Here is a 55,384-nt window from a genome sequence, read left to right on the forward strand (position 1 = left end):
TTCGTGTTTCCAACCTTACCAGATCCGTTTTCCGTTCCGTTCCCGGTTCGGATTTCATTTCCGGTGGCCGTTGGAGGGCCTTTGCCTTTCGGCTGCCTTTCGGCGTGTCCACTACTTTAGCGGATTCCCTCCGCAACTCATAATCGAGTTCCGCGAGTTCGAATTCGGGCATGCGGGCACGCCGAATAGGACCCCGCCAAGGGGAAGTCGTGTAGTAGTGGTTGGCCGCCTCCGGCTTCCGACAGATTGTCGTACCCGGCTCAGCGGCTCGGACTACATTACGGATGCCCCCTGGACGCGTCAAGTTCGGCGGCGCCGGGGCGTATGGGCCCGATAAGGGCTCACCGTAGGGTCGTTGGCCGTCCAGAAGCGCCACGGGTGGACGCCTCCCTCCCCCGAGACTCCGGTGCGCGGGCCGCTCATGACCTGGTCGGGGCGGGGAGGGGTGCCCGCAAGGACGGTGAAGGGAGAGTCCGGGTCGCCGCAGACGTCGCTGCCGTCGAGCCGTCGGTCCACGTCGAGGGCGGTGGCAAGGCGGGCCGGGCCTTTGGCCAGTTCCTTGTCGTTACGGGCCGAGAGTCGACGGGTGCGGGCCAGGTCCGCGCCCTGCGTCACCTCTCCCGCACGCAGCAGGACGGCGCTCGCCTTGCCCTCGGGGCCGCACACCAGGTTCATGCAGTGCCACATGCCGTAGGTGAAGTAGACGTACATGTGTCCGGGCGGTCCGAACATCACGTCGTTGCGGGCGGTGCGGCCACGGAACGCGTGGGAGCCGGGGTCGACCTCTCCGGCGTAGGCCTCCACCTCTGTCAGGCGGACTTCGATCGGACCTTCCGCCGAGTCTCGTACGAGGATTCGGCCGAGCAGGTCCGGCGCGACCTCCAGGACAGGGCGGTCGAAGAAGTCTCGCGTCAGGGGCGTACGGTCAGGGGCCACGATCATGCCGTACGAGCGTAGTACAGGTGGTCTCGGAACGCGGGTGGCCTTCGGGCCGCCCGGTCGTAGGGGTGACGGCGCGGAACCGGCCGCGGTCCCCTCGCGTTTGTACCGATCAAGGATTCAAGTCGAGACGAACCACAGGCGGCGGCCTGGGGAGGAGAGTCATGGGGTTCAAGAAGCTGCTCGCGAGTCTGGGTGCCGGCGGCGCCTCGGTCGAGACCGTGCTGACCGAGGTCAACGTGGTCCCGGGCGGCGTCGTCCAGGGTGAGGTGCGCATCCAGGGCGGCTCGGTGGAGCAGCAGATCGAGGCGCTCTCCGTCGGTCTCCAGGCGCGGGTCGAGGTCGAGGGGAACGACCAGGAGACCAAGCAGGACATCGAGTTCATCAAGGTGCGGCTCGGTGGCGCCTTCACCCTGCAGGCCCAGCAGGTGCACGCCGTGCCGTTCAGCCTGGAGATCCCGTGGGAGACCCCGGTCACGAGCATCGACGGGCAGCAGCTGCGCGGCATGAACATCGGTGTGACCACCGAGCTGGAGATCGCGCGCGCCGTGGACTCGAGCGACCTCGACCCGATCAACGTGCACCCGCTGCCGGCGCAGCAGGCCATCCTGGACGCCTTCATCCAGCTGGGCTTCCGCTTCAAGAGCGCCGACATGGAGCGCGGTCACATCCGCGGTACGCGGCAGAAGCTGCCGTTCTACCAGGAGATCGAGTTCTTCCCGCCGCAGCAGTACCGCGGTCTCAACCAGGTCGAGCTGAGCTTCGTCGCCGACGACCGTGAGATGGACGTCGTCCTGGAGATGGACAAGAAGCCGGGTCTGTTCAGCGAGGGCAGCGACTCCTTCCGTTCGTTCAAGGTGGGGCTGAACGACTTCCAGGGCACGGACTGGGCGGCGTACCTGAACGAGTGGCTGTCCCAGGTCGGCAGCAAGCGCAACTGGTTCTAGGCTCGGAGAGGATCAGCGAGGTCCAGCAATCAACCAGGAGGTGCCTACGTGACCGAGCTCAAGAGGCCGCCGCTTCCCCATGACTTCCACCCGCCCGTGCCGTCGTTCACGGTCGTGAGCGAGGACTTCGAGCCGGGTGCGGTCCTCAAGGACGCTCAGGTCCACGCGGCCGGAAACACCTCGCCGCAGCTGCGGTGGGAGGGCTTCCCGCCGGAGACCAAGAGCTTCGCCGTGACGTGCTTCGACCCGGATGCCCCGACGGGCAGCGGGTTCTGGCACTGGACCGTCTTCGACATCCCGGCCTCGGTGACCGAGCTGCCGGGCGGTGCGGGCAGCGGCAAGTTCGAGGGGCTCCCCGAGGGCGCCGTGCAGGTGCGCAACGACTTCGGTACGAAGGACTTCGGTGGCGCGGCGCCGCCGCCGGGCGACCGGGCGCACCGCTATGTGTTCACCGTGTACGCGGTGGACCAGGAGAAGCTGGGGCCGGACTCGGACGCTGCTCCCGCGTTCGTCGGCTTCAACCTCCGGTTCCACACGCTCGCGCGTGCGCAGGTGATCGCCGAGTACGCCGCCCCCGCGGAGGACTGAGCGTACAAAGAGGACTGAGCGTACGGAACCGAGCGTTCACCGATTGTTTGCCCGCCCCCGGTCATGGAAGTGATCGGGGGCGGGCATTTTTTATTGCGTTGTCCATCTCGGCGTGCCCGGCCAGAGTTGATCCAAGCCCGCCAGGCGGTGGGCCGGTGCGTACGGGAGGTGGGCAGGTTGATGCGGGACACGCTGGTGCTGAACGCGAGCTTCGAGCCGCTCTCGACGGTGTCGCTCAACCGGGCCGTCGTTCTGGTGCTCCAGGACAAGGCCGTGGTCGAGCACGCCCACCCCGGGCTCCGGGTGCGCGCGGCGGCGATCGACATACCGGTGCCGCGGGTGATCAGGCTCTGCAGATACGTGCGGGTGCCGTTCCGAAGACAGGCGCCATGGTCGCGGCGCGGTGTGCTTGTCCGCGACCGGCACCGGTGCGCGTACTGCGGCAGGCGCGCGACGACGGTCGACCACGTGGTCCCGCGTTCGCAGGGCGGTGCCGACTCCTGGCTGAACACGGTGGCTTCCTGCGCCCTGGACAATCACCGCAAGGCGAACCGGACTCCGGAGGAGGCGGGGATGCCGCTGCTGCGCCAGCCCTTCGAGCCGACGCCTGCGGACGCGATGCTCCTGGCGCTCGGGCGGGACGAACTGGCCTCGCTGCCCGACTGGCTGGCTCAGCCCGCGGCCTGACGCGCGCCCCCGAAGGGGCGCGTCAGTCGATGCGCGTCAGTCGATGCGCGGCTGCTCGCGGCGCTCCTTGCCGGAAGGGGCGCTCGGGGTGCCGCCGCCCGAACCGCCGCCCATCGGGTTGAAGTTGCCGAGGGCGCCGCCCAGGCCCTTGAGCGCGTCGCCGATCTCGCTGGGCACGATCCAGAGCTTGTTGGCGTCGCCCTCGGCGATCTTCGGGAGCATCTGGAGGTACTGGTAGGAGAGCAGCTTCTGGTCCGGGTCGCCGGCGTGGATGGACTCGAAGACGGTGCGGATCGCCTGGGCCTCGCCCTCGGCGCGCAGCGCGGCGGCCTTGGCCTCACCTTCGGCGCGCAGGATCGCGGACTGCTTCTCGCCCTCGGCGCGGAGGATCTCGGACTGCCGGACACCTTCGGCCTGGAGGATGGCGGCGCGCTTGTCGCGGTCGGCGCGCATCTGCTTCTCCATCGAGTCCTGGATGGAGGTCGGCGGCTCGATGGCCTTGAGCTCGACGCGGTTGACGCGGATGCCCCACTTGCCGGTGGCCTCGTCGAGGACGCCGCGCAGGGCCGCGTTGATCTCCTCGCGGGAGGTGAGGGTCCGCTCCAGGTCCATGCCGCCGATGATGTTGCGCAGGGTGGTGACGGTGAGCTGTTCGATCGCCTGGATGTAGCTGGCGACCTCGTACGTCGCGGCCCGTGCGTCGGTCACCTGGTAGTAGATGACGGTGTCGATGTTGACCACCAGGTTGTCCTGGGTGATCACGGGCTGGGGCGGGAAGGGCACGACCTGTTCGCGGAGGTCGATGCGGTTGCGGATCGAGTCGATGAACGGGACGACGATGTTCAGTCCGGCGTTCAGCGTGCGGGTGTAGCGGCCGAACCGTTCGACGATGGCGGCGCTCGCCTGTGGGATGACCTGGATGGTCTTGATCAGGGCGATGAAGACAAGCACCACCAGAATGATCAGGACGATGATGATTGGTTCCATCGTGGCTCCCCGTACCCTTCATGCCTCGGCGTGTGTCCGCGGGATCTCAAAGATCTTGCTGGTCGAGTCTGTCAGAACCCCGTACCGCCCGTAGGGCATTCACATGACGACGGCGGTCGCTCCGTCGATCTCGACGACGTCCACTTCCTGGCCGGCCTCGAAGGCGTGACCGGTGTCGAGCGCGCGGGCGGACCAGATCTCGCCGGCGAGCTTGATGCGGCCGCCCGAGCCGTCGACCCGTTCGAGGACGACGGCCGTCCTGCCCTTCAACGCGTCGACTCCGGTGGCCAGTTCGGGGCGCTGGGTGCGGTGTCTCGCCGCGACGGGCCGTACGACACCGATGAGTGCGACGGAGACCGCGGCGAAGACCACGACCTGCATCACCGTGCCGCCGCCGAGGCCCGCCGTGACGGCGGCGGCGACGGCTCCCACGGCGAGCATGCCGAGCTCGGGCATGGCGGTCAGTACGAGCGGGATTCCGAGCGCGGCCGCCCCGATCAGCCACCACACCCATGCGTCGATGTCCACATGGTCATGGTAGGACCGCCGGTCCCCTCGGGGACAGGGCTCCGATCAGCCGAGCGGGAGGCCGGTGGCGGTCCAGCGGTCGTTCTTCTGCTCGACGACGAGCGGGAGACCGAAGCAGAGGGAGAGGTTGCGGGAGGTGAGTTCCAGCTCCAGCGGGCCCGCGGCGAGGACCTTGCCCTGCCGGATCATGAGGACGTGCGTGAAGCCGGGGGCGATCTCCTCGACGTGGTGCGTGACCATGATCATCGAGGGGGCGATCGGGTCCCTGGCGAGGCGGCCGAGGCGGCGCACGAGGTCCTCGCGGCCGCCGAGGTCGAGGCCTGCGGCGGGCTCGTCGAGGAGCAGCAGCTCGGGGTCGGTCATCAGGGCGCGGGCGATCAGGGTGCGCTTGCGCTCGCCCTCGGAGAGGGTGCCGAATTTGCGGTCCAGGTAGTCGCTCATGCCGAGGCGGTCGAGGAAGGCGCGGGCGCGCTGCTCGTCCATCTCCTCGTAGTTCTCGCGCCAGCCGGCGGTCATGCCGTACGCGGCGGTGAGGACCGTCTGCAGGACGGTCTGGCGCTTGGGCAGCTTCTCGGCCATCGCGATGCCGGCGACGCCGATGCGCGGGCGGAGCTCGAAGACGTCGGTGCCGGGCTTGCCGAGGGTCTCGCCGAGGACGGTGGCGGTGCCGGTGCTCGGGAAGAGGTAGCTGGAGGCGACGTTGAGGAGGGTGGTCTTGCCGGCGCCGTTGGGGCCGAGGATGACCCAGCGCTCCCCCTCCTTCACCGACCAGGAGACCTGGTCCACCAGAGCCCGGCCCTCGCGGACCACAGATACGTCCTCAAGCTCCAGTACATCGCTCATGAGCGCGCTGTCTCCCATTGCAGTCTCGGTCGTCGCTCGCGTCGGTGGACGCGGCCCCCGGATAAAACCTACGCCACCGGCCGAGCGTTCCTGTCGCGAGCCCGGTCCTTAGGCTGTGGGCATGCTCTCGGAACCACGCTCAGGACGTCTGGCCGCATGGGGAAATGCCCTTTTGGCCGGACTTGTTTCTCCGGATGACGCGGTCCTCGCGATGGTCGGCGAGGACGCCCTGCACCGGGTCGAAGGACTGCCCGGCGAGTCGGGCCCGGTCGGGCTCACGCTCGCGATGGGCCGGCTGCGCTCGCTGGGGGTGGCCGGCCTGCGGGTGGCGCTGCCCGCGCCGGGGCATCCGCTCGGGCTGAGCGGCCCCGCCGAGTTCAACGCGCGCGCCCTGGAGGCCGAGGAGGCCGTCGTCGGGTTCGGCGCGCCCTACGGGCTCGTGCCCGAGGTGTACGAGGCGGGGCCCGACGGCGACGTACACGTGGAGGTCGTCTGGCACTGCCTGCCCGTACGTGAGGCGCCGCCCGCGGATGTGCCCTCCCTCGGCGAGGCGGAGCGTGAGCTCGCGGAGGCGCTGCGGGAGGCGACGGAGGTGCTGTCCCGGCTCGATGTCGCGGGCTCCGGTCCGGTGGCGGAGGCGGCGCTCGACGCGTACCGGGCGCGGGCCGAGCGGGGCCGTGAGGTGCTCGCGCCGGGCTATCCGCCGCGCGCGGTGCGGGTGTTGGAGCTGGCGCAGCGGGTGGGTCTGCTGATCTCGCTGGCATACGAGAACGGGCACGGCGGGGCGGTGAGCGCGTCGGAGATGGCCGCGCGGGGTGCGGCGCTGCGCCCGGTGGAGCGGACCGCGCGCCGGGCGCAGGTGGCGGCGTTCAACGCGTATGTGGAGGAGCGTGAGCGCGGGGGGCGCTGAGGACGGCCGGAACGGCTACGGGCCCCGCGGGACAGGGTCCGCGGGGCCCGGGGGTGGGGCCGTGGCTCAGTGGTTCACGGTCGCGTCGCCGAACGCGGGGTTCAGCAGGCCGATGACGTTCACGCTGTTGCCGGTGACGTTGACCGGGACGTGCACCGGCACCTGGACGAGGTTGCCGGAGCCGACACCCGGCGACTTCGTGGCAGCGCCGTTGGCCTGGGCGTCCGAGGTGGCGGACGCCGCTCCGGCGGAGGCGCCCGCGGCGAGTCCGGCGGCGACGACGGCCAGGGCGGCCTTCTTGGCGATGCTGTTCATGGGAAGTGCTCCTCCTGATGACATGGGCGACCCCGGCTGCGGGGTCAGAAGGGTGTGCGGCGCGCTGGGGGTGCGGAGATCGGGGCCGGCCCCGCGCGGGATGCGGCGCGGAGCCGGCCGGCCGCGGATCCGGCCGCCTGGGCGCGGCCGGTTCGTCGCGGGGTGCGATCAGACGTTCTCGCAGACGTTCCCGAACGTCGGGTTCAGGGCGCCGATGACGGTGACGGTGTTGCCGCAGGCGTTCACCGGGATGTGGACCGGGGCCTGGACCAGGTTGCCGGAGACGACGCCGGGAGAGTTCTTGGCGACACCGTCGGCGTGCGCGCCACCGTGGGCGGAGGCCATGCCCGCGCCGGCCGCGACCAGGCCACCGGCGACCATCGTGACGGCGGCGGCCTTCTTCAGGTTCTTCACTTCTACGATCCTCCTGGACGGAAGCTGCGACCAGCCGTCGCAGCACGCAAGGAGAACGGCCACCCGTCGCGATGGATACGCCAATCGGGGGACATCTACACGACGGTATGAATCTCAGACCGGAAGGCGACGGTCCGCTTCAGGCCCCCGATGAGAGGTCACCGGGGGCCTTCGACGGTCTGATCAGCCCGTCACGCCATGCCGTACGGCCCAGAGGGCGGCCTGGGTGCGGTCGGCCAGGTCCAGCTTCATCAGGATGTTCGACACGTGGGTCTTGACGGTCTTCTCGGAGAGGACGAGGGCGCGGGCGATCTCGCGGTTGGAGCGGCCGTCGGCGATGAGGCCGAGGACCTCGCGCTCGCGCTCGGTGAGCGAACCGCCCCTGCCGTGGCCGTTGCCCGTCTCCTCCTGGGAGAGCAGCGCGCCGGCCACCTCGGGCTGCAGCAGGACGTGGCCCGCGTGGACGGAGCGGATGGCACCGGCGAGGGCGTCGGGGTCCACGTCCTTGTAGACGTACCCCGCGGCGCCGGCGCGCAGGGCCGGGACCACCGTGCGCTGCTCGGTGAAGCTGGTGACGATGAGCACGCGCGCGGGGTTGCCCAGCTCGCGGAGCTTGCGCAGCGCCTCCACGCCGTCCATGCCGGGCATCTTGACGTCCATCAGGACGACGTCCGGCCGCAACTCCTCGGCCTGCGCCACTCCTTCGGCCCCGTCCGACGCCTCGCCGACGACGTCGATGTCCTCCTGGATCTCCAGGAACGTGCGCAGGCCGCGGCGGACGACCTGGTGGTCGTCGACCAGCAGCACCCGGATCCCGGTCTTCGCGTTGTGCGCCGCGTCAGCCACCGGGGACCTCCATCTCGATCGTGGTGCCCTTGCCGGGCTCCGATTCCACCGTCAGCCGTCCGCCGACGCCGCTCGCCCGGTCCCGCATGGAGACCAGGCCCAAGTGCCGTCCCGCACGGCGTATGCCCTTCGGGTCGAAGCCCGCGCCGTCGTCGGTGACGCGCAGGACCGCGCCGGCACCGTGCTTGTCCAGGGCGACCGTGACGCGCTCCGCGCCGGAGTGGCGCAGGGCGTTGTGCAGGGCCTCCTGGGCGACCCGCAGCATGGCCTCCTCCTGGGCCGCGGGCAGCGCCCGCACGCCGTGGCTCTCGAAGGTGACCTGTGCGGAGTGCGCGCGGTGCAGCACCTGTGTGTGGGTGCGCAAGGTGGCGACCAGGCCGTCCTCGTCGAGGGCGGCGGGGCGCAACTCCACGACGGCCGCGCGCAGTTCGTCCGCGGCCTCGGCCGCCAGCACCGCCACCTGCTGCAGTTCGCCCTTGGCCCGGGACGGGTCGCGGTCCACCAGGGCCGCCGCGGCCTGTGCCGTCAGGCGCAGCGAGAAGAGCTTCTGGCTGACGGCGTCGTGCAGTTCGTGGGCGAGGCGCGAGCGCTCCTCGGCGATGGTCAGCTCACGACTGCGCTCGTACAGGCGGGCGTTGGTGAGGGCGATGGCGGCGTGCTGGGCGAGGATGGAGAGGAGCTCCGCGTCGTCCTCGGTGAAGCCGCAACCGCCTTGCGGCTTGGGGCAGTTCTTGTTGGCCAGGAAGATCGCGCCGAGCGTCTCGCCGTCGGAGTGGATGGGCACGCCGAGGAAGTCGCTCATCTCCGGGTGCGCGGAGGGCCAGCCCTCGAAGCGGGGGTCCTCCCGGACGTCGCCGAGGCGGACCGTCTCGCCCTTCTGGAGCATCGAGGCGAGGATGCCGTGCTGCCGGGGCAGGGGGCCGATGGCCTTCCACTGGTCGTCGCTGACGCCGTCGACGACGAACTGGGCGAATCCCCCGTGGTCGTCGGGGACCCCGAGCGCGGCGTACTCGGCGTCGAGCAGGTCCCGGGCCGAGGCGACGATCGTCTTGAGGACGTCGCGCACCTCCAGGTGTCTGCTCATGGCGAGGAGCGCGGAGCTCACCGCGGTCAGCCCTGATCGGGGTCCTTGACTCATGGTCACACCGTACCGGCGGGGTGTGACAGTGCGTATCCGACCTGTGGAGGCCGCCTCCTAGGGCGCAGGGCCTAGGCCCATGGTCCGGGACTAGGGCAAAGGGCCCCGCGCGGTTGCGGCTCCCGTACGAGGTGGCCGGGGCGCCGCCGTTCCTACGGTGGGTCCCCCGGTGGCACCCAGGAGGTGCGCCGGACGACCTGAGGGGATGGATGTCATGCCGGTAGCGATCATCACGGGGGCTTCGAAGGGGCTGGGGCGCGCGCTGGGCGGGGCCCTGGCGCGGTCCGGCTGGGATCTCGTGCTCGACGCGAGGAGCGCGGGGGTCCTCGCGGCGACGGCGCGGGAGCTCGGCGGGTCCGGCACGCGCGTGGAGGCACTGGCGGGGGACGTCACCGATCCGGCGCACCGCGCGGAGCTGGTCGCCGCGGCACGCCGCCTCGGCGGCCTCGACCTGCTGGTGAACAACGCCAGCGCGCTGGGCGCGGAGCCTCTCGTACGACTGGACGGGCTGGGGCTCGACGGGCTCCGGACGGCGCTGGAGACGAATGTGGTGGCCGCCCTCGGGCTGGTGCAGGAGGCGCTGCCGCTGCTGCGGGAGTCGGAGGGCGCCGTGCTCAACGTCAGCTCCGACGCGGCCGTGGAGGCGTACGAGACCTGGGGCGGGTACGGGGCGTCGAAGGCGGCCCTGGATCACCTCTCCGCGGTGCTCGCCGCGGAGGAGCCCGGGGTGCGGGTGTGGGCGGTGGATCCGGGCGACATGCGGACGGATCTCTACCAGGCGGCGGTGCCGGTGGACGATCCCTCGGGGCGCCCGCTTCCGGAGGAGGTGGTGCCGGCCTTCCTGCGGATCCTGGCGGAGCGGCCCGCCAGCGGCCGGTACACGGCGTCCGCGGTGCTCGCGGGTGCGCGATGAGCGTCCTCGGCCTGCCGTCGCGGGTGCCGGACGCGCTCGTCGCCCGGGTGCCGGCCGAGCAGCGCGGCCCCGGCCTGGGCAGGGACGCGGTGCGGCTGCTCGTCACCCGGGGCACCGACGTCGCGCACCACGCCTTTTCGGAGCTGCCCGCGGTGCTGCGGGCCGGGGACCTGCTCGTGGTCAACACCTCGCGGACGCTGGCCGCCGCGGTGGACGGCAGGCTCGGGCACGCGCGCGTGGTGGTGCACTTCTCCACGCGGGGCGCGGACGGGCGGTGGGCGGTCGAGCTGCGCGATCCGGACGGGGAGGGCACCACGCGCGCGCGTGGCGGTGGTCCGGCCGGTTCGGTCGTGCGGCTGCCCGGCGGCGTACGCCTTGTATATGAGGAGCCGATGGTGGCGGGCAGTCCGCGGCTGTGGTGGGCGCGGGTGTCGGCCGACGTGCCGGAGCTGCTGCGGCGGCACGGGCGTCCCATTCGTTACTCCTATACGGAGAAGGACCAGCCGCTCTCCGCGTACCAGACGGTGTTCGCGCTGCCGTCGGCGGACGGGGCGGGCAGCGCGGAGATGCCGAGCGCGGGGCGGCCGTTCACGGCGGCGATGGTGGCGGAGCTGGTGAGCAGGGGCGTGCAGTTCGCGCCGGTCGTCCTGCACACCGGGGTGGCCTCGCAGGAGGCGCACGAGCCGCCGTATCCGGAGCTCTTCGAGGTGCCCGAGACGTCGGCGCGGCTGATCAACGCCGCGCGGGCGGCGAGCGGCCGGATCATCGCGGTCGGTACGACGGCGGTGCGGGCGGTGGAGTCGGCCGCGGGGCCGGACGGCGTGGTGCGAGCGGCGGCCGGCCGGACGGAACTGGTGGTGACCCCGGAGCGTGGCGTGCGCGTGGTGGACGGGCTGCTGACCGGGCTGCACGAGCCGGCGGCGTCGCATCTGCTGATGCTGGAGGCGGTCGCGGGACGGGCGGCGATCGAGCGGGCTTATGCGGAGGCGGTACGCCGTCTCTACCTGTGGCACGAGTTCGGCGACGTGCACCTCATCCTCCCGGAGGAGGCCCCTCACTGAGAGCGTTGCTGGGGCAACTCCTGGTGAGACCGTTACGTGACCGATGTGAGCCCGCGCATAGGACGCACATCACGTACGAGGGTCCCTAGTTGATGGGAGTTCCCTTGACGGAAGCGGGGTAGGGGGTTCCGTGGGCCATGTGCGGACCCCCTGATCCACTACCCGGGATCGTACGTCACTTCTTTGCCACAGAATTTTGCGCCCGCTAAGAATTGCTCCCGTCGCTCGGCGCCGCGGTCCTGACCACCGCGGCGTTTGTGCCGGAGAAGCAAGCAACCTGTCCCCGCCGGACCAGAGCGACCTCCGCTATTCGAAGAGGTCCATCTCGCATGTCCAAGCACATTTTTCCTGGCCATAGTCCGTCCCCGGTGACCAGGGCCCAGAAGTTCTCGATCGCCGGAGTCGCCACGCTCGGCGCCGCCGCCCTCGCCTTCTCCCTCGTGCCGGGCAGCTCCGAGGCCACCACCCAGGCCGCCGGCGACGTCTCCCCCGTCGCGTTCGCCGCGTCCGCCGGCACGCAGCAGGCGGTCCACGCCAGCGTCACCAAGCAGCAGTCCAACGCCTCGCAGCAGGCGAAGGACGCGGCCGCGAAGGCCGCCGCCGACAAGAAGGCCGCCGACGAGGCCGCCGCGAAGAAGAAGGCCGAGGACGAGCGGAAGGCGAAGGAGGCCGCCAGCCGCGCCGCCGCCCGCAAGCCCGTCTACGCCAACAACCTCGACGGCTGGATCCGCCAGTCCCTGGACATCATGAAGGCCAAGGGCATCCCCGGTTCCTACGAGGGTCTGCACCGCAACATCATCCGTGAGTCCGCGGGCAACCCGCAGGCCGTCAACGGCTGGGACATCAACGCCATCAACGGCACCCCGTCGATCGGCCTGCTCCAGGTCATCAAGCCGACGTTCGACGCGTACCACGTCGAGGGCACCTCCACGAACATCTACGACCCCGTCGCCAACATCACGGCCGCGGCCAACTACGCCGCCGACCGGTACGGCTCGATGGACAACGTGAACGGCGCCTACTGAGCCTTGATCGCCTGATCACTGGACCTCTTCAGCCGAAGATGAGGTTCTCCGGACGCCGAAGGGCGGCACCCCGCGCGGGGTGCCGCCCTTCTCGTGTGCCCGGGGGCACGCGGGTCACTTGCGCATGACCTCCGGCTCGTGGCGGCGCAGCAGGCGCGCGACCGCGACACCGCAGACGATGCCGAGCAGGAGCAGCACCGTGATGTTGATGCCCCACTGGCTCACCGAGTGCTCCCACAGCGGGTCCAGGTCGCCGGGCTTCTTCGGGTCCCACGGCGGCATCAGGTGGCCGAGGTCGAGCGTGGCGCCCGCGCCGGCGATGGCCCAGCGGGACGGCATCAGCCAGGCGAACTGCTCAAGGCCGGGCGAACCGTAGACCTGGAAGAGGACGCCGGTGAAGACGACCTGGACGATCGCGAACATGACCAGGAGCGGCATGGTCTTCTCGGCGGTCTTCACCAGCGAGGAGATGACCAGGCCGAACATCATCGAGGTGAAGCCGAGCGCGATGATCGTCAGACAGATCTCCGCGGCCGGGGGCATGATCAGGCCCTCTTCGGGCAGGTCGCGGGGGGCGAAGCCGATGCCGCAGATGATGACGCCCTGGATGGCAGTGATCACGCCGAGGACGATGACCTTGGACATCAGGTACGCGGAGCGGGAGAGGCCGGTGGCCCGTTCCCGTTCGTAGATGACCCGTTCCTTGATCAGCTCACGTACGGAGTTGGCGGCGCCGGAGAAGCACATGCCGACCGCGAGGATCAGCATGATCGTGCCGGCGTCCCCATTGAACTTGACCGGCGGTTTCGGCGGCGCGAGGCCGAAGTCGGCCGGGATCACGACGCTGACGACGCCGAGGACCGCGGGCAGGATCACCATCAGGCCCATGAAGCCCTTGTCCGAGGCGATCACGGAGACGTAGCGGCGGATCAGGGTCCACAGCTGCGAACCCCAGCCCTGCGGCTTCGGCGGCTTCACCGCCTGCGGCGGCGGCATCTGTACGGACTGCGCGGCGACGGCGTCGATGTCCGCGGCGTACATCTGGTAGTGCTGCGAGCCCTTCCAGCGGCCCGCCCAGTCGTAGTCGCGGTAGTTCTCGAAGGCGGAGAAGACGTCGGCCCAGGTGCTGTAGCCGAAGAAGTTCAGGGCTTCCTCCGGCGGACCGAAGTAGGCCACCGAACCGCCCGGCGCCATCACGAGGAGCTTGTCGCAGATCGCCAGCTCGGCGACGGAGTGCGTGACGACGAGGACCGTACGGCCGTCGTCGGCGAGGCCGCGCAGCAGCTGCATGACATCGCGGTCCATGCCCGGGTCGAGGCCGGAGGTCGGCTCGTCCAGGAAGATCAGCGACGGCTTGGTGAGCAGCTCCAGGGCCACGGAGACGCGCTTGCGCTGACCACCGGAGAGGGAGGTGACCTTCTTCTCCTTGTGGATGTCCAGCTTCAGCTCGCGCAGCACCTCGTCTATGCGGGAGTCGCGCTCGGCGTCCGTGGTGTCGGCCGGGAAGCGCAGCTTGGCCGCGTACTTCAGGGCCTTCTTGACGGTCAGCTCCTTGTGCAGGATGTCGTCCTGCGGGACCAGACCGATGCGCTGGCGCAGCTCGGCGAACTGCTTGTAGAGGTTGCGGTTGTCGTAGAGGACGTCGCCCTGGTTGGCGGGCCGGTAGCCGGTGAGCGCCTTGAGGAGGGTCGACTTGCCGGAACCCGAGGGGCCGATGACCGCGATGAGCGACTTCTCCGGGACGCCGAAGGAGACGTCCTTGAGGATCTGCTTGCCGCCGTCGACGGTGACCGTGAGGTGGCGGGCCGAGAAGGAGACGTCACCGGTGTCGACGAACTCCTCGAGCTGTCCGCCGACGAGACGGAAGGTCGAGTGGCCGACGCCGACGATGTCGTTCGGGCCGATCAGGACCGTCGAGGACTTCGCGATCGGCTGACCATTGACGTAGGTGCCGTTGTGGGATCCGAGGTCGTGGATCTCGAAGCGGCCGTCCGGCGTCGCCGTGAACTCGGCGTGGTGGCGCGAGACCTGCAGGTCGGAGACGACCAGCTCGTTCTCGAGGGCACGGCCGATGCGCATCTTGCGGCCGAGCGCCAGCTGGTGGAACGTCGTCGGGCTGCGGTCGCCGTAGACCGGCGGGGCCCCCGCAGCGCCGCCCGTCCCCGGAGTCTTCTGTGCGTACTGCTCGGCCGGCCCGCCCTGCTGCTGAGGCACAGGCGACTGGTGCTGCTGCTGGGCCTGGTGCTGGTGCTGCGGCGGCTGATGCTGTTGCGGCTGCTGCTGTTGCGGCCAGCCCTGCTGCTGCGCCTGGTACGGGGCCTGCTGCTGGGGTGCGTGCTGGGCGTGCTGGGCGTGCTGCTGGGGTGCCTGCTGATGAGGGGCTTGCTGGTGAGGGGCCTGCCCGGCCCAGCCGGGTGCCTCCTGCTGGTGCTGCTGGTGCTGCTGGGGCGCGTGCTGCGGCGTGGATACGGCGGCGGCCGCGGCGGCCGCGCCCGCGGCTCCTGCGGAGACGTTCACCAGCGGGCCGTCGGTCGCGTTGCCGAGGTGCACGGCCGAACCGGGGCCGATCTCCATCTGGTGGATCCGCTGGCCCTGCACGAAGGTGCCGTTGGTGCTGCCGTGGTCCTCGATGACCCAACTGCGCCCGCTCCAGCTGATCGTCGCGTGCCGCCAGGAGACCCTGGCGTCGTCGAGCGAGATATCCCCCTGCGGATCACGTCCGAGGGTGTACGGCCTGGACGCGTCGAGCGTCCAGGTCCTGCCATTCAATTCCAGTACGAGTTCCGGCACTCCATGCCCCACGTGAGTTGTCCCCCGAGCTAGCCCCCATCGATGGGGAGTCTAGGGATGTCGAACATCGGGAGGAACTATTTCAGGCGGAGGGCTCTGACCGAAAGTCGGGCCTTGTGAAGACTGCGTACGGGCGTGAACGGTTGCCCCGTTGACGGGGCAGATACCACCCCGGAGAGTGGTAAGAACCCATCAGTGCATACGGATCATGCTCATTGGGCGCATTTCACCCATGCCGCTCATCGCCTCTCTTAGGCCCATGAGGTGGGGGAAACGCCGGGAAGCGCATGGCACGCCTGCGACGGGTGATGGGACGGCGCACCGCGGTTCGGGGGGTCCTCATGGCAGCCGGCGAGTACAAAAGTGAAGGCCGGGGCGTGCGCTGGGGCGATGTGCTGCTCTCCGCGATCGCCTCGGTGAGTTGGGCGCTGGTCGGCATGGCGGGGGTGGCCGCGCTCGGGCTGCACCTCCTCGGCGCGGACGCGGTGGGCTCGCTCGGGCCGATGACGGCGGCCACCGTCGCGCTCGGCGCGGGTGGTTCGGTCACCCCGTCCGGGGACGTCTCGGCGTTCGGGCTCGACGGTGCCGAGGCGGTCACGACGATCGATATCGCGCCACTCGGGGTGGGCCTCGTGGGCGCCCTGCTCCTCGCCCACTTCTTCCTGCGTTCGCTGCGCGGGGCGGGGGCCGTCATCGCGCCCGCCGAACTCCTCGCGCGCGTGGGCGCGGTGCTGGCCCTCTTCCTCGCGATGCTCGCGGGGCTCGCCTGGGCCGGTCACGACCTCATCACGATCGACGGGAAGCACCTCGGCATCGACAAGGGCGTCGAGGAAGGGCTCGACCGGCTGCCGGGCGGCATCGGCGACAAGCTGCCCGGCGGGATCGGGGACGTCGGCGGACTCCTGCCCGACCGGCTCGGGGACCTGGCCGCGGCGAAGGCCTCCGTCGGGTTCACCGTGGACACCGGCGCGACCCTGCTCGGCGGGGCGCTCTGGGTGGCCGGTGTCCTGCTCGTAGCGCTGCTCGCGTCGCGACGCACTCCGCTGCCGCACCGCCTCGGCGGCGTGCACCGGGTGGTGCGGCCCGCCGCGTCCGCGCTGGTCACGGTGGTGCTGGTGGCGGTCGCGGCGGGGATCGCCGCGGCGGCGTACGCGATGGTCGGCGACGCCCACCCCAAGCGCATCGCGGGCGCCGCACTGCTGGGGGCGCCGAACGGGGTGTGGCTCGGCGTCCCCCTGGGGCTCTTCGTGCCGTGGGACGGCAGGGCGACGGGCGCCCTCACGCGGTTCCTGCCGGACCCGGTGGACGACCTCCTCACGGGCCCGTCCGACAAGGCGCTCACCCTCGGCAGGCTCGCCGAACTCGACCGCAGGGTATGGCTGTTGGGCGTCGCGGCTGCCGTGATGATGCTGTTCGCGGGGGTGCTGACGGCGGTACGGACTCCTCGGATACGGGGAGAGGGCTCCGTCATCGGCTTCGCGGCCCGGTGCGGTCTGCGGCTCGGGGTCGTGGCGGCGCTCGGGCTCGTCCTCCTCACCCGGCTGACCGAAGTCTCCGCCGACGCCTCGCTCTCCGTCCTCGGCTTCGACGCGTTCGGCGCGGGGATCGAGCTGCATGGGCGGGTGGGGCCCGCGATGCTGCTCGGGGCGGCGTGGGGGGCCGGGGCGGGTGTGTTGGGGGCGTTGCTGTCGCTCGCCACGGGGGCCGCGGGCGGCGGGACGGCGGTGCTCGCGGAACGGACCGCGGGGCGGGACCCCGGCCGGGGCTCGGGGTGGACCTCCGCGCAGCCCGGCGCGCCCGGCCAGGCACCGGCGCCGACCGGAGCCGGTCCCTACGCCCCCGGTACACCGCACCGACCACCCAACCCCGACACGAACCCCTACCTACGACCCCCCGGAGACGTCTCCGGCGCCCCCACGGTGGCAGGCCCGATAGCCCCACCCCCCACCCCCCACAACGCCCGCCCACGCCCCCGCTCGACGGACTGGCCTCCTCCACCGCCACCTCCCCCACCGCCTCCGAATCCGCGGGGGTCCCGCTGAGTGGTCGCGGGGGTGGGCGCCGCCTGGGGGCGGGGCGGGTGCGTATGGGCGAGGCAGCGGTATGGGGCGGGCGGGCGACGGGGGATCTGGGCGGACGGGCGCGAGCCCAGCGCGAGTGCGCTACGGGGAGATGGGAGCGGGGCTGCGCTACGGGGCAGACAGGTCGAGCGAGAGCCGAACGGACGGACGGGCAGCGACAAGGCGGGCGAGGGACGGGCAGGCGCACGGCCAAGCGAGAACCCAGCGGGCGAAAGCTGAGAGCCGGACAGGCGAACCAGGAGCCCGGAGAGCGGCGGGCGAACTCTGCCGGGAGCGTCTGCGGCACACTCTGCGGCGGCGTGAGCGGCTGCCTGAGGCTGGCTTCCTCCCGCGTCCGCCGTGTGCGGGCAAGCCAGGAGCCCAATAGGCGAGAACCAAGAGCCCGGCGGGCGAAAGACGGCCAGACAGGCGAGAGACGGACGGCCAAGCAGAAACCCGGCGGGCGAAAGCCGAGAGCCGGATCGGCGAGCGGGGAGGCCGGCGCGCGCGACCGAGGAGCCAGAGAGGCGAGAGCCAGGAGCCGGGCGGCGTGAACCGGAGGGGGCAGGTGAGAGCCGGGAGCCTGGGGAGCGAAGCCGGAGAGCTAGGCGAGCGAGGCCGGCGAGCACGGCCAGCGCGGCCGACGAGCACAGCGGGTGAGGCCCAGCAGCACGGCCCGTCAGGCCCGGGACCTCGGCGAGTGAGGGCCAGGTTGTGGGGAGGGGGGCGTCGTGAAGTGGTGCGAGGGGGTGAGCTGCGGGTGGGGTGTCCGGTACGCGGACCGGGGCCGCGGCCGTGCCGGGAGGGCGGATACCGTAGGGATCACCATGAGTGCTTCGCAGCCCCCTCAGCCCGCCGACATCCCGACGCTCCTCGTCAAGATCTTCGGCAAGGACCGCCCCGGTATCACCGCCGGTCTCTTCGACACCCTCGCCGCCTACTCCGTCGACGTCGTCGACATCGAGCAGGTCGTCACCCGCGGCCGGATCGTGCTGTGCGCGCTCGTGACCGAGCCGCCCGCCGGCCTGGAGGGCGACCTGCGCGCCACCGTCCACAGCTGGGCGGAGTCCATGAAGATGCAGGCCGAGATCATCTCGGGCATCGGCGACAACCGGCCGCGAGGTCTCGGGCGTTCGCTGGTGACCGTCCTCGGCCACCCCCTGACCTCGGAGTCGACTGCCGCCATCGCCGCCCGTATAACGGCCACCGGCGGCAACATCGACCGCATCTTCCGGCTCGCCAAGTACCCGGTCACCGCCGTGGAGTTCGCGGTCTCCGGCACCGAGACCGAGACGCTGCGCACCGCCCTGGCCGTGGAGGCATCGAAGCTCGGCGTCGACGTCGCGGTCGTCGCGGCGGGCCTGCACCGCCGCGCCCAGCGGCTGGTCGTCATGGACGTCGACTCGACGCTCATCCAGGACGAGGTCATCGAGCTCTTCGCCGCGCACGCCGGCTGCGAGGCCGAGGTCGCCGGGGTGACCGCGGCCGCGATGCGCGGCGAGCTGGACTTCGAGCAGTCGCTGCACGCCCGCGTGAAGCTGCTCGCCGGGCTCGACGCGTCGGTCGTCGACAAGGTCCGCTCCGAGGTACGGCTCACGCCGGGCGCCCGCACCCTCATCCGCACCCTGAAGCGGCTCGGCTACCAAGTGGGCGTCGTCTCGGGCGGGTTCACCCAGGTCACCGATGATCTGAAGGAACGTCTCGGCCTCGACTTCGCCCAGGCCAACACCCTGGAGATCGTCGACGGCAAGCTCACCGGCAAGGTGACCGGGGAGATCGTCGACCGCGCGGGCAAGGCACGGCTGCTGGGCCGGTTCGCCACCGAGGCGGGGGTCCCCCTGGAGCAGACCGTCGCGATCGGCGACGGCGCGAACGACCTGGACATGCTGAACGCGGCGGGGCTCGGTGTCGCCTTCAACGCCAAGCCCGTGGTCCGCGAGGCCGCGCACACCGCGGTGAACGTCCCCTTCCTCGACACCGTCCTCTACCTCCTCGGCATCACCCGCGAAGAGGTCGAGGCGGCGGACATGCACCTGGACTGAGCCCGCCGCACCCGGCGCACACGTCGAGGGGCCCGGCACCACCGCGGTGCCGGGCCCCTGCACGATGGGTGGGGAGCCGGGCTACTCGGAGGGTGCCCAGTAGTCGACGAGGGTGGCCACGCCGGGCTCGAGCGCCTTCCACGAGCCGGAGTACGTCAGGACGGCGAAGGCCGCGGTCGGGAAGCCCCGGCGGCTCAGCCGATCTCTGGCGTCGCCCTCGAAGCTCCCGGCGAGGACGTCCGTCAGGCCCTGGACCCCGGGGTTGTGACCGATGAGGACGAGGTTCTGCACGTCGTCCGGGGTCTCGTTGAGCACGGCGATCAGTTCACCCGGAGAGGCCTCGTACAGCCGCTCCTCGTAGACGGTCTTCGGGCGCTGCGGCAGCTCTTGGACGGCGAGCTTCCAGGTCTCGCGGGTCCGGGTCGCCGTCGAGCAGAGGGCTTGGTCGAAGGGGATGCCGCTGTCGGCCAGCTTGCGTCCGGCGACGGGGGCGTCCCGGCGGCCTCGCTCGGCGAGCGGCCGCTCGTGGTCGGAAACCTGCGGCCAGTCGGCCTTCGCATGCCGGAAGAGGACAATCCTGCGGGGTTCTGCGACGCTCATGCGTCCCAGCTTCGCATGAAAGGCGGCACGGGGCGCAGGGAGTTGGTGCGCTCTGCCGACAGGAGTGACGGCTTGGGTGCCGAGGGGCTCACGAGGCCGTGCGCAGGAGCATCGTCTGTATGCGCTCCCAGAGGTTCGTCACGAGCGGTTCGCCGGCGGCGGCGTGTGCGTCCACGGGGTTCAGGATGAGCAGGAGCAGGGCCGCGAAGGCGATGGCGGGCAGGGCGATGGCCCACCACGGGAGCTGGATCTCCACGCTGCCCGACTCCGCCGGGTCGCGTCGGGTGTGCGGTCGGGCCGACATGCCGCCTCCGTGGTCTTCGAGTGGTCCGTGCCGCGTCTTCGCGGCCACATCTCGAAGTTAGGCGATCGGCGCCCCTCAACCCATCCGGAGATCCACCCACTTGACCCTGACACTGACCCCCTAGGGGATGGGGGTGCTAGCCCCACCACGCGAACCCGGATCGAACGGGTTTCAGGTCACCGTAGAGCGCGGGCGTCAGGTCACGGTGAGGCGATGGAGGCGATGATGCCGATGATCACGGTGATGGCCAGCATCGCGCCGAGCACGACGAGCAGCTTCTTCTGGCCGTTCTGGGGGTTCGGGTCGAGGACGGGCATACGGCCAGTCTCGCACCCTTTGCCCGCCCCCCTGCCGCCGGGGTCGAACCAGGTCGAACCCTCCGGCGGCCCCCGTCCGTCCGCGCCCGTCCGCTGCGTCCGCCCGCCGCGTCAGGCCGCCTGCGCCTTGGCCGCCACCTCGTCCTCGACCGTGCGGTCGCGGCCCGCCAGGGTGCCGATGACGATCTGCGGCACCATCAGGCCCGCCATGAGCGCGATCGGCAGGCCCCAGCCGCCGCTGTGCTGGTAGAGCACGCCCACCAGGAGGGGCCCCGGGATCGAGATCAGGTAGCCGGTGCTCTGCGCGAAGGCCGACAGCTTGGCCACCCCCACGCTGCTCTTGGCCCGCATGCCGACCATCGTCAGGGCGAGCGGGAAGGCGCAGTTGGAGATGCCGAGGAGCAGCGCCCAGGCCCAGGCGCCGCCGGCGGGGGCGAGGTAGAGGCCCGCGTAGCCGGCGAGGCCGCAGGCGCCGAGGAAGATCACTACGGGGCCCTGGTTGGGCAGGCGCGTGGCGACCCGGGGGATGACGAACGCGAGGGGCACACCCATGGCCATGGTGACGGCGAGCAGCACGCCCGCCTCGGAGGCGGGGACGCCGGCGTCGCGGAAGATCTGCGGCATCCAGCCCATCGTGACGTAGGCGGCGGTCGCCTGGAGGCCGAAGAAGACGGCGAGCGCCCAGGCGGTGCGGCTGTGGGTGATGCGCAGGCCGGCGTCCTCCTGCCGCACGGTGGGGCTGATGTGCTCCGGGGCGGCGTCGGAGACCGGCCCCCGCTCACGGACGAGCGGGATCCAGGGCACGACGGCGACGACGGCGAGGATCGCCCAGACGGCGAGTCCGGTCTGCCAGCGGCCGCCCAGCGCGTCGGTCATGGGGACCGTGAGGGCGGCGGCGAGCGAGGTGCCGAGTGCGAGCGCCATCGAGTACAGGCCGGTCATCGAGCCGACCCGGTCGGGGAACCAGCGCTTGACGATGACGGGCATCAGGACGTTGCTGACCGCGATGCCCATGAGGGCGAGCGCGGTGGCGGCGAGGAAGCCCGCGGTCCCGCCGATGAAGGGCCGGATGACCAGGCCCGCCGCGATGGCGGCCATGCCGACGCAGACGACGGCGCTCGGACCGAAGCGCCGGGCGAAGCGGGGTGCCATCACGCCGAAGATCGCGAAGCAGAGCGGCGGTACGGAGGTGAGCAGTCCGGCGAGGGTGCCGCTCATGCCGAGGCCGTCGCGGACCTCTTCGAGGAGGGCGCCCAGGCTGGTGATGGCCGGGCGCAGGTTCATGGCGGCGAGGACGATGCCGACGATGACGAGGCGCGTCGCCCACGCGCGCGTGGGGGGCTGTTTCGCCGCGCTGCGGGTGGGTGCGGGGGATGTCGCCGTCGGGGTCATGGTGCCGGTTTCCTCACTAGCCATGGGTCCATCATAGAATCATGGGATGATTGGCTGTCCAATCAGAACGTGTCACACGTCGGCCCGCCCCGCACGAAGGAACGTCATGCCGCTGACCACTCCTCGCCGTTCGGCACTCTCCGAACAGGTCATCTCCGAGCTGCGCACCCAGATCTCCTCGGGCGAGTGGCCGGTCGGCTCCCGCATCCCCACCGAGCCGGAGCTGGTGGAGCAGCTCGGCGTGGCCAGGAACACGGTCCGGGAGGCCGTGCGCGCCCTCGCGCACAACGGGCTGCTCGACATCCGGCAGGGCTCGGGCACGTACGTGGTGGCGACGAGCGAGCTCGCGGGCGTGATGCAGCGCAGGTTCGCCGACGCGGATCCCCGGCACATCGCCGAGCTGCGCAGCACCCTGGAGTCGAGCGCCGCAAGGCTCGCCGCGGAGCGCCGCGGCGAGCGCGATCTGAAGCAGCTCGACGCCCTGCTCGCGCGCCGCGAGGAGGTCTGGGCGTCGGGGGACGCAGAGGCGTTCGTGACGGCCGACGCGACGTTCCACATGGCCGTGGTCGCCGCGTCGCACAACGACGTCATGACGGCGCTCTACGCGGACCTCGGCGAGGTCCTGCGGGACTGGCTGCGCGAGGACATCGGCGAGGAGCTGACCCCGGAGTCCCACATGGACCACGCCCGGCTCGTCGAGGCCATCCGGGCGGGCGACGCGGAGGCCGCCGCCACGGAGGCGGCCGGCTATCCCTTCATGTGCCGCCCGGAGCGGTTCACTTCTGGTGGCTGACCCAGACCGAGCGGACCTCTTTCCAGCACCGGGCGGTCAGCCGGACCGTCATCGCGGGTCCCGCCGCCACGGGGCGGGAGTCGCTGTCGATGTCCCACCACCGGTCGCACTCCACGTGCAGACGGACCCGGTCGGTCTCGGGGTAGGGGTTGTGGCAGTACACGACGACGGAGGTCCCGGCCACGCCGGTACGGCACTCCGAGCCGAAGGGCCGGGGCTTCTTCTCGGCCGCCACGCGCGCGTGGGCCGATCCCTGTGGCGCGGCGCTCGGCGCGGCGGCCACCAGGGCGAGGGCCACGAGCACCGCACCGACTGGACGCACACTCCAGAGTGCCCGCCACTCCCCCGCCACCGCCCGGCCCGAGAGCCGAACGGGTGAGGCCCCGCCTCCCGCGCAGCGCGGGGGACGGGGCCTCGAAGACGTACTCGCGTACGGGTGGGTGCCGTCAGGCGCCCATCATGTGCACGCCGCCGTCGACGTGGATGATCTCGCCGGTGGTCTTCGGGAAGAAGTCCGAGAGCAGCGCGACGATGCCGCGGCCCGCGGGCTCCGGGTCACCCATGTCCCACGACAGCGGGGAGCGGGTGTTCCAGACGTCCGCGAGCTCGCCGAAGCCCGGGATGGACTTGGCGGCCATGGAGCCGAGCGGACCCGCCGAGATCAGGTTGCAGCGGACGTTCTCCTTGCCCAGGTCACGGGCGAGGTAGCGGCTGGTGGCCTCGAGCGCGGCCTTGGCCGGGCCCATCCAGTCGTACTTGGGCCAGGCGTACTGCGCGTCGAAGGTGAGGCCGACGACCGAGGCGCCGTCCTCGAACAGCGGGCGGCAGGCCATGGTGAGCGACTTCAGCGAGAACGCCGAGACGTGCATCGCCGTGGAGACGTCCTCGAAGGTGGCCTCCAGGAAGTTGAAGGCGCCCTGCGGCGCGAAGCCGATGGAGTGCACGATGCCGTCGAGGCCGCCGAGCTCCTCCTTCACGACGCCCGCGAGGCGGTCCAGGTGCTCCTGGTTGGTCACGTCGAGCTCGATGACCTTGGCGGGCTTGGGGAGCTTCTTGGCGATGCGCTCGGTGAGGGTGGGCCGCGGGAACGCGGTGAGGATGACCTCGGCGCCCTGCTCCTGGGCGACCTTGGCCGCGTGGAAGGCGATGGAGGCCTCCGTCAGCACACCGGTGACGAGGATGCGCTTGCCGTCGAGAATTCCGCTCATGTGATCAGTGACCCATGCCCAATCCGCCGTCAACGGGGATGACGGCTCCAGTGATGTACGAGGCGTCGTCGGACGCGAGGAACTTGACCGCGGCGGCGATCTCGTCGGGCTGCGCGTAACGGCCGAGCGGCACCTGCGAGACGATGCTCTCGCGCTGCTCGTCCGTCAGCACCTTGGTCATGTCGGTGTCGACGAAACCGGGCGCGACGACGTTGAAGGTGAGGTTGCGCGACCCCAGCTCGCGGGCGAGGGAGCGCGCGAAGCCGATCAGGCCCGCCTTCGAGGCGGAGTAGTTGGCCTGGCCGGCGCCGCCCGCGAGGCCGACGACCGAGGAGATGAGGACGACGCGGCCCTTCTTGGCGCGCAGCATGCCGCGGTTGGCGCGCTTGACGACGCGGAAGGTGCCGGTGAGGTTGGTGTCGAGGACGGACGTGAAGTCCTCCTCGCTCATGCGCATCAGGAGCTGGTCCTTGGTGATGCCCGCGTTGGCGACCAGGACCTCGACGTTCCCGTGCTTCTCCTCGATCTCCTTGTAGGCCTGCTCCACCTGCTCCGCGTCGGTGATGTCGCACTTGACGGCGAGGACACCGGCGTCGGTGAGGGCCTGCGGCGGCTCACCCGAGCGGTAGGTGATCGCGACCTTGTCGCCGGCGTCGGCGAAGGCGCGGGCGATGGCGAGGCCGATGCCCCGGTTTCCTCCGGTGACGAGAACCGAGCGGCTCAACGGATCACCCTTTCGATAGCTGTCTGGTACCTCGAAAACCTATCGGTACCTTCTGCGATACGGAGAATCGGCGACCGACAGTGGCGTGCGGGCCCCGCTGTCGGATCCCTACAGAAAGCTCTGGCCACCGGGGTGCGCGGCGCGACATGATCGGACCGACCGGTGCCGACAGCAGGGAGACATCCGTGCCTCATTCCATCGATGAAGCCTTCACGGCGCTGCCGCTGCGGGCTCTCGCCGACGCCGCGCTCGCCCGCGCGCGGGCGCTCGGCGCGGACCACGCGGACTTCCGCCTGGAGCGGGTCCGCAGCGCCTCCTGGCAGCTGCGGGACGCCAGGCCGGCGGGCACGTCCGACGCCACGGACCTGGGGTACGCGGTCCGGGTGGTGCACGGCGGCACCTGGGGTTTCGCCTCGGGGGTCGACAAGACCATGGACGCGGCGGCGAAGGTGGCCTCCCGGGCGGTGGCGATGGCGAAGCTGTCCGCGCAGGTCATCAAGGCCGCCGGGTCGGACGAGCGGGTGGAGCTCGCGGACGAGCCGGTGCACGCGGACCGCACCTGGGTCTCCTCGTACGAGATCGATCCGTTCTCCGTGCCGGACGAGGAGAAGGCGGGGCTGCTCGCCGAGTGGAGCGCGCGGCTGCTCGCCGCGGACGGCGTCGCGCACGTGGACGCCTCGCTGCTCACCGTGCACGAGAACAAGTTCTACGCGGACACGGCGGGCACGGTGACCACGCAGCAGCGGGTGCGGCTGCACCCGCAGCTGACCGCGGTGGCCGTCGACGAGTCCAGCGGCGAGTTCGACTCGATGCGCACGATCGCGCCGCCGGTCGGCCGCGGCTGGGAGTACCTCACCGGGACCGGCTGGGACTGGGAGGGCGAACTCTCGCGGATTCCCGAGCAGTTGGCCGAGAAGATGCGGGCGCCGAGCGTCCGGGCGGGCTCGTACGACCTCGTCGTCGACCCCTCCAACCTCTGGCTGACCATCCACGAGTCGATCGGCCACGCCACCGAGCTCGACCGTGCGCTCGGCTACGAGGCGGCGTACGCGGGGACGTCCTTCGCCACCTTCGACCAGCTCGGTGAGCTCGCGTACGGCTCGTCGCTGATGAACGTGACGGGCGACCGCACCGCCGAGCACGGACTTGCGACCATCGGCTATGACGACGAAGGCGTGGCCGCCCAGTCCTGGGACCTGGTCAAGGACGGCACGCTCGTCGGCTACCAGCTGGACCGGCGCATCGCGAGGCTCACCGGCTTCGAGCGCTCCAACGGCTGCGCGTACGCGGACTCCCCCGGCCACGTACCGGTGCAGCGCATGGCGAACGTGTCGCTCCAGCCGGACCCCGCCGGTCTTTCCACGGAGGACCTCATCGCGGGCGTCGACCGCGGCATCTACGTGGTCGGGGACCGCTCGTGGTCCATCGACATGCAGCGGTACAACTTCCAGTTCACCGGGCAGCGCTTCTACAAGATCGAGAACGGGCGTCTCGCCGGGCAGCTGCGCGACGTCGCCTATCAGGCGACCACCACCGACTTCTGGGGGTCGATGGCGGCCGTCGGCGGTCCGCAGACGTATGTCCTCGGCGGTGCCTTCAACTGTGGCAAGGCCCAGCCCGGCCAGACCGCCTCCGTCTCGCACGGCTGCCCGTCCGCCCTGTTCCGGGGCGTGAACATTCTGAACACCACGCAGGAGGCCGGTCGATGAGCCCGTCGATTCGCATGTCCAAGCCGCACGAGATCGTCGAGCGCGCCCTGGAGCTGTCCACCGCCGACGGCTGCGTCGTGATCGCCGACGAGGAGTCGACGGCCAACCTGCGCTGGGCGGGCAACGCGCTGACCACCAACGGCGTCACCCGCGGCCGTACCCTCACCGTCATCGCGACCGTCGACGGCAAGGAGGGCACCGCCTCCGGTGTCGTGACGCGCTCGGCCGTGACCGCCGACGACCTGGAGCCGCTGGTACGGGCCGCCGAGCAGGCCGCGCGCGGCGCGGGCCCCGCCGAGGACGCGCAGCCGCTGGTGACCGGCACCGCCGCCTCCCCCGGCTTCACCGAGGGGCCCGAGGAGACCTCGTCGGAGGTCTTCGCCCGGTTCGCGCCGGCGCTCGGCGAGGCCTTCGCGCGGGCCCGGGCGGGCGGCCGCGAGCTGTACGGCTTCGCCAACCACGAGTTCGTGACCAGCTACGTCGGTACGTCGACGGGGCTCAGGCTCCGCCACGACCAGCCCAACGGCACGCTCGAACTCAACGCCAAGTCACCGGACCGCACCCGGTCGGCGTGGGCGGGGCGGGCCACCCGCGACTTCACGGACGTCGACCCGGCCGCGCTCGACGCGGAGCTCGAAGAGCGCCTCGGGTGGGCGCGGCGCCGGATCGACCTGCCCGCCGGGCGGTACGAGACGCTGCTGCCGCCGACCGCCGTCGCGGACCTGCTGATCTACCAGATCTGGTCGTCCTCGGCGCGCGACGCCGCCGAGGGCCGCACGGTGTTCTCCAAGCCGGGCGGCGCCACACGGCTCGGCGAGCGGATCGCCGACCTGCCGCTGACGCTGCGCAGCGACCCGCACGAGCCGGGCCTGGAATCGGCGCCGTTCGTGCTCGCGCACGCCTCGGGCGGCGACGCGTCCGTCTTCGACAACGGCCTTCCGCTGACCGCCACCGAGTGGATCCGCGCCGGTGAGCTGGCTCACCTCACCACCAGTCGGCACAGCGCGGAGCTGACCGGGCTGCCGGTGACGCCGGCCATCGACAACCTCGTCCTGGACGGCGGCGGCGACCGCTCCCTGGCCGAGATGGTCGCGGCCACCGAGCGCGGACTGCTGCTGACCTGCCTCTGGTACATCCGCGAGGTGGACCCGGCGACGCTGCTGCTCACCGGCCTGACCAGGGACGGCGTCTACCTCGTCGAGAACGGCGAGGTGGTGGGCGAGGTGAACAACTTCCGGTTCAACGAGTCGCCCGTCGACCTGCTCGGCCGGGCCGTCGAGGCGGGCCGTACGGAGAGGACGCTGCCGCGCGAGTGGGGCGACTACTTCACCCGGGCCGCCATGCCCGCGCTGCGCGTCCCCGATTTCAACATGAGTTCGGTCAGCCAGGGCGTATAACCTCGGACCCTGCACGTACGTGCACTGTGTAGGCACACCCAAGGAGACACGAGACCGTGACGGACATCGTCGACGAGCTGAAGTGGCGGGGACTTTTCTCCCTGTCCACCGATGAAGACGCACTGCGCAAGGCGCTCGCGGACGGTCCCGTCACGTTCTATTGCGGCTTCGACCCGACCGCGGCGAGCCTGCACGTCGGGCATCTGGTGCAGGTCCTCACCGTCCGCCGGCTCCAGCAGGCGGGCCACCGTCCGCTGGCGCTGGTCGGCGGGGCCACCGGCCAGATCGGTGACCCGCGGCCGACGGCCGAGCGCACCCTGAACGATCCGGAGACGGTCGCCAAGTGGGTGGCCCGGCTGCGTTCGCAGATCGAGCCGTTCCTCTCCTTCGAGGGCGAGAACGCCGCGACGATGGTCAACAACCTCGACTGGACCGCGGGCCTGTCCGCGATCGAGTTCCTGCGGGACATCGGCAAGCACTTCCGCGTCAACAAGATGCTCACGAAGGACTCCGTGGCCCGGCGCCTCGAGTCCCAGGAGGGCATCTCCTACACGGAGTTCAGCTACCAGCTCCTGCAGGGCATGGACTTCCTGGAGCTCTACCGCAGGTACGGCTGCACGCTCCAGCAGGGCGGCTCCGACCAGTGGGGCAACCTCACGGCCGGCATCGACCTGATCCACCGCCTGGAGCCGGACGCCACGGTCCACGCCCTGGCGACGCCGCTGATGGTCAAGGCGGACGGCACCAAGTTCGGCAAGACCGAGGGCGGCGCCGTCTGGCTCGACCCGGAGATGACGACGCCGTACGCGTTCTACCAGTTCTGGCTGAACGTGGACGACCGGGACATCTCGACGTACATGCGGATCCTGTCCTTCAAGTCCCGCGAGGAGCTGGAGGAGATCGAGAAGCAGACCGAGGAGCGCCCACAGGCCCGCGCCGCGCAGCGCGCGCTCGCCGAGGAGCTGACCACGCTGGTGCACGGCGCGGAGCAGTGCGCCGCGGTCATCGCCGCGTCGAAGGCCCTGTTCGGCCAGGGGGACCTCGCCGATCTCGACGAGGCGACGCTGGCCGCGGCCCTCTCCGAGCTGCCGCGCGTCGAGGTCGCCGAGCTGGGCCCGGTCGTGGACCTGTTCGCCGAGGTCGGCCTGGTGGCGAGCAAGTCCGCCGCCCGGCGCACGGTCAAGGAGGGCGGCGCCTACGTGAACAACGTGAAGGTCGCCGCCGAGGACGCCGTCCCCGACCGCGCGGAGCTGCTGCACGGCCGGTGGCTGGTGCTGCGCCGCGGCAAGAAGAACCTGGCCGCGGTCGAGGTCACGGCGGGCTGACCCGCGGCGCCCCGCGCGCATGCCGGGAGGGCCGGTCCGTCGTGGACCGGCCCTCCCGGTACGGCTAGGCCGTTCGTCTGTTGCCCCGGATCATCTTGTACGCCGCGTCGCCCAGGCCGACCACGACGACCGCGGCCACCAGTTGCAGCGCGTGGCGGCCCCAGTCGATGCCCTTGGTCTCGTTGATGCCGAACTGCGTGGCGAGCCAGTTGCCCAGCACGGCTCCGATGATTCCGAACACCGTGGTCAGCCAGAGCGGACTGTGCTGCTTACCGGGCAGGATCGCCTTGGCAATCAGCCCCAGCACGAATCCCACGATGATCGCCCACAACCAGCCCATAGCTGCCTCCTCGTAGCTCTCCATGAGCGTTACGGATCAGTCTCGTCCCGTCCGCCATACGGCGCATGTCGGGCACCCCCATACGTGGTCCGGCGCAGGAAGGGCACCGCGACGAGGCCTGCCCCGGTCTCGTGGGTGGCGCAGCCGCGGCGTAACGTTGAGCTGGTCGGACCGGGGCAGTCGTCAGGGAGAGTCCGGCACAGCGGACAGGGCGGTGGAATGTGATGCGGAAGCAGAGCAGCGGCCAGGTCTTCCGGATCACGGGGGCGCGGCAGGGGCTTGCGGAGGACGTCCGGGGCAGACAGCGCCGGTATGTGATCTCCATGTCGGTCCGCACCGTCTCGGTCGTGGCCGCCGCGGTGCTGTGGAACGTCGAACGGCACGTCGCGCTCGTCGCTCTGGTGCTCGGGATCCTCCTGCCGTACGTCTCGGTCGTGATCGCCAACGCCGGCCGGGAGACCGCTCCGTCGCTGCCGTCGACGTTCGTGCCCACTCCTTCTCGGCCAATGCTGGCGCCGCCCGCCGCGGCCGCCACCGCGGAATCCGTCCCGGAAGATCCCCTGGGGCGTGCGTACGACCAGCGGTGGGACGCGGCGCGCGAGAAAAGCTGACCGTCGACGTTGCGCCAAGCTCAAGAAAAGCTCAGATCAATCATGTAGTTCCGGTGCCGGTCACCGGGTCCTCCGTGACATACTTCGTACGCGCTCCGCATCCCCCGTCGGAGCGACAGACCGACGCCGGGCAGCTCCCCCCGTGGCTGCTCGGCGTCGCCTTGTTGTGAACGGTTTTGGACGCGACGGTGAGTGACGACATTCCGATCTGTTCCGCCAAGGGCTGCCGCGTCGACGCGGTCTGGGTGCTCGCCTGGAACAACCCCAAGATCCATGCCCCGGAGCGGCGCAAGACGTGGCTCGCGTGTGCGGAGCACCGCGAGCACCTCTCCCAGTTCCTCGGTGTGCGCGGCATGTTGAAGGATGTCGTGCCGCTGGCCGAGTGGCAGGCGCGCGAGTCCGGATCGGGCCCCGGCGAGGGCTAGCCCCCGATCGCCGACATCGGGCGCTCCGGCTGCAGGAACGACGGGTCGTCCAGGCCGGATCCGGCCTTCTTGCCCCACATGGCGAGCTTCCAGATGCGGGCGATGGCCTCGTCCGAGCCGTCCGTGCTGTCCTCGGGGGCCGCGCGCAGCGCCCCGCGCAGGTCGGTCTCCTCGGTGGCGAACAGGCAGGTCCGCACCTGGCCGTCGGCGGTCAGCCGGGTCCGGTCGCAGGCCGAGCAGAACGGGCGGGTGACGGAGGCGATGACGCCGACGCGGTGCGGCCCGCCGTCGACGATCCAGCGCTCCGCGGGCGCCGAGCCGCGCTCCCCCGAGCCTTCCTCGGTGAGTTCGAAGCGGGTGCGCAGCGATTGCAGGATGTCACCTGCGGTGATCATGCCGTCGCGCTTCCAGCCGTGCTGGGCGTCGAGCGGCATCTGCTCGATGAAGCGCAGCTCGTAGTCGTTCTCGACGGCCCAGGCGAGGAGGTCGGGGGCCTCGTCGTCATTGAGCCCCGGCATCAGGACGGTGTTGACCTTGACCGGGGTGAGGCCGGCGTCGCGGGCAGCTTCGAGGCCCTCGATGACGTCCTTGTGGCGGTCACGGCGGGTGAGTGTCTTGAAGACGTCGGGGCGCAGGGTGTCCAGGGAGACGTTGACCCGGTCGAGGCCGGCGGCCTTGAGGGCCGCGGCGGTGCGCTTGAGGCCGATGCCGTTGGTCGTCAGGGACATCTTGGGGCGGGGCTCCAGCCGGGCGCAGCGCTCGACGATGCCGACGAGTCCGGGGCGCAGGAGCGGCTCGCCGCCGGTGAAGCGGACCTCGGTGATGCCGAGCTGCGTGACGGCGATGCGCACGAGGCGGACGATCTCGTCGTCGGTGAGCAGGTCGGGCTTTGCCAGCCACTGCAGGCCTTCTTCCGGCATGCAGTACGTGCAGCGCAGATTGCAGCGATCGGTCAGTGATACGCGCAGGTCAGTGGCTACACGGCCATACGTGTCGATGAGCACTGCGGCCCCTCCCCGGCGGTTGGTGCTGATGTTCCGACTGCTTTCGACCTTACGCCAGACCTCTGACAACGCCATGGGCCATTTGCCACGAGGAACGGTGCGGCCGCGTCGTAGGACTCTACGACGCGGCTGCTACAACCGTGTGAACAATGGCCCGATCAGTGGGCTCCGACGCCGGTGAGGGACTTCACCTCGAGCTCGGCGTACTTGCCCTTGTCGGGCTCTTCCTTGGAGAGGAGCGAGCCGAGCCAGCCGAGCAGGAAGCCCAGCGGGATGGAGATCAGGCCCGGGTTCTCCAGCGGGAAGAAGTCGAAGTTCGCGTCGGGGAACATCGAGCTCGGCTTGCCGGAGACGACCGGCGAGAACAGCACCAGGCCGACCGCGGCGACCAGGCCCCCGTAGATGGACCAGAGCGCGCCCTGCGTGGTGAACCTCTTCCAGAACAGGCTGTAGAGGATCGTCGGCAGGTTGGCCGATGCGGCGACCGCGAAGGCGAGGGCGACCAGACCCGCGACGTTCAGGTCGCGGGCGAGGGCGCCGAGGGCGATGGAGACGACGCCGATGAAGACGGTCGCCCAGCGGGCGGCCTTCATCTCCTCCTTCTCGGTGGCCTTGCCCTTGCGGATGACGTTGGCGTAGATGTCGTGCGCGAACGAGGACGACGAGGCGAGGGTCAGCCCCGCGACGACCGCGAGGATCGTGGCGAAGGCGACCGCGGAGATCACCGCGAGCAGGATCGCGCCGCCGGTGGAGTCGCCACCGCCGCCGATCTCCATGGCGGTGAGCGGTGCCGCCGTGTTGCCGGCCTTGTTCGAGGCGATGATCTCGCCTGGCTTGAGCAGGGCGGCGGCGCCGAAGCCGAGGACGATCGTCATCAGGTAGAAGGCGCCGATGATGCCGATCGCCCAGTTCACGGACTTACGGGCGGCCTTGGCGGTGGGCACCGTGTAGAAGCGGATCAGGATGTGCGGCAGCCCCGCGGTGCCCAGGACGAGGGCGATGCCGAGCGAGATGAAGTCCAGCTTGGAGGTGCCGGAGGCGCCGTACTTGAGGCCGGGCTCCAGGAACTTCGAGCCGTGGCCGCTGTTGGAGGCGGCGGTGCCGAGCAGGTCGGAGACGTTGAAGTGGAACTTCAGGAGGATCAGGAAGGTGATGAGGATGGTGCCCGTGATGAGCAGGACGGCCTTCACCATCTGCACCCAGGTGGTGCCCTTCATGCCGCCGATGGTGACGTAGACGATCATCAGGACGCCGACGAGGGCGACGATGAGGATCTTGCCCGCGTCGCTGGTGATGCCGAGCAGCAGGGAGACCAGGACGCCCGCGCCGGCCATCTGCGCGAGCAGGTAGAAGATGGAGACGACGATGGTGGAGGTGCCCGCGGCGGTGCGGACCGGGCGCTGGCGCATGCGGTAGGCGAGGACGTCGCCCATCGTGTAGCGGCCGGAGTTGCGCAGCGGTTCGGCGACCAGGAGGAGCGCCACGAGCCAGGCGACCAGGAAGCCGATGGAGTAGAGGAAGCCGTCGTATCCGAAGAGGGCGATGGCGCCGGCGATGCCGAGGAAGGACGCGGCGGACATGTAGTCGCCGGAGATCGCCAGGCCGTTCTGGAAGCCGGTGAACTGGCGGCCGCCCGCGTAGAAGTCGGCGGCGCTCTTGGTCTGCCGGCCGGCCCAGACGGTGATGCAGAGGGTCGCGACGACGAAGGCCGCGAAGAGGCTGATGATCAGCGTCCGGTGCTCGGATGCGTCGGACGCCGCCGCCAGTTCGATGACGGCGGGGTGCGCGGGGCTCATGCGTCGCCCTCCTGGCGGGTCTGCGGACGGGTCTGGCGGGTCTCCATGGCGGCCTTGATCGCCTCGGACTTGGGGTCGAGCTGCGCCGCGGCGTGGCGCGAGTAGAACCAGGCGATGAGGAACGTGGTCAGGAACTGCCCGAGGCCGAGGACCAGGGCGACGTTGATGTTGCCGAAAAGCTGGGTGCCCATGAAGTCGCCCGCGTAGTTGGAGAGCAGGACGTACACGAGGTACCAGGCGATGAAGGCGATGGTGAGCGGGAAGGCGAACGAGCGGTGCGAGCGGCGCAGTTCACCGAAGTCCGCGCTCTCCTGCACCTGGATGAACTCCTCCGTGGAGGGCGCGTGGGGAGCGGGTTCTTTTCCTGCGCCACCCTTCGAAGGGGGCGGTGCGTCGGTGGCCACGGAGTCTCCTCGTGGTGCGGGTGGGGTGGGGACGGACAGTTGTTCCATGGGTTCTTGGGCCTCGCATCCGAAAGTGACGCGGATCACGTGAGCCACGGATGGCGATGCTAAGGCCACGGGACGTGATCCGACAGGGGGTTGATGTTGCTTCCGTTCTCTGCTCAACGTCCCGGCGGGGCGGGCGACGTGGGCGAACTCCCCTGTTTCTTCGGCAAGTCATTGATGGCCTGGGAGTTTCCGGGTTAGCTTCACCCTGAACCACCCGTCATGTACCTGCCCGAGCACCAGTCGTGTTCGGGCAGTTCCGTATGCGATTCCGTGTGCGGTTCCCGTCTCCGGATGATGTGGAGATCCCATGGCTCATCTGCGTTCCAGACGTCGTATGGCGCTCACCGTGCCGCTCGGCCTCGCCCTCGCCGCCTCGGTCGGCTTCGTGCCCGGCGCCGCCACCGCGGCCCCCGGCCGGTCGCCCGCCCCGGTGTCCGTGCAGACCGCGGAGGACGCCCCCGTCTTCGCGTACGTCGTCAACACCCGTACGGACCGCAAGACGATCGCGTACGTCAAGAAGGCGATAGCCAGGGCCGGCGGCTCCGTCGTCGTCACGCACGAGAAGATCGGCGTCATCGTCGTGCACTCGGCGGATCCGGAGTTCGGCGCGCGGATACGGGACGTCCGCGGGGTGCACTCCGCGGGCGCGACCCACACGACGCCGCTGAAGGCGGCGGGCACCACCGACGACGGCCCGGCGAAACTGCTGGGCAAGGCCGCGGCCGACTCCCTGAAGCGGCAGGCCGCTCCGGGCGCCGAGCCGATGGAAGCCGACCAGTGGGACCTGCGGACGATCGGCGCCGACAAGGCGGCGAAGATCAACCCGGGCAGCAGGAAGGTCACCGTCGCCGTGATCGACACCGGCGTCGACGACACCCACCCCGACCTCGCCCCCAACTTCTCGGCCGGGCAGTCCGCGAGCTGCGTCGGCGGCAAGGCGGACACCTCGGCCGGCGCCTGGCGTCCGGCGAAGAAGGACCACTACCACGGCACGCACGTGGCGGGCACGATCGCCGCCGCGCGCAACGGCGTCGGCGTGGCGGGCGTGGCGCCCGGCGTGAAGATCGCGGGCATCAAGGTGGCCGACCCGGTCGACGAGCTGTTCTACCCGGAGAACGTGGTCTGCGCGTTCGTGTTCGCCGCCGAGCACAGCGTCGAGATCACCAACAACAGCTACTACGTGGACCCGTGGCTGTACAACTGCAAGGACGACCCGGACCAGAAGGCGATCCTCGACGCGGTCAACCGCGCCCAGCTGTACGCCCAGAAGAAGGGCACCCTCAACGTCGCGTCGGCCGGCAACTCCAACCACGACCTGGACTCCGACGCGATCGTCGACACCTCGAGCCCCGACGACGGCACCCCGGTCACCCGCACCATCGACCCGCACGAGTGCCTCGACGTGCCCACCCAGCTGCCGGGCGTCGTCACCACCAGCGCGACGGGCGTGCGGAACCTCAAGTCGTCCTACTCCAGCTACGGCAAGGGCGTCGTCGACGTGACGGCCCCGGGCGGCGACAAGTACCAGCTGCCGACCGACACCCCGTCGAAGAACGGCAACATCCTCTCCACCATGCCGGGCGGCGAGTACGGCTGGCTGCGCGGCACCTCGATGGCCGCCCCGCACGCCGCGGGCGTCGCCGCGCTCATCAAGTCGACGCACCCCGGGGCGGACCCCGCCGAGCTGCGGCGGCTCCTGAAGAAGCAGGCCGACCGGCTCGACTGCCCCTCCGGACCGTACGACCCCGACGGTGACGGTGACGTGGACGCGGTCTGCCGGAGCGACGGCCACCACCGGAACGGGTTCTACGGCAGCGGACTCGTCGACGCGCTCGACGCCGTGAAGAAGAAGTGAGAGGGAGACACCACATGACCAGCTCCCGCACCACGGCCGCCGCCCTCCTCCGCTCGCGCCGCGCGCTCGCCCTGCCGCTCGGCGGCGCGATGGTCTGCGCCGTCGCCTTCCTGCCGGGGACGGCGTCCGCGCGTCCCGCCGCCGTGCCGGACGCCCCGGCCTCGGCCTCCGCGTCCGTCGCCGACGGCGCCTCGATGAGTTACGTCGTGAACGTCCGGCCCGGCAAGGGCAGTTCGGCCCGCGTCAAGAAGGCCATCGCCAAGGCCGGCGGTGACGTCGTCATCGCGTACGACAGGATCGGCGTCATCGTCGTCCACTCGGCCGACCCCGACTTCGCGCAAACGATCCGGCGGGTCAAGGGCGTCGACTCGGCGGGCGCGACCCGCACCGCGCCCCTGTCGGCGCAGGCCGACGACGCCCTGGAGTCGGAGCGTCCGCTGACCGCCGCCGAGGCGAAGGCCGCGGCGGGCAAGGCCTCGGCCGGCCAGGACGAGCTGGAGCCCCTCCAGTGGGACCTGCCCGCCATGAAGGCGGACAAGGCCCACGAGATCTCGCTGGGCAGCCGCCGGGTCACGGTCGGCGTGCTCGACTCCGGCGTCGACGACACGCATCCCGACATCGCGCCGAACTTCGACCGCGAGGCGTCCGCGAGCTGCCTGGGCGGCGTGCCCGTCCAGAAGGACAGCGCGTGGCGTCCGGTGGCCAAGGAGAGCGACCACGGCATGCACGTGGCGGGCACGATCGCCGCCGCGAAGAACGGCACCGGCGTCACGGGCGTGGCGCCCGGCGTGAAGGTGGCGAGCCTGAAGGTCGCCGAGCCCAAGACCGGCATGTACTACACGGAGGCCGTGGTCTGCGGCTTCGTGTGGGCGGCCGACCACGGCGTCGACGTCACCAACAGCAGCTACTACACCGACCCGTGGCTGTTCAACTGCACGACCGACGACGATCAGAAGGCCCTGGTCGACGCGGTCGGCCGGGCGACCCGGTACGCCGAGCGCAAGGGCACGGTGAACGTCGCGGCCGCGGGCAACGCAAGGACCGACCTCGCCCAGGACGAGATCCTCGACGACTCCAGCCCCGACGACACCACTCCGGTACCGCGGACCATCAGGACCAAGGACTGCTTCGACCTTCCGTCGCAGCTGCCCGGCGTCGTCACGGTCTCGGCCACGGGCGCCAAGGGGATCAAGGCGTCGTACTCGAACTACGGCAAGGGCGTCGTGGACATCGCGGCCCCGGGCGGCGACTCCACCAAGTTCCAGCCGCCGCGGCCGCCGGCCGTGGACGGCCGGATCCTGTCGACGCTGCCGGGCGGCAAGTTCGGCTACAAGGCCGGCACGTCGATGGCGTCGCCGCACGTCGCGGGTGTGGCCGCGCTGCTGAAGTCGGCGCATCCGCACGCCTCCGCGGCGCGCGTCAAGGCGCTGCTCTACCGCCAGGCGGACGCGATGGCGTGCACCGACCCGTACGACATCGACGGTGACGGCAAGGTCGACGCGGTCTGCGAGGGCGGCCGGAACGACAACGGCTTCTACGGCGCGGGCATGGCCGACGCGCTGGACGCCGTGCGCAAGTAGCCCCGGAGCGCAAGTAGCCCGGGACCGCGGGGAGTCGGGCCGGGCGGCCATGGGTCGCCCGGCCCTTCGCCGTCCGTCGCCGAGCGGGGTGGACAGGAGCCGCGGACCCGGCATAGTGCATGCATGACGCACTCACCTATCTCCCGGACGGCGTCGGCCTGGGCCGCGCTCGGCGGCGACCCCGCCCTCCTCGCCCGCGTCTCCACCGTCGTACGCGAGGGGGCCCTGCCGGCCCGGCTGCCCGTCATCGACCTCGCGCGCGCCTGCGTGGGCGTCTGCGCGCTGGCCGCCGCCGAGGCGGCCGCGGAGCGCGAGGGGCGAAAAATCCCGCGCGTACGGGTCGACGACGGGGCCGTGGCGACGGCCTTCACCAGTGAACGGCAGCTGCTCGTCGACGGGCGGGCCCCGGTCTCCTTCGCGCCGCTCTCCCGCTTCTGGCGCACCGCCGACGGGTGGGTGCGCACGCACGCCAACTACCCGCACCACCGGGCCGCGTTGACGACCGCTCTCGGGCTCGGCGCGGACGCGGGACCCGACGCGGTCGCCGCAGCGCTCGCCGGGCGCACCGGCGCGGCGGTCGAGGACGCGGTGTACGCCGCGGGCGGCCTGGCCGTCGCGCTGCGGACCCCTGCCGAGTGGGCGGCCCATCCGCAGGGCGCCGCCGTGGCCGGGCGCCCCCTGCTCATCCGTGAGCGGACCGGCGACGGCCCCGCCCTGCCCCTGCCCCCGCTCACCGGCGGCCCGTCGCTCCCGGCCGCCGGGCTGCGCGTCCTCGACCTGACCCGGGTCATCGCGGGACCGGTCGCGACCCGCACCCTGGCGCTGCTCGGCGCGGACGTGCTGCGCGTCGATCCGCCCGGGCTGCCCGAACTCGCCGACCAGCACACGGACACCGGCTTCGGGAAGCGGTCGGCCACGCTGGACCTCGACGACCGCACGGACCGGCGCACCTTCGACGAGCTCCTCGACCGCGCCGACGTCGTCGTCACCGGCTACCGGCCCGGCGCCCTCGACCGCTTCGGCCTCTCCGCGACGGCGGTGGCCCGGCGCCGGTCGGCTCCCGTCGTCGCCCAGCTGTCCGCGTGGGGCGATCACGGGCCGTGGGCGCGGCGGCGCGGGTTCGACAGCCTGGTGCAGGTGGCGTCCGGGATCGCCGTCGCCGAGGGGTCCCCCGAGCGGCCGGGGGCGCTGCCCGCGCAGGCCCTGGACCACGGCTCGGGGTATCTCCTCGCCGCCGCCGTCCTGCGCTCGCTGACCGAACGGTCGAGGGGCGGCGGCGCGCACCGGGTGCGGCTCGCGCTGGCGTGGACGGCCGCGTGGCTGATGAGCGGGGAGGGCGACGGGGACGCGGTCGGCGCCGGGCGGGGTTCCGCGTACGACGGTCCCGGCCCGTGGCTCGCCGAGACGGACAGCCCGCTCGGCCGGCTCCGGTATGCGCTGCCGCCGGTCTCCTTCGCCGGCGGGCCCGCCGACTGGTCGCGCCCGCCGGGCCCTTGGGGCGTCGACCGGCCGCGGTGGAGCTGACGGCCGCACGGGGAGGGAGCGGCGCGCGGTGTCCCACCGGACTTGCCCGTCGCCGGAGGCCCTGGTGAAGATCTTGTGGTGAGCTCCATACGACCGTCCGTCGAGCCCGGAGGCGACGCCACCAGCGGCATACCGGCCCCCGCCCCCGTCTCGCACCGCGCCCCGCGCCGCCGTCCCTCCGCGGGGTACGCCGTCGCCGTGCTCGTCCTCGTGGCCCTCGCCGCGCTGATCCCCCTGCTCGGCCCGGCGGCGGCGCTGCACGGCACCGGTGAGGCACGGGCGCCGGGCACGGGCGTGATCACGGTGCTGCGGACGGTCGTGTTCGCCGCCCTCTCGGTGCAGCTGGGCGAGGTGTTCGCCACCCGGCTGGCCCGCCGGGTGCCGGGCGCGCCGCTGGGCCGGGCGCCGCGCGGCTGGGCGGCGCCGGCGGCATGGGCGGGGTGCGTGGCGGCGCTCGGGCTCGCCGCGATCGTCGCCAACGGCAACCTCGTGCCGCGGCACCTCGCCGACCTGGACATCGGCCGCCTCCACGACACCCGCGACGGCCGGCTCGCCCTCCTGGAGGTCAACGCCTTCCTGGTCGCCGCGGTCTGCGCCCGTTCACGGCGTCCGGCCACCGCGGCGCTCCCCTCGGCCGCCGTGGTCCTCGCGGAGGCACTGCGGGCCCACCCGCCGGTGGAGGACGCCCCGCTCGTCGGCAGCGGCCTCACCCTGGTGCACCTGTCCTGCGGTGCGCTGTGGGCGGGCGGACTCCTGTACGTCCTGCGGGTGCTGCGGAGGTGGCGGACGTCCGCTCCGGAGGCGGCCGTCGCCGTACTGGGGCTCTACGCGCGCGTGGCCGCCGTCCTGTTCGCCGCGATCACGGCGACCGGCGTGTGCAGCACGCTGCGCCGGATGCCGCCGGGGACCGTCGTCGACCAGCTCACCGGGACGGCCTACGGCCGCACCCTGCTCGCCAAGCTGCTGGTCGTGGCCGTCGTCGCGGTCCTCGCGGTACTCGCCCGCCACCGGCTGCGCCGCACGACGGCCCCGGCATCGGCCTACCTCCCCGCGCGCGGGGAGGTGATCGCGCTGGGCGTCGTCGTGACGCTCTCGGCGCTGCTCACCGCGGTGCCGGTGCCGATCCGCTGGTGAGCCGGGCGCGCCATGGCGCGGCGTACCGCTACAGCGCGATCTGGACCTTCAGCGCGGTGCGCTCGTCCATCGCCTTGTAGCCCTCGGGCACGTCCTCCAGGCCGATCGTGCGGTCGAACACGGGTGAGGGGTCGATGGTGCCGTCAAGGACGTCGGCCAGCAGCTCCGGGAGGTACGCGCGTACGGGCGCGACGCCGCCGCGCAGCGCGATGTTCCGGTCGAACATGACGCTCAGGTCGAGGCCGGTGCCGCTGCCGTGCGGGACGCCGACGAAACCGATGGCGCCGCCGTCGCGGGTGACGTCCACGGCGGTGCGCATCGACTGCTCGGTGCCGACGGCCTCGATGACGGCGTGCGCGCCCTGGCCCCGGGTGAGTTCGCGGACGGCGGCGACCGCCGCGTCGCCGCGCTCGGCGACGACGTCCGTGGCGCCGAAGCGGCGCGCGATGTCGGTGCGGGCCCGGTGCCTGCCGAGCGCGATGATCCGTTCGGCGCCGAGCCGCCGGGCCGCGAGGACCGCGCAGAGGCCGACCGCCCCGTCGCCGACGACCACGACCGTGGCGCCGGCCCTCGCGCCCGCGCCGAGCGCCGCGTGGTGGCCGGTGCCCATGACGTCGGAGAGGGACAGGAGCGCGGTCAGGAGGCGGTCGTCGGACGCGGCGTCGGCGGGCAGCCGCACCAGGGTGCCGTCGGCGAACGGCACCCGGACCGCCTCGCCCTGGCCGCCGTCGTACCCGACGGAGCCCCAGAACCCGCCGTGCTCGCAGGAGGTGGTGAGGCCTTCCGTGCAGTAGTCGCAGACGCCGTCGGACCACATGAACGGGGCCACGACGAGGTCGCCGCGCCGCACCGCGCCCACCTCGGAGCCGGTCTCCTCGACGATGCCGAGGAACTCGTGGCCGATGCGCTGGCCCGGCTGCCGCTTGGCCTCGCCGCGGTAGGCCCACAGGTCGCTGCCGCAGATGCAGGCGCGCAGGACGCGGACGACCGCGTCGGTGGGCAGCTGGACGACGGGCTCGGGCACGTCCTCCACGCGCATGTCGAACGGGGCGTGGATGGTGGTGGCGCGCATGGGACGGTCCTCGGTGCTGATCAGGTCGGGGTGCCTACGGTCTGGCTCTCACCGTACGCCCGCGTCTTCTCCCGGCGCCCCCCGGCCACCGCAAGCACCCCCCTGGCCAGCAGGAACTGGGCCGCGAGGTACGTGATCATGATGGCGAAGTCCGGCCGGGGCAGCTGGGGCCACTCGGCGACGCCGGTCGCGATGAGGGTGTCGGAGAGCAGGAAGAGCGCCCCTCCGGCCGCCGCCGTGACGCCGAGCGTGGTCGCGCCGAAGGCCATGGCGGTGAGCAGCAGGCTGTAGCCGGCGACCGGGCCGCGCATGTCGGCCGGCAGATCGGCCCAGAGCAGCGCCACGGTGATGCCGAGCGCCAGGGCGTAGACGGTGACGAGCGCCGTCCCCCGCGCGCGGGGCGACCCGCCCGCGGGTGCGTACCGGCCGGTGTCGCCGTACCGCTTGAAGAGCACGAGGTAGCAGAGGTGCCCGGCGGCGAACGAGCCCATGCCGGCGAGGAAGGCCGGGTCGGCGTCGAAGAGCAGCAGCGTGTCGCCGCCCCAGCCGAAGAGGAGGGCGGCGATCAGCGGCCGGGGGCCGCGCAGCGCCAGGGCGTACGCGGCGAGGAGCGGCATGAGCAGCGGCTTGAGGACGGCGTGGCCCGGCCCGAAGTCCGCCAGGAGCGCGGCGAGATCGCCGAGCGCGACGGCACCGAAGGCGCCGAGGAGGAGCCGGGGCGCCGGCCGGCGGCTCACGCCGCCCGCTCGGGGACCGTCACGTCGGCGCCGGGCACGACCGCCGGGGTAGCCGCGGGCGTCTTCGGCTGCCAGCCGGGGCCGCCGAAGATCCGTCCGGCGCGCTCGCGCCAACTGGCGGCCGCCTTCAGGTCCTTGGCGATGGCGGCGTACTCGTGGGTCGCCACGCGCAGCGGATTGAAGGTGTTGATGTTCTTCGTCAGGCCGTAGACGGGCCGGTCGGTCTCGGCGACCCAGGAGCCGAAGAGGCGGTCCCAGATGATCAGGATGCCGCCGAAGTTGCGGTCCAGGTAGCCGCCCTGGGAGGCGTGGTGGACGCGGTGGTGCGAGGGCGTGTTGAGGACGAACTCGATGGGGCGGGGCAGCTTGCCGATGCGTTCGGTGTGGATCCAGAACTGGTAGACCAGATTGGCCGACGAGCAGAACGCGAGCGCCGCCGGGTGGACGCCCAGGGCGATGAGCGGCAGGTAGAAGGGCCAGACCGTGAGGCTCGTCCAGGGCTGGCGCAGCGCCGTCGTGAGGTTGAACTTGCGGCTGGAGTGGTGCACGACGTGGCAGGCCCACAGGATGCGGATGACGTGGTGGCCCCGGTGCGACCAGTAGTAGAAGAAGTCCTGGGCGAGGAGCATCAGCGGGACGGTCCACCACAGGACGGGCACGCGCAGCGGGGTCAGCGCGTAGACGCCCGAGTAGATCGCGACGATGGGGATCTTCCACAGGAAGTCGAAGACCAGGCTGCCGAGGCCCATGGTGATGCTGGTGGCGGCGTCCTTGGTGTCGTACCCGGCGGCGTCCTCGTCGGGATGGATCCGGTGGCTCACGATCTCGACGACGGTGAGCAGCACGAAGGCCGGGATGGACCACAGCACGACATCGGGCAGGTTCGGGGACATGCGTGCACCGTAGAACGGCGATTCGCCCACGACTAGGGGTTGTTACCGACAAGTATTACCGAGGGTACGGGGAGTGTTGTTGGTGATCCTCACCAAAGACCGGCCCCCAAACGGCGACGGGCCGGCCGGGTCGATCTCACACCCCGGCCGCCCCGAGCAGCGCCCCCGCCCCATAGGTCACGGCCATCGCAAGGGCCCCGCCCGCCATGTTGCGCACCACCGCGGGCCGCACCTTCGCCGCGCCGAGACGGGCGCTGCTCCAGCCGGTCAGCGCGAGCGCCGCGAGGACGGAGCCGACCGTCACGCCGAGCCGCGCCCCGGCGGGCGGCAGCACGATCGCCAGGAGCGGCAGCAGGGCGCCCACGGTGAACGCGACGAAGCTCGCCCACGCCGCGTGCCAGGGGTTGGTCAGGTCGTCGGGATCGATGCCGAGCTCCACGCGCGCGTGGGCGCGCAGGGCGTCCCGCGCGGTGAGCTGTTCGGCGGCCTCGCCGGCCACGTCACGGCTGAGCCCGCGCTCCTCCAGCATCCCGGTCAGCTCGGCCAGTTCGGCCTCGGGCTGTTCGCGCAGCTCGCGCCGTTCCACGGCCAGGGCGGCCTTCTGCGAGTCGCGCTGCGTGGACACGGACACGTACTCCCCCGCGGCCATGGACATCGACCCGGCGAGCAGCCCGGCCAGGCCCGCCGTGAGGAGGGTGCCCCGGTCGTCCGTGGCTCCCGCGACGCCGACGACGAGTCCCGCGGTGGAGACGATGCCGTCGTTGGCCCCGAGGACGGCGGCCCGCAGCCAGTTGAGCCGGGAACCGAGGGCTCCGCCGTGGGCTTCGGCGTGGGATCCGTCGCGGGATCCGTCGCGGGATCCGTCTTGCGGGGCGGCGCCGCCGGGAGAACCGTCGGCGTACCCGGGGGGGGCCACTGTCCGCTGTCTCGTCGTTCATCGTGGGAGCGTCTCACCACGGGTCCCGCACGCATCGCTGGCACGCCGTCCCGCAGGCTCAGCAGCGCCTCGCGGGGACCACCGAGCGGACCTCGTCGGCGGGGATCAGCCGCCGCGCGGGGCCGCCCTCACGGGTACCGTGGGCGAGCCCGAGCGTCACGCCCCGGGCGTCGCTGACCACCAGTTCCCCGCAGAGGGTGCCCTTCTCCGTCGTCACCAGCACGCGCGGCGCCGTCGCCACCCGGCCGCCGTCCTCCTTCCCCTCCTCCGCGCCGACCGGCACGACCCAGCTGACGGCCAGGGCCGCGACGATCGCGCACAGGCCCACGACCGAGCGCCGCCGCGCGGAGGCCAGGGCGTCCTGCGTCTCCTCCACCTCGTCGAGGACGGCGGAGAAGAGCCGGTCGCCGGTGAGCCAGGCCTGCTGCCCCAGCCGCCCGTGCGCCGCGCGCACCGCCTTGAGGGAGCCGGACAGGAGCAGCGCGAAGGCGGTCACGAGCAGGGCCGCGGTGGTCCACCGCCACACGTCCGGCATGCCCGCGACGCTCTCGCGGCCCTTCAGCACGAAGACGGCGCCGACCAGACCGGTGAGCCCGGCGAGACCGTTGCGCCACCCTTCCGCCTGCCGTCGCACGGTGGCGAGCTGGTCGGTCTGGAGCTGCTGCCCGAGCTGCGCGAGCCGTTTCTTGGCGAGATCGGTCACGAGGCGCCGCCGCCCGGCTCCGGCGCCACCGGCACATCCCAGAAGGCGCCGCAGCCTGCGTCGGGGGACTCGGGTGGCCGCTCCGGGTGCGGGTAGCCGCACATGCAGTAGACGGGGACGGAGCCGGTGAGCGGCTCGGGCCGGGCGCCGCGGCGGCGCGCCTTGGCGGGGCCGAGCATTCCGTACGCCACCCGGAACACCGTGCGGCCCCGGCAGACGGGGCAGTCGCCGGTCACGGTGTACCAGCGGCCGTCGTCGGAGCGCCGTACGGTGAAGGGTCCTGCGGGCTGGACCTCCGACTCCTGGAACGGGGTCGGCTCATGATCGGGCATCGGGGTGCGGGCCTTCCGGGAGGGTCAGTCCGCGTCGTGCCGGTACGGCAGCGCGGGCGGCAGGGGGGCGGGTTCCACGGGGCAGTGCGCGGGCGGGGTGAGACCGAACAGCGGTGCGTACAGGGCCAGTCGGTCCCGTACCCAGCCGGTGGGCCGGTCCACCTCGCGCGCCACGACGGCGACGTGCCCGGTGCTCACCCGCCCGCTGAGCGCGGGGGCTCGGCCGGTGTACCGCTCGGTGAGCACGATCAGGTCCTCCCAGACCGGCACGGTGTCCATCCCGGGCCGCGGCACGGCCAGTTCCACGCCGAAGGGACGGTAGAGCGCGAGACGGTCCCAGGCGCGGTCCAGGGACCAGCCGAAGCGTCCGGCGACCCGGACGAGGTCGAGCGGGGTGACGGGGCGGTCACCGACCAGGTCGGGTTCGAACATCGCGGTGTCGTGCGGGGTGGGGCGGTGATCGCGCCAGCTGGGGTCACCGCCGGGTACCTCCCGCCAGGGGGCACCGAGTTCGGCGTACCGCAGGAGGGAGTCCAGGCTCTGGGCGAGCGTGCACTCCTGTTCACACGCGTGCCTGATCAGGAGCCGTACGTCGGGCTCCTCGCGCCACATGACGCCTTCGGCGCCGCGCAGACAGCAGGCGCCGGCGTCGGCCTTGCTCGGGATCACGTCGGCGAGGCGCTCCGGGGAGGGCAGGCGCAGCGGCGCCTCGTAACCGGTCAGGGGCGCGAGGACGGCTAGCCGGTCGAAGGTCGTGCCGAGCGTCTTGCCGCTGACCGCGGCGGCCACCAGACCGTAGGCCTCGTCGAACTCCTTCTGCTCGTTGCCGTAGACGCCTTCGGCGAGTTCCAGCATTCCGTAGAGCGCCATCTCGCCCGGCAGGAGGCCCATGTCCTCCCGGCTCAACTCCCGCCACCGGTCGGTGAGTCCGGGGGCCGACGGGTGGACGAGGCCGCCCTCGGCGAGGCGGGCGAGTGAGCGCCGCACCTGTTCGGCGTCGGCCCGCACCCCTTGGACCGCGAGGGCGGTGTCGGCGAGAGGGGCGGGGGCCACCCACAGGCTCAGCGGGCGGAAGCGCTGGCGGGGCCCCTTCAGCAGCTCGCCGTCGAGCGGACTGCACACGTGGTCGGCGAGGCTGCCGAGGTCGGGCACCGTCATTCCCCGGGCCTCGAACATGCCGGCGTACCGTTCGACGACCTGGGCGAGGGTCAGGGAGAGGGTGCGCGAGGCGATGGCCACCTGGCCGAGCGACACCTCGGCGCCCACCACCTGCAGGCTGAAGAACCTGGAGTAGTCGGCCTCCTCGTCCGCGGTGAGATCGCGGCGCCGGGGGTCCCGCGCCACGGTGAACTCCTGCTCGAGCGGGGGCAGGTCCGGCAGGCCCAGCCAGGCGTAGCGGCGAAGGACGTCCCTGTACAGCGGTTCCTCGGGGCGGTCGCCGCGCCTCGCCCTTCCCTCGGGCCCCGCGTACCAGGGATGCCACGACAGGGCGCGCAGCTCCTCGGCGGTGGCCACGTGGTCGGCGGGCGGCGGCGAGACGGTGTCGGGGGCGCGGAAGGCGAATCCCACGGCGGCGAAGCGCCGTGCCCGGGCCAGCGCCTCCCGCACCGGGAGTCCGGCGGAGACGGAGAAGCGGTCGAGGAGCCAGAGGACGTCGAGGACGGCCTCCTCACCGAGGTCCGCGTGCCAGTGGCTGTACAGGTCGCCGTAGTAGCCCACGCCGTCGAGCAGGCGCCGGTCCGCGTCGTCCAGCGCGGTGGCGTGCGCGGTCTCCAGGTCGGGTACGGCGGGCACGGTGATGCCGGTGATGGCGTGCCGTCTGGCGCGGCCGAGGAGCCGGCCGAACGTGCACTCCTCGGTCCGGCGCGGCAGCGCGGCCCGCAGCAGGAAGTCCCGGCCGTGCAGGTCCCTCTCCAGGACCCGGGACTCCCAGGCCTGCGGGCTCGGGTAGCCCTCGACGGAGTCCGGGACCGCGAGGGCGGGCGGGCGCTCGTCCCGGCGGATCCCGGCGTCGCGCAGCACGCCGGAGCGCCAGGCGAGATAGCGGACGTCCGCCGGTGAGTACCCGGGCTTGTAGCGGTCGCGTTCGGCGGCGAGCACGGGGTCGCCGAGGAAGTAGCCGACCCGGCGGAAGGGGATGAGCGTCGTCTGGTCCCAGGTCAGCACGGACGCGACGTGGGCGTCGGCGGCCAGCAGCCGTTCGGTGATCCGCGCGGCCCCCTCCGGCAGCCAGGGGGCGAAGTCCCAGAGCCACTCCAGGTGGAACCAGTCCGGCTGCTCGAAGCGGGCGCAGGCGGCCTCGATCTCGCGGGTCACCCACCTCTGGTCGTAGGAGAAGACCCGGGTTCTGCTGGTGCTGATGTCCGGCGCGTGGGCCTCCCGCAGGTCGATCACGCAGCCGAACGGAAAGTTGCCCCGCCGCGCTTCGTACGGTTCGCCGAACAGGTCGCCCTCCTTCGTCCCGGCGTTCCACCGGGGCAGCTGGAACTCCATCCGCTCGCCCTGCTCCCCCGCCATCCCCACCAGCACCCCGTCCGCCAGCAGGCGCCCCTCCCCCGGCACCCACCACAGGTCCCGTCCCGCCCGCACCGGCCGCGCCGCGTCCCCCTCGTAGTAGAGGGTGTCCGGCGCCCACTCCCGTACCGTCCGCCCGCCCCGCTCCACCCGCATGGCGAAGTCGGTGCGCCACACGAGGGCCGCCAGCTCCTTCGCCACGTCGACCGAGTCGTCCTGGAGGTACAACCGCACGCAGGTCCCGCCGCCCGGCTGGGACTCGTCGCGTTCGCCGATGCGGAAGAGGCTGCCGCTGGACGCGATGTCCACCCGCAGCCCGCGCCCCGACTCCGCGCGCCCGTAGCGGTCCGTGGCCCGCGTGGAGATGCTGATCTCGTCGGCCAGCATGAAGTAGCTGAACACCCCGACGCCGAACCGGCTGTTGGGGTAGATGCGCAGGCTGTCGTCGGCCCGCCGCCAGCGGGCCTGTTCCCTGCGGTACTCGCGGGACTGCTCGAAGCGGCGCCCCGCCCGGGAGAACGTGCCGCGCAGCGTGTCGCGGCCCATGCCCACGCCGTTGTCCTCGCACTCCACGTAGGGGCGGCCCTCGTCGTCCGTGCCCTGACGGAAGACGATCTCGCCCTCCCAGGTGTACGGGATGGACATGCTGGCCTTGCCGTAGCGCAGCCGGGCCTGCCGGTAGCGGCAGGCGTCGAGGGCGTTCTGGTAGAGCTCGCGCAGGGCGAGGTTGCGGTCCCCGTACAGCTGGGTGCCCATGAGGAGTTCGCGCATCTCGTCCTCGGCGAGGCCGAAGCGCATGAGGGGCACTCCGTAGGCGTCGCCCTTGGTGCGGGCGTCGTACTGGGGGCGCAGCCGGTCGCAGGTGACCCGCTCGGGCAGATGGGCGAGGAGGCCGTCGGGAACGGTCCGGCCCAGGTGCTGCCTGATGCGCAGCACCGCGTCGTCCACCCACCCGGTCAGCGCCTCCAGGCCCGCGTGGACCGCTGGGTGGGGGCACTGGAGGTCGAGGTCGATGGTCCGGGTGTAGCGGTCCCTGACCCAGCGCAGTTCCCTGACGCTCTCGACGGCCTGGCGGGGGACGAGGCCGTCGGCGACGCCGATGTTGTCGACCAGGACGCCGGGCAGTTCCCTGAGGTCGCCGCCGAGCAGCCCGGCCACGGCGATCAGCCAGGACAGCTCGCGGGGCCGCCAGCTCTCCGTCACCTCGCTGACGCCGGGGGCCGCCGTGCACACGAGTTCGCCGAGCCGGAAGGGCGGTTCGCGGTCGTCGTCACAGGACTGGGCGGGCACGACTCCGGTCTGCCGGCAGATGCGCACGAGTTCGTCGGTGAGCTCCTGGACGCGTCGGGCCGGCGCGTCGTCGCCGATGAGGGCCTCGGCGAGCGGGGCGAGGAGTTGCGCGGCGTACGCCTCGTCCCACAGCTCCTCCTTGCCGCGGACGTGCCGGTGCATGAGCCAGGCGGCGACGGCGCGGGCCTCCTCGGTCCGTCCGCGGGCGGCGAGTTCGCGTCCCTTGCGCCAGATCAGGGCGTGCGCGGTGAAGGTGTGTTCCAGGTCGGCGCGTTCGGTGCGGGCCCCGGCGTCCTGGCCCGCGGGTTCGAGGTGGAAGGCGTCGGCCTCGGTGGCCGCCTTGACGCCGAGGGCGTACAGCGCCTCGCGGACGAAGGGGGCCGCGGCGAGGACGGCGAACTCCCCGGCGTCCAGGAGCGGTCCGCCCTGGGTCTGTGAGGGGGCGAGCAGGGGGCGGAGGCCCTTGATGAGGACCCGTACCGGATAGTCGTCGTCCGCCCAGGGGTCGGGCACCCCGGACATCGAGGCGGCGTACCACCGCGCGCACTCCCGTGTGAGCCGCACCAGCGCCTTTTGGAGCCGTGCCCGGCGTGCGTCGTCGCAGCGGACCGCCGTCCACAGTTCGGGGTCGCGGACCGCCGTCGTCCAGGACTCCTGGAGGGTGCGTCCCGAGCAGAGCGGCACGGCGGCGATGGCGTCGGGGCCGCTCGGCGCGTAGTGCGGGGTGGGGGTCTGCTCGTGCCGGGCGGCGCGGGCCAGTTCGGCGGTGCGCGTGGTGGTGTACGCGATGACCTCGGCCACGGTGCGCGGCGAGGTGTCGGCGTCCAGTGCCTCGGCGAGTGCGCGCGTGAAGTGGCTGCCGTGCTCGTCGTCGGAGCCGCAGCTCTGGCCGGGGCCGCAGCCGAAGAGGACGGCGACGCGCTCGCGCCAGGAGGGGAAGTTGGTCGCGGGGCCGCCGTGCGAGCCGCCGTCCGGCCCGGCCGGGTCGCGGCAGGCGTCGAGGGTGAGGAGGACCGTGCCGGCCCTGCAGCCCTGGAGCAGCGAGGTGAGGTCCAGGTCGATGAGGCTGTCGAGCGCCACCTCGGGGGGTTCGGCGGCCCAGCTCAACTGGGCGTCGGCGGGGACGAGATGGTCGGCGCCGTCGACGGAGAGGCCGTGGCCCGTGAAGTGGATGAGGACGGTGCCGTCCGTCGGCGCGGTGCAGCAGATCCGGCTGATCGCGCTGCGGATGCGGGAGCGCTGGGCGGGCTTGTCGGGGGTGAGCCCGAGGACCTCGACGCTGTAGCCGGAGGAGTGCAGGGCGGCGCCGAGCAGCTCCGCGTCGCGCTGGACGGCGGCGCCCAGGTCCGGGAACTCCTCCTCCAGTTCGTAGCGGGGCACGGCGATGATCAGCGCGCGCTTGCTCTCCCCCATGGGCCGTGCCTCCCGTTGCACCGAGCTCGACGCGGGCCAGGATCCCACAGGGGGTCCGGGGCGGTACCCGTGCGGGCACCACCCCAAGCCGTCACGCCCCCGTCACCAGACGCGCACCGACGCGCCCGTGGCGAAGACCGGGCTCGTCGCGTCGGCCGGTGCCTCCTTCAGGGGTTCGTCGATCTCCTCGACGGTGGGCCCCACCCGTGCGGCGATCTTGTCGAGGCGCTCCAGGTCGAAGCCGTAGACGCGGGCCGCGTTGCCGCCGACCATGGCCGCGATCTCGTCCCTCGGCAGGCCCGCGTAGGCGGTGCGCAGGCCCTCGCGCGAGTAGGGGTAGGTGCCCTCGTCGTGCGGGTAGTCGCTGCCCCACATGATCTTGTCGAGGCCGATCCGGTCGCGCAGCGCGGCCTCGTGGGGGCGCATGAAGCTGGCGCCCACGAAGCAGTTCTCGCGCCACACCTGGGAGGGCCCCTTGCCCATCGCGTCGGCGAGGCCCGCCCCGAACTTGGCCTCGGCGGTGTCCGGGGTGCCGGTCCGGCGGGCCGCCGCGACGAGCCGCCCGTGGTAGTAGTCCAGCATGTCGAGGACGCCGGGCACCCACCCCGAGCCCTGCTCGGTGAGGACGAGCCGCAGCTCCGGGTGGCGGCGGAAGGCCCCGCCGAAGACGAGGTGCCACAGCGCGCGGTGCGAGAACCACGTCGTCTCGACCATGAACACCGCGCGGGCGGCGGGCTCCTCGCCGAGCGGCGGCGACGCCGAGCCCGCGTGGTGGTTGACCGGCACGCCCAGCTCGGCGCAGGCGGCCCAGATCGGGTCGTACGCCGAGGAGTACAGCTCGGGCAGGCCGGAACCGGGCGGGGTGCCGGGCAGCATGAGGCCGCCGGTCAGGCCGGCCTTCACCGAGCGGTGGATCTCCTCGACGGCCAGGTCCACGTCGTTGAGGAGGATCTGGAAGACGCCCGCCCTGCGGCCCGGCGCGGCGGCGCAGAACTCCGCGAGCCAGCGGTTGTGGGCGCGCAGTCCTGCCCAGCGCTGCTCGAACTCCTCGCGGGTCGGCGCCGGGGCCATCAGGGAGGCGGAGGGGAAGAACGGCGGGATGGTGTTGGGGAAGACGACCTCGGCGACGATGCCGTCGGCCTCCAGTTCGGCGACGCGGCGGTCCGAGTTCCAGTTGCGGTCGGCGGTGTCGGCGAGGAGGTCCTCGTAGGGGTTGACGTAGGTGGCCGCCCACGCGTCGAACGCGTCGTGGTGGCGCGACTCCAGGTAGGGCCGGTAGTCCAGGAGGTCGGCGCCGGCGTGGCAGTCCGCGGAGATGACGGTGTAGCGGTCCTCGGTCACAGCTCTGCCCCCAGTACCGGGAAGTCGTGGTCGGTCAGCCAGTGGCGGCCCACGCCGCGCGAGCGCGCCCAGGAGGCCTCGACGGCCGACTGGTCGGCGGGCTGGCCCAGTTCGTCCGGGGTGGGGCCGATGCGGCGGGCCAGCGGCGCGAGTTTCTCCGTGTCGAAGCCGAAGACCTCGGCGGCGGCGAGGCCGAGCATGCGGCGGGTCTCGGCCACCGGGATGTCGTGGAAGGTCTTTCGCAGCCACGCGCGCGTGTCGGGCCAGGTGCCCTCGGGGTGCGGGAAGTCGCTGCCCCAGAGGATGTTGTCGACGCCGATCTCGTACCGCTGGGCTAGTTCGCGGCGCTTGGTGTTGGTGGCGCAGACGAAGAGCTGCCGGTCCAGGTACTCGTGCGGCGGGCGCTTGAGCTCCTCGAACGGGGAGAGCTTCTTGCCGCCGTGCGCGCCCAGGTAGAGGCGGTCCATGAACCACAGGAGGTTCGGCAGCCACCAGCAACCGGACTCCGCGACACCGAACTTCAGGCCCGGGTGGCGCTCGAAGACGCCGGACCAGAGCATGAACCACAGGGGCCGGGCGGGCCACCAGGTCACTTCGGAGACGTAGATCCCGAGGTGGTCGCCGTACTCGTGGCGGGGCGCGGCCCCGGAGTGGGTGACCACGGGCATCGCGCACTCGGCGGCCGCCGCCCACACGGGGTCGTAACGGCGGTCGTGGTAGGGCGCCTTGTCGACCCACATGGAGGGGATCATCAGGGCGCCGAGCCCGGACTCCCTGACGCGGTGCACCTCGGCGACGACGCGGTCGACGTCTCCGGTGACGGGCAGCAGGGCGACCCCGCAGTGCCGTTCGGGGTGCTCGGAGACGAAGTCGGCGAGCCAGCGGTTGTGCGCCTGGGCGCCCGCCATGCCGAGGTCGGGATCCTGGTCGCCGGAGAGTCCGAGGCCCACCCCGAAGGGGGCGGCGGTCCGGCTGTCGACGGCGTCCGCGTCGGGGAAGACGACTTCGGCGGCCACGCCGTCGCCGTCCAGTTCCTTGAGGCGCTGCGCGGCGTCCCAGCCGCCGCGCAGGCCCTCTTCGTTCTCCCGGAACCACTTGGCGGCGAAGGCGTCGTTACGGATGCCGAGCCGGGTCGCCTCCTGGCGGCGGGCGTCGCGCTCGCCGAGGAATTCGTCGAACTCCCGGTGGAAGCGGCGATCGAGGTAGGGCCGGTACTCCTCGGTGGGGAGCCCGGCGTGGCAGTCGGAGGAGATGATCAGGTACGGGTCGTTCTGCTGAGCCGTCATCACACGTCCCTCAGTCGGTCCCGGACGAATCCCTCAGTCCAGGATGAAGCTTTCCAGGTACGCCGGGTCGGAGCGGTCGAGCATCGACTGCGACCTCGCCCTGATCTGCCGGTCGCTGTGTTCGCTCTCGGGCAGCAGCCAGAACCGGCCGGCGGCGATGCCATCGGCGACGAACCGGGCGACCTCTTCGACGGGCGTGAACTCCACCTCCTGGCCCGACTCCTTCATCGCGGCCTCCCACTGGTCGAGGCTGCGGTAAGGGGTCTTGCGCGGGCGGGACTTGGCGTACCGCTCGGGCCGGTTGCGGTGCGACTCCCACAGGCCGGTGCGGAGCATGTGGGGTCCGGGGAAGAGGACGGAGGCGCCCACGCGCGCGTGCTCCGCCTTCAGATGGGCGTAGAGCGACTCGGTCATCGTCACCACGGCGGCCTTGGTGACCGCGTACACGGAGGCGGTGGGCAGCGGCGCGATGCCGCCGTCCGCGGAGGAGGTGTTGACGACGTGGCCGGGCTCGCCGCCCGCGATCATGCGGGGCACGAAGGCCTGGATGCCGTGGAAGACGCCCCAGACGTTGACCTCGAAGGCCCACTTCCAGTCGTTGGGCTCGTGCTCCCACATGCGGCCCTCGGCGCCGGAGCCGACGCCCGCGTTGTTGCACAGCACGTGGACGGCGCCGAATGTGTCGTACGCCTCTTCGGCGAGGGCGAAGACCTGCTCGCGCACCCCGACGTCGACCACGCGCGCGTGGGCCGTGGCGCCGTCCGCCCGCAGCGAGGCGGCCGCCTTCTCCAGGGCGCCCTCCTCGACGTCGGCGAGGACCACCTTCAGCCCCTCCGCGGCGAACCGGCGGGCCATGGCGAGCCCGATGCCGCCGGCCGCCCCGGTGACGACGGCGACCTGTCCCGGGCGCAGCTCCATCTCAGGCGCTCCCCTCGGGCGGGCCGTCGAGCATCTGCGCCGGGTCGTCGTAGCGCTGGTGGATGTAGGGCAGCAGGGCCTGCGCGCTGACGCGCTCGACGACGCGGCCCTGCTGGTCGGTGGTCTTCTCGCCGATGGTGATCTCGACGAGCGCGCGCACCGGCAGGTCGGCCACCGGGTCGTACATCGACTCGCGCAGCACGACGTCGCCGGTGACCGCCTCCAGCCTGCGGACCTTCTCGTTGCGCACGCAGTGCACGAGCACCGGGTCCACGTCGAAGCCCGAACCGTCCACGGCGGGCAGGAACTTGAAGTAGAAGTCGGTCTTGCGCGTCGGCTCGGGGAGCGGCAGCGCGCCGCTGACCGCGCCGCGCACCTCCACGAACGCGATGCCGTGCCGGGCGAGGCTCGCCCGCACGACCAGGCCGTCGCGCTCGACCAGGACCTCGCCGAGCTTCTTCGGCTCGCCGAAGACCTCGCGGCCGCCGATCAGGGCCCGTTCGTGGGTCATCGGCATCACCAGCGGATACCAGCCCGCCACTCCCCCGTGTTCGGCCGCGACGGCGACCGAGCCCGCGCCCAGCGGGTAGCCGGGCAGGTCGACCTTGCTGATGTTCGCCCGCACCAGGGGCCGCCCGGAGGGTTTCAGCGGCGGCGGCAGGACCGCCGCGACCGCGTCGGGGTCGCTCTCCCAGACGGCCACCACACCGGTCGACCAGATGTCGGGGAGCCGGGAACTCGCGGTGCGGGAGGCGGCGATCTCCGCCTCGGAGCGCGCGCCGTAGCGAATGCGTGCCATGTCGTACCACCCTTCGTCAGCGCGGAATCGGGTCCGCGGCCGGGACTTGCGGCGGTTCTGTAACACAGTTACAACAGGAGCCGTGAAGGGTAAAGAGACACGGCGCGACGAAGCGCGGACCGGGCCGCGCGGCACCACGGGGGCCGAAGAGTCGCGCGTACGGCTGGACCGGGAGCAGGTCCTCGCCGCCGCCGCGGCTCTCGTCAAGCGGCACGGACCCGAGGCCCTGACGATGCGCTCGCTCGCCGCCGAGCTCGGCACCGCGGTCACCTCGATCTACTGGCACGTCGGCAACCGCGAGTCGCTCCTGGACGCCCTCGTCGAGCGCACCCTCGCCGACCTCGGAGAGATCCGCGCCACCGGCCGCACCCCCGCGCAGCGGATCGTCTCCGTGGCGCGCGCCCTGCGCCGCCGGCTCCTCGACCACCCGCACCTCGTCGCGATGGTCCACGAACGGGGCCTCACCGAAAGGATGTTCCTGCCCGCGCAGCGGACCCTCGTGCACGAGGTGCACGGGGCGGGGCTGCGCGGCGCCCGCGCCGCCGGTGCCGTGCGCGCCGTCCAGGTGCACGTCGTCGGGCACGTCCTGGTCGAGCGCAACCGGGAGCGCGCGCCCGCCCAGCACCCAGGCGAACAGGAGCTGTGGACGGCGCGGGCGGCGGAGCAGGACGGCGCGCTCGCCCGCGCGCTGGCCGCGCCGCTCGACGCCGAGGCGCTGTTCGACACCTCCGTCAGGGCTCTGGTGGCCGGACTGCTCGGACCGGCGGACTGACTGTCGGTCGCGGCCCGTATCCTCATGGACCATGCTCGAAGACCGCACGACCGCAGCGTCCGCCGCCCCCTGGCCGGCCGCGTATCCAACGGGGTACGCGGTCGTCGACGTGGAGACCACCGGCCTGGCCCGCGACGACCGCATAGTGTCGGCCGCCGTCTACCGGGTGGACGCCCGGGGCGAGATCGAGGACCACTGGTACACGCTGGTCAATCCGGAGCGCGACCCGGGCCCGGTCTGGATCCACGGTCTCACCAGCGAGGTGCTCGCCGACGCGCCGCTCTTCAGGGACGTCGCCGAGGAGTTCGCGCGCCGCCTCGACGGCCGCGTCCTCGTCGCGCACAACGCCGTCTTCGACTGGTCGATGATCGCCAGGGAGTACGCGCGCGCGGAGCGCACCGCCCCCGTGCGCCAGCGGCTGTGCACCATCGCGCTCTCCAAGGAACTGGCGCTCCCGCTGCCCAACCACAAGCTGGAGTCCCTGGCCGCGCACTTCGGCGTCGAGCAGCGCCACGCGCACAACGCCCTGGACGACGCGCGCGTGCTCGCCGAGGCCTTCCGGCCCAGCCTGCTCGCGGCGGCCGGCGGCAATGTCCGCCTGCCCCTGCTGGAGTGCCGCCCGCTCACCGAGTGGTCCGACGGGGCGGCCCGCATCGTCCGCCAGTCGACGGGTCCGGCGCCCGCCTCCTCGTACCGGCCCGGGAGTTGGCGCCCCTCGCGGAAGCGGCCGCCGTGCCCGTATCCGAACCCGGGACGTTACGAACCGGGCAAACCGCTCAAGCAGGGCATGCGGGTGGCGTTCTCCGGGGACACCTCCATAGAGCGCGAACTCCTGGAGGACCGGGCGGTGGAGG

At 72.0% G+C, this 55,384-nt stretch carries 52 protein-coding genes (1 of these 52 cut by a window edge); 21 read left to right on the forward strand and 31 right to left on the reverse strand.

All coding sequences use genetic code 11. The features are described from left to right. Positions 1-300 precede the first annotated feature (300 nt). Positions 301-942: a DNA-3-methyladenine glycosylase gene (locus ACZ7DY_RS30535; RefSeq protein ID WP_471140938.1), complete on the reverse strand. Its 642-nt coding sequence runs from the start codon at positions 940-942 to the stop codon at positions 301-303. A gap of 161 nt (positions 943-1,103) precedes the next feature. On the opposite strand from ACZ7DY_RS30535, the gene ACZ7DY_RS30540 reads away from it, so the two are divergent. From ACZ7DY_RS30540 to ACZ7DY_RS30550, 3 genes are all read left to right on the forward strand, one after another. Continuing rightward, on the forward strand, positions 1,104-1,886 hold the full coding sequence (locus tag ACZ7DY_RS30540) for a sporulation protein (protein ID WP_471140941.1): 783 nt from the start codon (positions 1,104-1,106) through the stop codon (positions 1,884-1,886). Between the two features lie 48 nt (positions 1,887-1,934). Next, a complete protein-coding gene (locus ACZ7DY_RS30545) occupies positions 1,935-2,474 on the forward strand; it encodes a YbhB/YbcL family Raf kinase inhibitor-like protein (RefSeq protein ID WP_471140944.1) in 540 nt (179 codons plus the stop codon). Between the two features lie 180 nt (positions 2,475-2,654). After that, positions 2,655-3,161, forward strand: a complete 507-nt coding sequence (locus tag ACZ7DY_RS30550) for an HNH endonuclease (protein WP_471140946.1) — start codon at positions 2,655-2,657, stop codon at positions 3,159-3,161. A gap of 36 nt (positions 3,162-3,197) precedes the next feature. On the opposite strand, the gene ACZ7DY_RS30555 is transcribed toward ACZ7DY_RS30550, so the two are convergent. From ACZ7DY_RS30555 to ACZ7DY_RS30565, 3 genes are all read right to left on the reverse strand, one after another. After that, complete coding sequence (locus tag ACZ7DY_RS30555; RefSeq protein WP_471140948.1) at positions 3,198-4,148, reverse strand: SPFH domain-containing protein; 951 nt, start codon at positions 4,146-4,148, stop codon at positions 3,198-3,200. Between the two features lie 99 nt (positions 4,149-4,247). Then, entirely contained in the window at positions 4,248-4,676 is a 429-nt protein-coding gene (locus ACZ7DY_RS30560) for an NfeD family protein (protein ID WP_471140951.1), read from the reverse strand. A 45-nt stretch (positions 4,677-4,721) separates the two neighbouring features. Then, on the reverse strand, positions 4,722-5,519 hold the full coding sequence (locus ACZ7DY_RS30565) for an ABC transporter ATP-binding protein (protein ID WP_471140952.1): 798 nt from the start codon (positions 5,517-5,519) through the stop codon (positions 4,722-4,724). A 121-nt stretch (positions 5,520-5,640) separates the two neighbouring features. On the opposite strand from ACZ7DY_RS30565, the gene ACZ7DY_RS30570 reads away from it, so the two are divergent. Beyond that, a complete protein-coding gene (locus ACZ7DY_RS30570) occupies positions 5,641-6,429 on the forward strand; it encodes a hypothetical protein (RefSeq protein ID WP_471140953.1) in 789 nt (262 codons plus the stop codon). 66 nt (positions 6,430-6,495) lie between these two features. Here ACZ7DY_RS30570 and ACZ7DY_RS30575 read toward each other — a convergent pair whose 3' ends face one another. From ACZ7DY_RS30575 to ACZ7DY_RS30590, 4 genes are all read right to left on the reverse strand, one after another. Beyond that, the gene (locus ACZ7DY_RS30575) at positions 6,496-6,744 is read right to left on the reverse strand and encodes a chaplin (protein ID WP_471140955.1); all 249 of its coding nucleotides are present in this window, start codon (positions 6,742-6,744) and stop codon (positions 6,496-6,498) included. 168 nt (positions 6,745-6,912) lie between these two features. Then, on the reverse strand, positions 6,913-7,158 hold the full coding sequence (locus tag ACZ7DY_RS30580) for a chaplin (protein WP_471140957.1): 246 nt from the start codon (positions 7,156-7,158) through the stop codon (positions 6,913-6,915). Positions 7,159-7,341: 183 nt separating this feature from the next. Beyond that, the gene (locus ACZ7DY_RS30585; protein WP_471140959.1) at positions 7,342-8,004 is read right to left on the reverse strand and encodes a response regulator; all 663 of its coding nucleotides are present in this window, start codon (positions 8,002-8,004) and stop codon (positions 7,342-7,344) included. Then, positions 7,997-9,142: a GAF domain-containing sensor histidine kinase gene (locus ACZ7DY_RS30590; RefSeq protein ID WP_471140962.1), complete on the reverse strand. Its 1,146-nt coding sequence runs from the start codon at positions 9,140-9,142 to the stop codon at positions 7,997-7,999. The genes ACZ7DY_RS30585 and ACZ7DY_RS30590 overlap by 8 nt, the downstream gene beginning before the upstream one ends. A 214-nt stretch (positions 9,143-9,356) precedes the next feature. Between ACZ7DY_RS30590 and ACZ7DY_RS30595 the strand changes: the two genes are divergently transcribed. The 3 genes from ACZ7DY_RS30595 (at position 9,357) to ACZ7DY_RS30605 (ending at position 12,141) form a co-directional block, all read left to right on the forward strand. Beyond that, the gene (locus ACZ7DY_RS30595) at positions 9,357-10,055 is read left to right on the forward strand and encodes an SDR family NAD(P)-dependent oxidoreductase (protein WP_471140964.1); all 699 of its coding nucleotides are present in this window, start codon (positions 9,357-9,359) and stop codon (positions 10,053-10,055) included. Then, the gene (locus tag ACZ7DY_RS30600; protein ID WP_471140969.1) at positions 10,052-11,116 is read left to right on the forward strand and encodes an S-adenosylmethionine:tRNA ribosyltransferase-isomerase; all 1,065 of its coding nucleotides are present in this window, start codon (positions 10,052-10,054) and stop codon (positions 11,114-11,116) included. Before ACZ7DY_RS30595 ends, ACZ7DY_RS30600 begins: the two co-directional genes overlap by 4 nt. A 329-nt stretch (positions 11,117-11,445) precedes the next feature. Beyond that, positions 11,446-12,141 carry a transglycosylase SLT domain-containing protein gene (locus ACZ7DY_RS30605; RefSeq protein ID WP_471140972.1) on the forward strand — a complete coding sequence of 232 codons (696 nt, stop codon included), beginning with the start codon at positions 11,446-11,448 and terminating at the stop codon, positions 12,139-12,141. 114 nt (positions 12,142-12,255) lie between these two features. Here ACZ7DY_RS30605 and ACZ7DY_RS30610 read toward each other — a convergent pair whose 3' ends face one another. Next, entirely contained in the window at positions 12,256-14,931 is a 2,676-nt protein-coding gene (locus tag ACZ7DY_RS30610; protein WP_471140974.1) for an ABC transporter ATP-binding protein/permease, read from the reverse strand. Positions 14,932-15,272: 341 nt separating this feature from the next. Between ACZ7DY_RS30610 and ACZ7DY_RS30615 the strand changes: the two genes are divergently transcribed. Continuing rightward, positions 15,273-16,973 carry a streptophobe family protein gene (locus ACZ7DY_RS30615; protein WP_471140977.1) on the forward strand — a complete coding sequence of 567 codons (1,701 nt, stop codon included), beginning with the start codon at positions 15,273-15,275 and terminating at the stop codon, positions 16,971-16,973. Positions 16,974-17,818: 845 nt separating this feature from the next. Continuing rightward, on the forward strand, positions 17,819-19,033 hold the full coding sequence (gene serB / locus ACZ7DY_RS30620; RefSeq protein ID WP_471140980.1) for a phosphoserine phosphatase SerB: 1,215 nt from the start codon (positions 17,819-17,821) through the stop codon (positions 19,031-19,033). An 81-nt stretch (positions 19,034-19,114) separates the two neighbouring features. On the opposite strand, the gene ACZ7DY_RS30625 is transcribed toward serB, so the two are convergent. The 4 genes from ACZ7DY_RS30625 to ACZ7DY_RS30640 all read right to left on the reverse strand — a co-directional run bounded on the left by ACZ7DY_RS30625 (position 19,115) and on the right by ACZ7DY_RS30640 (position 21,670). Next, a complete protein-coding gene (locus ACZ7DY_RS30625; protein ID WP_471140983.1) occupies positions 19,115-19,633 on the reverse strand; it encodes a SixA phosphatase family protein in 519 nt (172 codons plus the stop codon). 88 nt (positions 19,634-19,721) lie between these two features. Beyond that, on the reverse strand, positions 19,722-19,937 hold the full coding sequence (locus tag ACZ7DY_RS30630; RefSeq protein ID WP_471140986.1) for a hypothetical protein: 216 nt from the start codon (positions 19,935-19,937) through the stop codon (positions 19,722-19,724). Positions 19,938-20,137: 200 nt separating this feature from the next. After that, complete coding sequence (locus ACZ7DY_RS30635) at positions 20,138-20,254, reverse strand: SGM_5486 family transporter-associated protein (RefSeq protein ID WP_358712790.1); 117 nt, start codon at positions 20,252-20,254, stop codon at positions 20,138-20,140. 111 nt (positions 20,255-20,365) lie between these two features. After that, on the reverse strand, positions 20,366-21,670 hold the full coding sequence (locus tag ACZ7DY_RS30640) for a CynX/NimT family MFS transporter (protein WP_471140989.1): 1,305 nt from the start codon (positions 21,668-21,670) through the stop codon (positions 20,366-20,368). An 82-nt stretch (positions 21,671-21,752) separates the two neighbouring features. Here ACZ7DY_RS30640 and ACZ7DY_RS30645 point away from each other — a divergent pair, with 82 nt between their 5' ends. After that, on the forward strand, positions 21,753-22,439 hold the full coding sequence (locus ACZ7DY_RS30645; RefSeq protein WP_471140991.1) for a FadR/GntR family transcriptional regulator: 687 nt from the start codon (positions 21,753-21,755) through the stop codon (positions 22,437-22,439). Here ACZ7DY_RS30645 and ACZ7DY_RS30650 read toward each other — a convergent pair. The 3 genes from ACZ7DY_RS30650 to fabG all read right to left on the reverse strand — a co-directional run bounded on the left by ACZ7DY_RS30650 (position 22,423) and on the right by fabG (position 24,371). Then, positions 22,423-22,743 (reverse strand): hypothetical protein, encoded by a 321-nt coding sequence (locus tag ACZ7DY_RS30650; RefSeq protein WP_471140994.1) that lies wholly within the window; start codon positions 22,741-22,743, stop codon positions 22,423-22,425. The two genes, ACZ7DY_RS30645 and ACZ7DY_RS30650, sit on opposite strands and share 17 nt — an antisense overlap. Positions 22,744-22,885: 142 nt before the next feature. Beyond that, entirely contained in the window at positions 22,886-23,647 is a 762-nt protein-coding gene (fabI, locus tag ACZ7DY_RS30655; protein ID WP_471140997.1) for an enoyl-ACP reductase FabI, read from the reverse strand. A gap of 4 nt (positions 23,648-23,651) precedes the next feature. After that, positions 23,652-24,371 (reverse strand): 3-oxoacyl-[acyl-carrier-protein] reductase, encoded by a 720-nt coding sequence (fabG, locus tag ACZ7DY_RS30660; RefSeq protein ID WP_471140999.1) that lies wholly within the window; start codon positions 24,369-24,371, stop codon positions 23,652-23,654. Positions 24,372-24,517: 146 nt separating this feature from the next. Here fabG and ACZ7DY_RS30665 point away from each other — a divergent pair, with 146 nt between their 5' ends. The 3 genes from ACZ7DY_RS30665 to tyrS are packed head-to-tail and all read left to right on the forward strand — an operon-like array spanning position 24,518 to position 28,802. Continuing rightward, positions 24,518-26,080: a TldD/PmbA family protein gene (locus ACZ7DY_RS30665; RefSeq protein ID WP_471141001.1), complete on the forward strand. Its 1,563-nt coding sequence runs from the start codon at positions 24,518-24,520 to the stop codon at positions 26,078-26,080. Further along, entirely contained in the window at positions 26,077-27,477 is a 1,401-nt protein-coding gene (locus ACZ7DY_RS30670; protein WP_471141004.1) for a metallopeptidase TldD-related protein, read from the forward strand. Before ACZ7DY_RS30665 ends, ACZ7DY_RS30670 begins: the two co-directional genes overlap by 4 nt. 56 nt (positions 27,478-27,533) lie before the next feature. Then, positions 27,534-28,802: a tyrosine--tRNA ligase gene (gene tyrS, locus ACZ7DY_RS30675; protein WP_471141006.1), complete on the forward strand. Its 1,269-nt coding sequence runs from the start codon at positions 27,534-27,536 to the stop codon at positions 28,800-28,802. A 64-nt stretch (positions 28,803-28,866) separates the two neighbouring features. Here tyrS and ACZ7DY_RS30680 read toward each other — a convergent pair whose 3' ends face one another. Next, positions 28,867-29,142 (reverse strand): GlsB/YeaQ/YmgE family stress response membrane protein, encoded by a 276-nt coding sequence (locus tag ACZ7DY_RS30680; protein ID WP_389712489.1) that lies wholly within the window; start codon positions 29,140-29,142, stop codon positions 28,867-28,869. 224 nt (positions 29,143-29,366) lie between these two features. On the opposite strand from ACZ7DY_RS30680, the gene ACZ7DY_RS30685 reads away from it, so the two are divergent. Beyond that, positions 29,367-29,753: a DUF3099 domain-containing protein gene (locus ACZ7DY_RS30685; protein WP_471141008.1), complete on the forward strand. Its 387-nt coding sequence runs from the start codon at positions 29,367-29,369 to the stop codon at positions 29,751-29,753. 188 nt (positions 29,754-29,941) lie between these two features. Further along, on the forward strand, positions 29,942-30,178 hold the full coding sequence (locus ACZ7DY_RS30690; RefSeq protein ID WP_471141010.1) for a hypothetical protein: 237 nt from the start codon (positions 29,942-29,944) through the stop codon (positions 30,176-30,178). Here the strand turns inward: ACZ7DY_RS30690 and moaA are convergent. The 3 genes from moaA to ACZ7DY_RS30705 form a co-directional block, all read right to left on the reverse strand. After that, a complete protein-coding gene (moaA, locus tag ACZ7DY_RS30695) occupies positions 30,175-31,182 on the reverse strand; it encodes a GTP 3',8-cyclase MoaA (RefSeq protein WP_471141013.1) in 1,008 nt (335 codons plus the stop codon). The two genes, ACZ7DY_RS30690 and moaA, sit on opposite strands and share 4 nt — an antisense overlap. Before the next feature lie 158 nt (positions 31,183-31,340). After that, positions 31,341-32,978, reverse strand: a complete 1,638-nt coding sequence (locus tag ACZ7DY_RS30700) for a solute symporter family protein (RefSeq protein WP_471141016.1) — start codon at positions 32,976-32,978, stop codon at positions 31,341-31,343. After that, the gene (locus ACZ7DY_RS30705) at positions 32,975-33,382 is read right to left on the reverse strand and encodes a DUF485 domain-containing protein (protein WP_471141019.1); all 408 of its coding nucleotides are present in this window, start codon (positions 33,380-33,382) and stop codon (positions 32,975-32,977) included. Before ACZ7DY_RS30705 ends, ACZ7DY_RS30700 begins: the two co-directional genes overlap by 4 nt. A gap of 355 nt (positions 33,383-33,737) precedes the next feature. On the opposite strand from ACZ7DY_RS30705, the gene ACZ7DY_RS30710 reads away from it, so the two are divergent. The 4 genes from ACZ7DY_RS30710 to ACZ7DY_RS30725 all read left to right on the forward strand — a co-directional run bounded on the left by ACZ7DY_RS30710 (position 33,738) and on the right by ACZ7DY_RS30725 (position 39,523). Continuing rightward, complete coding sequence (locus ACZ7DY_RS30710) at positions 33,738-35,285, forward strand: S8 family peptidase (protein WP_471141020.1); 1,548 nt, start codon at positions 33,738-33,740, stop codon at positions 35,283-35,285. Between the two features lie 14 nt (positions 35,286-35,299). Continuing rightward, positions 35,300-36,865, forward strand: a complete 1,566-nt coding sequence (locus ACZ7DY_RS30715) for a S8 family serine peptidase (RefSeq protein ID WP_471141023.1) — start codon at positions 35,300-35,302, stop codon at positions 36,863-36,865. Between the two features lie 123 nt (positions 36,866-36,988). After that, entirely contained in the window at positions 36,989-38,389 is a 1,401-nt protein-coding gene (locus ACZ7DY_RS30720; RefSeq protein WP_471141026.1) for a CoA transferase, read from the forward strand. Between the two features lie 129 nt (positions 38,390-38,518). After that, positions 38,519-39,523 carry a CopD family protein gene (locus ACZ7DY_RS30725; protein WP_471141902.1) on the forward strand — a complete coding sequence of 335 codons (1,005 nt, stop codon included), beginning with the start codon at positions 38,519-38,521 and terminating at the stop codon, positions 39,521-39,523. A gap of 28 nt (positions 39,524-39,551) precedes the next feature. On the opposite strand, the gene ACZ7DY_RS30730 is transcribed toward ACZ7DY_RS30725, so the two are convergent. The 11 genes from ACZ7DY_RS30730 to ACZ7DY_RS30780 form a co-directional block, all read right to left on the reverse strand. Further along, positions 39,552-40,595, reverse strand: a complete 1,044-nt coding sequence (locus tag ACZ7DY_RS30730; RefSeq protein ID WP_471141028.1) for a zinc-dependent alcohol dehydrogenase family protein — start codon at positions 40,593-40,595, stop codon at positions 39,552-39,554. A gap of 20 nt (positions 40,596-40,615) precedes the next feature. After that, positions 40,616-41,332 carry a lysoplasmalogenase gene (locus ACZ7DY_RS30735; RefSeq protein ID WP_471141031.1) on the reverse strand — a complete coding sequence of 239 codons (717 nt, stop codon included), beginning with the start codon at positions 41,330-41,332 and terminating at the stop codon, positions 40,616-40,618. Next, the gene (locus ACZ7DY_RS30740) at positions 41,329-42,225 is read right to left on the reverse strand and encodes a sterol desaturase family protein (protein WP_471141034.1); all 897 of its coding nucleotides are present in this window, start codon (positions 42,223-42,225) and stop codon (positions 41,329-41,331) included. The genes ACZ7DY_RS30735 and ACZ7DY_RS30740 overlap by 4 nt, the downstream gene beginning before the upstream one ends. 136 nt (positions 42,226-42,361) lie before the next feature. Further along, positions 42,362-43,012, reverse strand: coding sequence for a VIT1/CCC1 transporter family protein (locus tag ACZ7DY_RS30745; RefSeq protein ID WP_471141904.1), 651 nt, complete (start codon positions 43,010-43,012; stop codon positions 42,362-42,364). A 208-nt stretch (positions 43,013-43,220) separates the two neighbouring features. Next, a complete protein-coding gene (locus tag ACZ7DY_RS30750) occupies positions 43,221-43,865 on the reverse strand; it encodes a hypothetical protein (protein ID WP_471141037.1) in 645 nt (214 codons plus the stop codon). After that, positions 43,862-44,197, reverse strand: coding sequence for a hypothetical protein (locus ACZ7DY_RS30755; RefSeq protein ID WP_471141040.1), 336 nt, complete (start codon positions 44,195-44,197; stop codon positions 43,862-43,864). Before ACZ7DY_RS30755 ends, ACZ7DY_RS30750 begins: the two co-directional genes overlap by 4 nt. Positions 44,198-44,221: 24 nt before the next feature. Then, positions 44,222-49,414, reverse strand: a complete 5,193-nt coding sequence (locus tag ACZ7DY_RS30760) for an HD domain-containing protein (RefSeq protein WP_471141041.1) — start codon at positions 49,412-49,414, stop codon at positions 44,222-44,224. A gap of 102 nt (positions 49,415-49,516) precedes the next feature. After that, positions 49,517-50,755, reverse strand: coding sequence for an amidohydrolase family protein (locus ACZ7DY_RS30765; RefSeq protein ID WP_471141044.1), 1,239 nt, complete (start codon positions 50,753-50,755; stop codon positions 49,517-49,519). Then, complete coding sequence (locus ACZ7DY_RS30770; protein ID WP_471141047.1) at positions 50,752-52,041, reverse strand: amidohydrolase family protein; 1,290 nt, start codon at positions 52,039-52,041, stop codon at positions 50,752-50,754. Before ACZ7DY_RS30770 ends, ACZ7DY_RS30765 begins: the two co-directional genes overlap by 4 nt. Positions 52,042-52,074: 33 nt before the next feature. Next, positions 52,075-52,959 carry an SDR family NAD(P)-dependent oxidoreductase gene (locus ACZ7DY_RS30775; RefSeq protein WP_471141049.1) on the reverse strand — a complete coding sequence of 295 codons (885 nt, stop codon included), beginning with the start codon at positions 52,957-52,959 and terminating at the stop codon, positions 52,075-52,077. 1 nt (position 52,960) lies between these two features. Further along, entirely contained in the window at positions 52,961-53,758 is a 798-nt protein-coding gene (locus tag ACZ7DY_RS30780; RefSeq protein WP_471141052.1) for an acetoacetate decarboxylase family protein, read from the reverse strand. 163 nt (positions 53,759-53,921) lie between these two features. On the opposite strand from ACZ7DY_RS30780, the gene ACZ7DY_RS30785 reads away from it, so the two are divergent. Continuing rightward, positions 53,922-54,530 (forward strand): TetR/AcrR family transcriptional regulator, encoded by a 609-nt coding sequence (locus ACZ7DY_RS30785; protein WP_471141907.1) that lies wholly within the window; start codon positions 53,922-53,924, stop codon positions 54,528-54,530. 31 nt (positions 54,531-54,561) lie between these two features. Further along, on the forward strand, positions 54,562-55,384 hold the 5' portion of the coding sequence (locus ACZ7DY_RS30790) for a DEDDh family exonuclease (protein WP_471141054.1). Its footprint extends 173 nt past the window's final position; the window shows 823 of its 996 coding nt (coding positions 1-823); the start codon lies at positions 54,562-54,564; the stop codon falls past the right edge of the window.

The organism is Streptomyces sp. NPDC037013, from assembly GCF_055607265.1.

Coding starts and splice junctions, on each gene's coding strand:
- ACZ7DY_RS30535 (WP_471140938.1), bottom strand. CDS start 942: ATGATCGTGGCCCCTGACCGTACGCCCCTGACGCGAGACTTCTTCGAC.
- ACZ7DY_RS30540 (WP_471140941.1), top strand. CDS start 1,104: ATGGGGTTCAAGAAGCTGCTCGCGAGTCTGGGTGCCGGCGGCGCCTCG.
- ACZ7DY_RS30550 (WP_471140946.1), top strand. CDS start 2,655: ATGCGGGACACGCTGGTGCTGAACGCGAGCTTCGAGCCGCTCTCGACG.
- ACZ7DY_RS30555 (WP_471140948.1), bottom strand. CDS start 4,148: ATGGAACCAATCATCATCGTCCTGATCATTCTGGTGGTGCTTGTCTTC.
- ACZ7DY_RS30565 (WP_471140952.1), bottom strand. CDS start 5,519: ATGAGCGATGTACTGGAGCTTGAGGACGTATCTGTGGTCCGCGAGGGC.
- ACZ7DY_RS30570 (WP_471140953.1), top strand. CDS start 5,641: ATGCTCTCGGAACCACGCTCAGGACGTCTGGCCGCATGGGGAAATGCC.
- ACZ7DY_RS30575 (WP_471140955.1), bottom strand. CDS start 6,744: ATGAACAGCATCGCCAAGAAGGCCGCCCTGGCCGTCGTCGCCGCCGGA.
- ACZ7DY_RS30590 (WP_471140962.1), bottom strand. CDS start 9,142: ATGAGTCAAGGACCCCGATCAGGGCTGACCGCGGTGAGCTCCGCGCTC.
- ACZ7DY_RS30595 (WP_471140964.1), top strand. CDS start 9,357: ATGCCGGTAGCGATCATCACGGGGGCTTCGAAGGGGCTGGGGCGCGCG.
- ACZ7DY_RS30600 (WP_471140969.1), top strand. CDS start 10,052: ATGAGCGTCCTCGGCCTGCCGTCGCGGGTGCCGGACGCGCTCGTCGCC.
- ACZ7DY_RS30605 (WP_471140972.1), top strand. CDS start 11,446: ATGTCCAAGCACATTTTTCCTGGCCATAGTCCGTCCCCGGTGACCAGG.
- ACZ7DY_RS30615 (WP_471140977.1), top strand. CDS start 15,273: ATGGCAGCCGGCGAGTACAAAAGTGAAGGCCGGGGCGTGCGCTGGGGC.
- serB (WP_471140980.1), top strand. CDS start 17,819: ATGAGTGCTTCGCAGCCCCCTCAGCCCGCCGACATCCCGACGCTCCTC.
- ACZ7DY_RS30625 (WP_471140983.1), bottom strand. CDS start 19,633: ATGAGCGTCGCAGAACCCCGCAGGATTGTCCTCTTCCGGCATGCGAAG.
- ACZ7DY_RS30630 (WP_471140986.1), bottom strand. CDS start 19,937: ATGTCGGCCCGACCGCACACCCGACGCGACCCGGCGGAGTCGGGCAGC.
- ACZ7DY_RS30635 (WP_358712790.1), bottom strand. CDS start 20,254: ATGCCCGTCCTCGACCCGAACCCCCAGAACGGCCAGAAGAAGCTGCTC.
- ACZ7DY_RS30640 (WP_471140989.1), bottom strand. CDS start 21,670: ATGGCTAGTGAGGAAACCGGCACCATGACCCCGACGGCGACATCCCCC.
- ACZ7DY_RS30645 (WP_471140991.1), top strand. CDS start 21,753: ATGCCGCTGACCACTCCTCGCCGTTCGGCACTCTCCGAACAGGTCATC.
- fabI (WP_471140997.1), bottom strand. CDS start 23,647: ATGAGCGGAATTCTCGACGGCAAGCGCATCCTCGTCACCGGTGTGCTG.
- ACZ7DY_RS30665 (WP_471141001.1), top strand. CDS start 24,518: ATGATCGGACCGACCGGTGCCGACAGCAGGGAGACATCCGTGCCTCAT.
- ACZ7DY_RS30670 (WP_471141004.1), top strand. CDS start 26,077: ATGAGCCCGTCGATTCGCATGTCCAAGCCGCACGAGATCGTCGAGCGC.
- ACZ7DY_RS30680 (WP_389712489.1), bottom strand. CDS start 29,142: ATGGGCTGGTTGTGGGCGATCATCGTGGGATTCGTGCTGGGGCTGATT.
- ACZ7DY_RS30685 (WP_471141008.1), top strand. CDS start 29,367: ATGCGGAAGCAGAGCAGCGGCCAGGTCTTCCGGATCACGGGGGCGCGG.
- ACZ7DY_RS30700 (WP_471141016.1), bottom strand. CDS start 32,978: ATGAGCCCCGCGCACCCCGCCGTCATCGAACTGGCGGCGGCGTCCGAC.
- ACZ7DY_RS30710 (WP_471141020.1), top strand. CDS start 33,738: ATGGCTCATCTGCGTTCCAGACGTCGTATGGCGCTCACCGTGCCGCTC.
- ACZ7DY_RS30715 (WP_471141023.1), top strand. CDS start 35,300: ATGACCAGCTCCCGCACCACGGCCGCCGCCCTCCTCCGCTCGCGCCGC.
- ACZ7DY_RS30720 (WP_471141026.1), top strand. CDS start 36,989: ATGACGCACTCACCTATCTCCCGGACGGCGTCGGCCTGGGCCGCGCTC.
- ACZ7DY_RS30730 (WP_471141028.1), bottom strand. CDS start 40,595: ATGCGCGCCACCACCATCCACGCCCCGTTCGACATGCGCGTGGAGGAC.
- ACZ7DY_RS30740 (WP_471141034.1), bottom strand. CDS start 42,225: ATGTCCCCGAACCTGCCCGATGTCGTGCTGTGGTCCATCCCGGCCTTC.
- ACZ7DY_RS30755 (WP_471141040.1), bottom strand. CDS start 44,197: ATGCCCGATCATGAGCCGACCCCGTTCCAGGAGTCGGAGGTCCAGCCC.
- ACZ7DY_RS30760 (WP_471141041.1), bottom strand. CDS start 49,414: ATGGGGGAGAGCAAGCGCGCGCTGATCATCGCCGTGCCCCGCTACGAA.
- ACZ7DY_RS30770 (WP_471141047.1), bottom strand. CDS start 52,041: ATGACGGCTCAGCAGAACGACCCGTACCTGATCATCTCCTCCGACTGC.
- ACZ7DY_RS30775 (WP_471141049.1), bottom strand. CDS start 52,959: ATGGAGCTGCGCCCGGGACAGGTCGCCGTCGTCACCGGGGCGGCCGGC.
- ACZ7DY_RS30780 (WP_471141052.1), bottom strand. CDS start 53,758: ATGGCACGCATTCGCTACGGCGCGCGCTCCGAGGCGGAGATCGCCGCC.